The sequence below is a fragment of the Mycolicibacterium peregrinum genome (genome assembly GCF_001665625.1).
GTDB lineage: Bacteria > Actinomycetota > Actinomycetes > Mycobacteriales > Mycobacteriaceae > Mycobacterium > Mycobacterium peregrinum_B.
On record NZ_LZSY01000171.1, the window covers coordinates 1 to 56,552 of the forward strand.

Annotated in this window: 56 protein-coding genes and 1 pseudogene (1 of these 57 running past the window's edge); 27 read left to right on the plus strand and 30 right to left on the minus strand. The window is 66.8% G+C overall.

Annotation, left to right across the window (positions count from 1 at the left end; genetic code table 11):
• The 3 genes and pseudogenes from A5779_RS33215 to A5779_RS26805 form a co-directional block, all read right to left on the minus strand.
• Positions 1-161, minus strand: a pseudogene (locus A5779_RS33215) (DUF732 domain-containing protein); the annotation flags it as partial.
• Positions 161-3,079, minus strand: a complete 2,919-nt coding sequence (locus A5779_RS26800) for an MMPL/RND family transporter (RefSeq protein WP_064886757.1) — start codon at positions 3,077-3,079, stop codon at positions 161-163. The gene A5779_RS26800 and the pseudogene A5779_RS33215, both read right to left, overlap by 1 nt.
• Positions 3,076-3,501 (minus strand): MmpS family transport accessory protein, encoded by a 426-nt coding sequence (locus A5779_RS26805; protein WP_064886758.1) that lies wholly within the window; start codon positions 3,499-3,501, stop codon positions 3,076-3,078. The genes A5779_RS26800 and A5779_RS26805 overlap by 4 nt, the downstream gene beginning before the upstream one ends.
• 192 nt (positions 3,502-3,693) lie before the next feature.
• Here A5779_RS26805 and A5779_RS26810 point away from each other — a divergent pair, with 192 nt between their 5' ends.
• Together A5779_RS26810 and A5779_RS26815 are read left to right on the plus strand one after the other, a co-directional pair.
• Entirely contained in the window at positions 3,694-4,356 is a 663-nt protein-coding gene (locus A5779_RS26810) for a TetR/AcrR family transcriptional regulator (protein ID WP_064886759.1), read from the plus strand.
• 52 nt (positions 4,357-4,408) lie between these two features.
• Entirely contained in the window at positions 4,409-5,269 is an 861-nt protein-coding gene (locus A5779_RS26815) for a GNAT family N-acetyltransferase (RefSeq protein WP_064886760.1), read from the plus strand.
• On the opposite strand, the gene A5779_RS26820 is transcribed toward A5779_RS26815, so the two are convergent.
• The 3 genes from A5779_RS26820 to A5779_RS26830 all read right to left on the minus strand — a co-directional run bounded on the left by A5779_RS26820 (position 5,263) and on the right by A5779_RS26830 (position 7,503).
• Positions 5,263-5,877 carry a pyridoxamine 5'-phosphate oxidase family protein gene (locus tag A5779_RS26820; protein WP_064886761.1) on the minus strand — a complete coding sequence of 205 codons (615 nt, stop codon included), beginning with the start codon at positions 5,875-5,877 and terminating at the stop codon, positions 5,263-5,265. The genes A5779_RS26815 and A5779_RS26820 overlap by 7 nt on opposite strands.
• Positions 5,878-6,007: 130 nt before the next feature.
• On the minus strand, positions 6,008-7,099 hold the full coding sequence (menE, locus tag A5779_RS26825) for an o-succinylbenzoate--CoA ligase (protein WP_082941869.1): 1,092 nt from the start codon (positions 7,097-7,099) through the stop codon (positions 6,008-6,010).
• A gap of 41 nt (positions 7,100-7,140) precedes the next feature.
• A complete protein-coding gene (locus tag A5779_RS26830; RefSeq protein ID WP_064886762.1) occupies positions 7,141-7,503 on the minus strand; it encodes a DUF3349 domain-containing protein in 363 nt (120 codons plus the stop codon).
• A 265-nt stretch (positions 7,504-7,768) separates the two neighbouring features.
• Between A5779_RS26830 and A5779_RS26835 the strand changes: the two genes are divergently transcribed.
• The 3 genes from A5779_RS26835 to A5779_RS26845 are packed head-to-tail and all read left to right on the plus strand — an operon-like array spanning position 7,769 to position 9,648.
• Positions 7,769-9,022, plus strand: coding sequence for an inorganic phosphate transporter (locus A5779_RS26835; protein ID WP_064886763.1), 1,254 nt, complete (start codon positions 7,769-7,771; stop codon positions 9,020-9,022).
• Positions 9,023-9,047: 25 nt separating this feature from the next.
• The gene (locus tag A5779_RS26840) at positions 9,048-9,332 is read left to right on the plus strand and encodes a hypothetical protein (protein WP_064886764.1); all 285 of its coding nucleotides are present in this window, start codon (positions 9,048-9,050) and stop codon (positions 9,330-9,332) included.
• 7 nt (positions 9,333-9,339) lie between these two features.
• Complete coding sequence (locus A5779_RS26845; protein WP_064886765.1) at positions 9,340-9,648, plus strand: DUF3349 domain-containing protein; 309 nt, start codon at positions 9,340-9,342, stop codon at positions 9,646-9,648.
• Between the two features lie 83 nt (positions 9,649-9,731).
• Here the strand turns inward: A5779_RS26845 and A5779_RS26850 are convergent, their stop codons facing one another.
• Entirely contained in the window at positions 9,732-10,112 is a 381-nt protein-coding gene (locus A5779_RS26850; protein ID WP_064886766.1) for a VOC family protein, read from the minus strand.
• Positions 10,113-10,160: 48 nt separating this feature from the next.
• Entirely contained in the window at positions 10,161-11,537 is a 1,377-nt protein-coding gene (locus tag A5779_RS26855; RefSeq protein WP_064886767.1) for a PucR family transcriptional regulator, read from the minus strand.
• 164 nt (positions 11,538-11,701) lie between these two features.
• On the opposite strand from A5779_RS26855, the gene A5779_RS26860 reads away from it, so the two are divergent.
• Genes A5779_RS26860 through A5779_RS26880 form a run of 5 tightly spaced genes read left to right on the plus strand, consistent with a single transcriptional unit; the run spans position 11,702 to position 16,474 of the window.
• On the plus strand, positions 11,702-13,195 hold the full coding sequence (locus A5779_RS26860; protein WP_064886768.1) for an amino acid permease: 1,494 nt from the start codon (positions 11,702-11,704) through the stop codon (positions 13,193-13,195).
• Positions 13,192-13,890 carry an SDR family NAD(P)-dependent oxidoreductase gene (locus A5779_RS26865; protein ID WP_064886769.1) on the plus strand — a complete coding sequence of 233 codons (699 nt, stop codon included), beginning with the start codon at positions 13,192-13,194 and terminating at the stop codon, positions 13,888-13,890. The genes A5779_RS26860 and A5779_RS26865 overlap by 4 nt, the downstream gene beginning before the upstream one ends.
• Positions 13,887-14,648 carry an SDR family NAD(P)-dependent oxidoreductase gene (locus tag A5779_RS26870; protein ID WP_064886770.1) on the plus strand — a complete coding sequence of 254 codons (762 nt, stop codon included), beginning with the start codon at positions 13,887-13,889 and terminating at the stop codon, positions 14,646-14,648. Before A5779_RS26865 ends, A5779_RS26870 begins: the two co-directional genes overlap by 4 nt.
• 4 nt (positions 14,649-14,652) lie before the next feature.
• Complete coding sequence (gene speB / locus A5779_RS26875) at positions 14,653-15,639, plus strand: agmatinase (RefSeq protein ID WP_064886828.1); 987 nt, start codon at positions 14,653-14,655, stop codon at positions 15,637-15,639.
• Complete coding sequence (locus tag A5779_RS26880; RefSeq protein ID WP_064886771.1) at positions 15,632-16,474, plus strand: polysaccharide deacetylase family protein; 843 nt, start codon at positions 15,632-15,634, stop codon at positions 16,472-16,474. The genes speB and A5779_RS26880 overlap by 8 nt, the downstream gene beginning before the upstream one ends.
• Here A5779_RS26880 and A5779_RS26885 read toward each other — a convergent pair whose 3' ends face one another.
• Positions 16,475-17,344 carry an SDR family oxidoreductase gene (locus A5779_RS26885; RefSeq protein WP_064886772.1) on the minus strand — a complete coding sequence of 290 codons (870 nt, stop codon included), beginning with the start codon at positions 17,342-17,344 and terminating at the stop codon, positions 16,475-16,477.
• A 65-nt stretch (positions 17,345-17,409) separates the two neighbouring features.
• Here A5779_RS26885 and A5779_RS26890 point away from each other — a divergent pair, with 65 nt between their 5' ends.
• Complete coding sequence (locus tag A5779_RS26890; RefSeq protein WP_064886773.1) at positions 17,410-17,904, plus strand: pyridoxamine 5'-phosphate oxidase family protein; 495 nt, start codon at positions 17,410-17,412, stop codon at positions 17,902-17,904.
• On the opposite strand, the gene A5779_RS26895 is transcribed toward A5779_RS26890, so the two are convergent.
• On the minus strand, positions 17,901-18,818 hold the full coding sequence (locus A5779_RS26895; protein WP_064886774.1) for a 1,4-dihydroxy-2-naphthoyl-CoA synthase: 918 nt from the start codon (positions 18,816-18,818) through the stop codon (positions 17,901-17,903). The two genes, A5779_RS26890 and A5779_RS26895, sit on opposite strands and share 4 nt — an antisense overlap.
• A 120-nt stretch (positions 18,819-18,938) precedes the next feature.
• On the opposite strand from A5779_RS26895, the gene A5779_RS26900 reads away from it, so the two are divergent.
• On the plus strand, positions 18,939-19,217 hold the full coding sequence (locus A5779_RS26900) for a hypothetical protein (protein ID WP_055110400.1): 279 nt from the start codon (positions 18,939-18,941) through the stop codon (positions 19,215-19,217).
• Positions 19,218-19,227: 10 nt separating this feature from the next.
• Here the strand turns inward: A5779_RS26900 and A5779_RS26905 are convergent, their stop codons facing one another.
• From A5779_RS26905 to A5779_RS26925, 5 genes are all read right to left on the minus strand, one after another.
• On the minus strand, positions 19,228-19,677 hold the full coding sequence (locus tag A5779_RS26905; protein ID WP_064886775.1) for a nitroreductase family deazaflavin-dependent oxidoreductase: 450 nt from the start codon (positions 19,675-19,677) through the stop codon (positions 19,228-19,230).
• A gap of 9 nt (positions 19,678-19,686) precedes the next feature.
• The gene (locus A5779_RS26910) at positions 19,687-20,376 is read right to left on the minus strand and encodes an HAD family hydrolase (RefSeq protein WP_064886776.1); all 690 of its coding nucleotides are present in this window, start codon (positions 20,374-20,376) and stop codon (positions 19,687-19,689) included.
• A gap of 22 nt (positions 20,377-20,398) precedes the next feature.
• Positions 20,399-21,625 carry an RNA polymerase sigma factor gene (locus A5779_RS26915; protein WP_236734903.1) on the minus strand — a complete coding sequence of 409 codons (1,227 nt, stop codon included), beginning with the start codon at positions 21,623-21,625 and terminating at the stop codon, positions 20,399-20,401.
• A gap of 289 nt (positions 21,626-21,914) precedes the next feature.
• Positions 21,915-23,525, minus strand: a complete 1,611-nt coding sequence (gene fadD8 / locus A5779_RS26920; protein ID WP_064886778.1) for a fatty-acid--CoA ligase FadD8 — start codon at positions 23,523-23,525, stop codon at positions 21,915-21,917.
• A gap of 207 nt (positions 23,526-23,732) precedes the next feature.
• The gene (locus A5779_RS26925; protein ID WP_055110391.1) at positions 23,733-24,191 is read right to left on the minus strand and encodes a YciI family protein; all 459 of its coding nucleotides are present in this window, start codon (positions 24,189-24,191) and stop codon (positions 23,733-23,735) included.
• 216 nt (positions 24,192-24,407) lie between these two features.
• Here A5779_RS26925 and A5779_RS26930 point away from each other — a divergent pair, with 216 nt between their 5' ends.
• From A5779_RS26930 to A5779_RS26980, 11 genes are all read left to right on the plus strand, one after another.
• Positions 24,408-26,027 carry an amidohydrolase gene (locus A5779_RS26930; protein WP_064886779.1) on the plus strand — a complete coding sequence of 540 codons (1,620 nt, stop codon included), beginning with the start codon at positions 24,408-24,410 and terminating at the stop codon, positions 26,025-26,027.
• A 29-nt stretch (positions 26,028-26,056) separates the two neighbouring features.
• On the plus strand, positions 26,057-27,622 hold the full coding sequence (locus A5779_RS26935) for a long-chain-fatty-acid--CoA ligase (RefSeq protein ID WP_064886780.1): 1,566 nt from the start codon (positions 26,057-26,059) through the stop codon (positions 27,620-27,622).
• A 76-nt stretch (positions 27,623-27,698) separates the two neighbouring features.
• Positions 27,699-28,661, plus strand: a complete 963-nt coding sequence (locus A5779_RS26940; protein WP_064886829.1) for an esterase family protein — start codon at positions 27,699-27,701, stop codon at positions 28,659-28,661.
• A gap of 26 nt (positions 28,662-28,687) precedes the next feature.
• Positions 28,688-29,656: an o-succinylbenzoate synthase gene (locus tag A5779_RS26945; RefSeq protein ID WP_064886781.1), complete on the plus strand. Its 969-nt coding sequence runs from the start codon at positions 28,688-28,690 to the stop codon at positions 29,654-29,656.
• 45 nt (positions 29,657-29,701) lie between these two features.
• Positions 29,702-30,847 (plus strand): LLM class flavin-dependent oxidoreductase, encoded by a 1,146-nt coding sequence (locus tag A5779_RS26950; RefSeq protein ID WP_064886782.1) that lies wholly within the window; start codon positions 29,702-29,704, stop codon positions 30,845-30,847.
• 5 nt (positions 30,848-30,852) lie between these two features.
• On the plus strand, positions 30,853-31,998 hold the full coding sequence (locus A5779_RS26955; RefSeq protein ID WP_064886783.1) for an LLM class flavin-dependent oxidoreductase: 1,146 nt from the start codon (positions 30,853-30,855) through the stop codon (positions 31,996-31,998).
• A gap of 79 nt (positions 31,999-32,077) precedes the next feature.
• Complete coding sequence (locus A5779_RS26960) at positions 32,078-33,046, plus strand: GlxA family transcriptional regulator (protein WP_236734898.1); 969 nt, start codon at positions 32,078-32,080, stop codon at positions 33,044-33,046.
• 11 nt (positions 33,047-33,057) lie between these two features.
• A complete protein-coding gene (locus A5779_RS26965; protein ID WP_064886831.1) occupies positions 33,058-33,783 on the plus strand; it encodes a DJ-1/PfpI family protein in 726 nt (241 codons plus the stop codon).
• 37 nt (positions 33,784-33,820) lie between these two features.
• On the plus strand, positions 33,821-34,621 hold the full coding sequence (locus tag A5779_RS26970) for an alpha/beta fold hydrolase (protein WP_055110380.1): 801 nt from the start codon (positions 33,821-33,823) through the stop codon (positions 34,619-34,621).
• A gap of 16 nt (positions 34,622-34,637) precedes the next feature.
• Positions 34,638-36,296: a 2-succinyl-5-enolpyruvyl-6-hydroxy-3-cyclohexene-1-carboxylic-acid synthase gene (gene menD, locus A5779_RS26975; RefSeq protein WP_064886833.1), complete on the plus strand. Its 1,659-nt coding sequence runs from the start codon at positions 34,638-34,640 to the stop codon at positions 36,294-36,296.
• A gap of 32 nt (positions 36,297-36,328) precedes the next feature.
• Positions 36,329-36,823 (plus strand): DUF3592 domain-containing protein, encoded by a 495-nt coding sequence (locus A5779_RS26980; RefSeq protein WP_064886832.1) that lies wholly within the window; start codon positions 36,329-36,331, stop codon positions 36,821-36,823.
• On the opposite strand, the gene A5779_RS26985 is transcribed toward A5779_RS26980, so the two are convergent.
• Positions 36,807-37,499 carry a DsbA family protein gene (locus tag A5779_RS26985; RefSeq protein WP_064886784.1) on the minus strand — a complete coding sequence of 231 codons (693 nt, stop codon included), beginning with the start codon at positions 37,497-37,499 and terminating at the stop codon, positions 36,807-36,809. The two genes, A5779_RS26980 and A5779_RS26985, sit on opposite strands and share 17 nt — an antisense overlap.
• An 89-nt stretch (positions 37,500-37,588) precedes the next feature.
• Here A5779_RS26985 and A5779_RS26990 point away from each other — a divergent pair, with 89 nt between their 5' ends.
• A complete protein-coding gene (locus tag A5779_RS26990; RefSeq protein WP_064886785.1) occupies positions 37,589-38,716 on the plus strand; it encodes a glycosyltransferase family 4 protein in 1,128 nt (375 codons plus the stop codon).
• Between the two features lie 23 nt (positions 38,717-38,739).
• On the opposite strand, the gene A5779_RS26995 is transcribed toward A5779_RS26990, so the two are convergent.
• The 3 genes from A5779_RS26995 to A5779_RS27005 all read right to left on the minus strand — a co-directional run bounded on the left by A5779_RS26995 (position 38,740) and on the right by A5779_RS27005 (position 42,541).
• Positions 38,740-39,576, minus strand: coding sequence for an alpha/beta fold hydrolase (locus A5779_RS26995; protein ID WP_064886786.1), 837 nt, complete (start codon positions 39,574-39,576; stop codon positions 38,740-38,742).
• Between the two features lie 47 nt (positions 39,577-39,623).
• A complete protein-coding gene (locus A5779_RS27000) occupies positions 39,624-41,579 on the minus strand; it encodes an aconitate hydratase (RefSeq protein WP_064886787.1) in 1,956 nt (651 codons plus the stop codon).
• 137 nt (positions 41,580-41,716) lie between these two features.
• A complete protein-coding gene (locus A5779_RS27005; protein ID WP_064886788.1) occupies positions 41,717-42,541 on the minus strand; it encodes an SDR family oxidoreductase in 825 nt (274 codons plus the stop codon).
• A gap of 162 nt (positions 42,542-42,703) precedes the next feature.
• Between A5779_RS27005 and A5779_RS27010 the strand changes: the two genes are divergently transcribed.
• Entirely contained in the window at positions 42,704-43,396 is a 693-nt protein-coding gene (locus A5779_RS27010) for a demethylmenaquinone methyltransferase (protein WP_055110371.1), read from the plus strand.
• 85 nt (positions 43,397-43,481) lie between these two features.
• On the opposite strand, the gene A5779_RS27015 is transcribed toward A5779_RS27010, so the two are convergent.
• Genes A5779_RS27015 through A5779_RS27065 form a run of 11 tightly spaced genes read right to left on the minus strand, consistent with a single transcriptional unit; the run spans position 43,482 to position 54,367 of the window.
• On the minus strand, positions 43,482-44,180 hold the full coding sequence (locus A5779_RS27015) for an oxygenase MpaB family protein (RefSeq protein WP_082941871.1): 699 nt from the start codon (positions 44,178-44,180) through the stop codon (positions 43,482-43,484).
• A 5-nt stretch (positions 44,181-44,185) separates the two neighbouring features.
• Positions 44,186-45,091, minus strand: a complete 906-nt coding sequence (locus tag A5779_RS27020; protein ID WP_055110359.1) for an oxygenase MpaB family protein — start codon at positions 45,089-45,091, stop codon at positions 44,186-44,188.
• Between the two features lie 39 nt (positions 45,092-45,130).
• Complete coding sequence (locus A5779_RS27025) at positions 45,131-45,784, minus strand: Rv1363c family protein (protein WP_207549122.1); 654 nt, start codon at positions 45,782-45,784, stop codon at positions 45,131-45,133.
• Positions 45,781-47,004, minus strand: a complete 1,224-nt coding sequence (locus tag A5779_RS27030; RefSeq protein WP_064886789.1) for an MlaD family protein — start codon at positions 47,002-47,004, stop codon at positions 45,781-45,783. The genes A5779_RS27025 and A5779_RS27030 overlap by 4 nt, the downstream gene beginning before the upstream one ends.
• A complete protein-coding gene (locus A5779_RS27035; RefSeq protein ID WP_131811704.1) occupies positions 47,001-48,071 on the minus strand; it encodes an MlaD family protein in 1,071 nt (356 codons plus the stop codon). Before A5779_RS27035 ends, A5779_RS27030 begins: the two co-directional genes overlap by 4 nt.
• Positions 48,072-48,077: 6 nt before the next feature.
• Entirely contained in the window at positions 48,078-49,181 is a 1,104-nt protein-coding gene (locus tag A5779_RS27040) for an MCE family protein (protein ID WP_064886837.1), read from the minus strand.
• Positions 49,178-50,233, minus strand: a complete 1,056-nt coding sequence (locus A5779_RS27045; RefSeq protein ID WP_064886790.1) for an MCE family protein — start codon at positions 50,231-50,233, stop codon at positions 49,178-49,180. Before A5779_RS27045 ends, A5779_RS27040 begins: the two co-directional genes overlap by 4 nt.
• Positions 50,234-51,286 carry an MCE family protein gene (locus A5779_RS27050; protein WP_064886791.1) on the minus strand — a complete coding sequence of 351 codons (1,053 nt, stop codon included), beginning with the start codon at positions 51,284-51,286 and terminating at the stop codon, positions 50,234-50,236.
• Positions 51,283-52,704 (minus strand): MCE family protein, encoded by a 1,422-nt coding sequence (locus tag A5779_RS27055; protein ID WP_165609837.1) that lies wholly within the window; start codon positions 52,702-52,704, stop codon positions 51,283-51,285. Before A5779_RS27055 ends, A5779_RS27050 begins: the two co-directional genes overlap by 4 nt.
• Positions 52,701-53,558 (minus strand): MlaE family ABC transporter permease, encoded by an 858-nt coding sequence (locus tag A5779_RS27060; protein WP_088305613.1) that lies wholly within the window; start codon positions 53,556-53,558, stop codon positions 52,701-52,703. Before A5779_RS27060 ends, A5779_RS27055 begins: the two co-directional genes overlap by 4 nt.
• On the minus strand, positions 53,555-54,367 hold the full coding sequence (locus A5779_RS27065) for an MlaE family ABC transporter permease (protein ID WP_055111544.1): 813 nt from the start codon (positions 54,365-54,367) through the stop codon (positions 53,555-53,557). Before A5779_RS27065 ends, A5779_RS27060 begins: the two co-directional genes overlap by 4 nt.
• Positions 54,368-54,684: 317 nt before the next feature.
• Between A5779_RS27065 and A5779_RS27070 the strand changes: the two genes are divergently transcribed.
• Positions 54,685-56,469, plus strand: a complete 1,785-nt coding sequence (locus tag A5779_RS27070; protein WP_064886793.1) for a hydroxysqualene dehydroxylase — start codon at positions 54,685-54,687, stop codon at positions 56,467-56,469.
• 43 nt (positions 56,470-56,512) lie between these two features.
• A protein-coding gene (locus tag A5779_RS27075; RefSeq protein WP_064886794.1) for a CobW family GTP-binding protein crosses the window boundary here: on the plus strand, positions 56,513-56,552 show its 5' portion. It continues 905 nt past the right edge of the window; the window shows 40 of its 945 coding nt (coding positions 1-40); the start codon lies at positions 56,513-56,515; its stop codon lies beyond the right edge, outside the window.

Genomic DNA, 56,552 nt, shown 5'->3' on the forward strand with positions numbered 1-56,552 from the left:
CACATGATCTTGGCGATCCAGGCGTTGTAGTCCCGCTGCCCGTAGATACCGAAGGTGTGCAGCTCATTGGCGAAATCGGTGTCCGGATCGGCCGAGGCCGGTGCCGCGACGGCGAGACCGGTTGCGGCGCAGATCGACAGGGCAATGATCAGGCGTTTCATCAGGCCAGGGCCTCCTCGGGGTCTCGTTGGACGGGCTTCGGCCACGGTTGTGGCAGCGGACGCTGACGGACCCGCTGAGGCCACCAGAACCAGCGCCCGAGCAACGTGGCGATGGACGGTGTCATCAGCGACCGAACCACAAGCGTGTCGAACAGCAAGCCTAAGCCGATCGTCGTTCCGACCTGACCGATAACGATCAAACTGCTTACCGCCATCGATCCCATGGTGAAGGCGAAGACCAGGCCCGCGGAGGTCACCACGGCGCCGGTTCCGACCATGGCCCGGATGATTCCGGTCTTCAGCCCGGCGTGGATTTCCTCCTTTATTCGTGAGACGAGCAGGAGGTTGTAGTCCGCGCCGACGGCCAGCAGGACGATGACCGACATCGGCATCACCATCCAGTGCAGGGGGATACCCACGATGTGTTGCCAGAGCAGTACCGACAGGCCGAAGGCCGAGGCAAGGCTGAGCACCACCGTGCCCACGATCACCGCGGAAGCCACCACGGCGCGGGTGAGCACCAACATGATGATGAAGATCAGGATCAGTGCCGCTGCGGCAACGATGATCAGGTCGTAGTCGGCACCCTTCTGCATGTCGTAGTACGTCGCCGAGCTGCCGCCGAGGTAGATCTTGGCCCCCTCGAACGGTGTGCCCTTGATGGCGTCGGTCGCCGCGACCTTCATCGGTTCGATGCGTGCGGTGCCTTCCGGAGTCAGCGGATCACCCTGGTGAATGATGGTGAACCGCACCGCATGTCCGTCAGGCGACATGAACAGCTTGAGGCCCCGCTGGAAGTCGGCGGTATCGAACGCCTCCGGCGGCAGGTAGAACGAATCGTCGTTCTTGGCCGTGTCGAACGCTTCGCTCATGGCGGTGGCGGTGTTCTGCATCGCCATCGTCTGATCCTGTTGGGCCTTCTGCACCTGATACTGGTTCAGCAGCATCTGCTTCTGATGCTTCATCGACTGGATCTGCCGTGGCATCGTGGCGACCATCTTGGGCATCAGGTCGGCCATGCGCTGCATCTCGGGAACCAGGTCCTGGAAGTCGTCGGACATCGTGTTGATGCCGTCGAGGGCGTCGAAGATGGACCGGATGGACCAGCACATCGGGATGTCGAAGCAGTGCGGTTCCCAGTACAGGTAGTTGCGCAGCGGCCGGAACTGGTCGTCGAAGTCAGCCAGGTGATCCCGGACGTCGTTCATGTCGCCCGACGTCGTCTTCATCTTGTCGGCCATGCGCTGTGACACCGCAGCGAGATCCGTCTGGATGCTCATCATCTCGGTCATGGCGTCGATGCTGGTCTGCAGATCCTCAGCTTGATCGAGGATGTTCTGCAGGTTGGTCTGCGCGTAGTCGTTGTTCATCAGCTGGGTCGTACCGCTCTGGCCCAGCGTGTACGGGATCGTCGAGTGCTTGATCGGATCGCCGTCGGGACGGGTGATGGTCTGTACCTGGGCGATGCCGTGCACGTTCTTGAGGGCCTTGGCGATCTTGTCGATGACCAGGAAATCGGCCGGGTTCCGCAGATCGCGGTCGGACTCGATCATCATCAGGTCCGGGTTCATCTTCGCCTGCGAGAAGTGCCGGAACGCAGCGTCGTATCCGACGTTCGTCCCCACGTCCTTGGGCAGGAAGATGCGGTCGTTGTAGGTGGTGTGGTAGCCGGGCAGGGCGAGCAGACCGACCAATGCGGCGACGATGGCGCACACCAGGATCGCACCCGGCCAACGGACGGTGGCGGTGCCGACCCGGTGCCACCCGCGGGACTTCGAATGCCGCTTGGGCTCAAGGATCTTGCCGAACCGGCTGGCCACCGAGATGACGGCCGGTCCCAGGGTCAGTGCCATGGCGACCACCATCGTCATTCCGATCGCCAGTGGAATGCCCATGGTCTGGAAGTACGGCAGGCGGGTGAAGTGCAGGCAGAACGTGGCACCGGCGATGGTCAGACCCGACGCGAGCACGACATGGGCCGTGCCGTGGAACATGTCGTAGTAGGCCGCTTCCTTGTCCTCGCCGGCTCTTCGTGCTTCCTGATATCGGCCGATCAGGAAGATCGCGTAGTCGGTGGCCGCGGCGATGGCCAAGGTCACCAGCATGTTGGTCGCGAACGTCGTGAGACCGAAGAAGTTGTTATAGCCCAGAAGTGCGACAAGTCCACGTGCGCCGGACAATTCGAGCACGACCATCAACAGCACGATCAGCGTGGTGATGATCGATCGGTAGACGCCCAGCAGCATCACGGCGATGACACCGAAGGTGACGAGCTCGATCAGCTCCATGCTCTCGTCGCCGACGATGTTCTGGTCGGTGCTGGAGGCCGCCGATCCGGTGACGTACGCCTTCACGCCGTCAGGCGCGGGGCTGTCGGTGGCGATGCGCCGCACTGCCTCGACCGACTCGTTGGCCAGCGTCTCGCCCTGGTCGCCGGCGATGTAGACCTGCACGTAGGCGGCCTTGCCGTCGCGGCTCTGGGCGCCCTTGGCGGTCAGGGTGTCACCCCAGAAGTCCTGCACATGCTGCACGTGGGTGGTGTCCGCGCGCAGGTCACGAACCATCTGGTCGTAGAACACGTGCGCTTCGAGGCCCAGTGGCTTGTCGCCTTCGAGCACGACCATCACCGAACTGCTGGTGTCGTACTCCTGGAACTTCTTGCCGACTTCTTTGATGGCGATCATCGACGGTGCGTCGTTGGGGCTCATCGACACCGCGCGCATCTTGCCGACGACCTCGAGTTGCGGCACGACGGTGTTGAGCAGTGCGACGATCACGATCCAGATCAGGATGATCGGCAGGGCGAAGGCCCGGATGAATCGCGGGAGCATCGGGTGCGGAGGTGCCGCATGGCGTCCCGTTGGGATGGCGTCGGTCGGGGTGTCGTCGGTCTGGGTTTCTTCCGTGTGGCTGCTCATGCTGCCTTCACAAAGCAGAAGGTTTGTGCGTTCAATCCAGTAGCCGTTCTCTCTTCTTTGACCTCGTCATCGACGGTGACTCGGCAACTGATGCTGCTTCCGTCGCCTTGCGCCATGATGTTGGGTTGCACCGACGGCAATGTGGTTTGCAGGGTCAAAGACCATGGCAGCGGCACGGTTCCGGTGCGCTGGGGTTTGCCTTCGAGGTCCATGTAGTTGATGACGGCGGTGCCGCCCGTTCCGAAGATCTCGTACTTCACGAACTTGGGGTTGAAGTCTTCGGCGTTGTCCGAGGTGGTGTCGGTGATGATCACCGGATGTGCGCCGAAGACCTTGCGGACGTTCATCACGATCAGCACGCCGGCCCCCATCGCGATGACGATCAGTACGGGGAGCCAGATTCGGCGGATGGCCTTCAGCATCGCGGCGGCCCCGAGAGGAGGCCCGCGGCGGGCGTTTCGATGACAGGTGTCACTGGTGGGCCTCCCGACGTTTTCGATGCGATCGCGACAACCCTGCTGTTAGGCGTCCTACGCACTTCGAGGCGTAAAGTTATCCGAATAAGTGGATAGGATCAATCCACTTATGACGCCGCTCACTTTGGACAGAGAGATATGACCGAGGAAACAAGACCCGTGCTGCGCAAGGACGCAGAGCGCAACCGTCAGCGGGTGCTTGACGCTGCGAGGGAGCTGTTTGCCGAGAAAGGTCTTGAGGCGACGCTCAACGATGTGGCGCGCTACGCCAATGTCGGGGTGGGCACGGTGTACCGACGGTTCGCGACGAAGGAAGAGCTCATCGCGGCCATCTTCGTCGACGGTATGGAGCAGCTCACTGCGCTGGCAGAATCTGCGCTGCAACAAGAAGATTCGTGGCAGGGATTCGCCTGGTACGTCGAGAAGATGTGCGAGATCACGGCGACTGACCGGGGATTGCGGGAAATCGCGTTCAGCAAGTCCTATGGGTGCGACCGGGTCAAGGCCTGCCAGGAGCAGCTCGTCCCGGTGTTGACCAAACTGGTCGAGCGGGCCCAGCGTGACGGTTATCTACGTCCGGAGCTGTCGTCCACGGACATGCCGATCTTCGGGCTTCTGGCCGGCACGGTCAGCGAATTCGCCGGCAATGTCGATGCCGAACTGTGGCGTCGCTATGTGGCCATCCTCCTGGACGGCATGCGCTACCACGCCGGCCAATCGTGCATTCCGGTGAAGGCGCTCGACAGCGATGAGCTCGACACCGCGATGCAGTCTTGGGAGCCGGCTGGGCCGCCGCGCTGACCGACACGATGTCGGGACGTTTCGGAAATGCCTGTGCGGGCACAATATCGACGTGGCTATCTACGATGATTCGGACGCTGGTACAGGACAACTGTTTTGCGGGGTCGAGCTGGCCCGCCGCATCGAGAAAGCCGAGTCGGACCTGATCGTCGCGGCAACCCGGTCGGCGGGCGACCGTGGTGCCGACGGGTTGGTGCTGCCGGTCGCCGGCGGATTCGCCTGTTTCGCCGAGGCTGAGTCGCCGATGAACAAGTTGGTCGGCCTCGGCTTCGACGGCGTGCCCGACGAGGCCGTGCTGGGCGAGATCGAACGGGCCTTCGCGGCCAGGGGCAGCGAAACCCGGGTCGAACTGTCCAATCTCGCCGATCCCGAGATCACCGCGCTGTTGTCCGGCCGCGGCTATCGCCTCGCCGAGTTCGAGAACGTCCTCGGCCGCCCGATCGCCGTCGAGGCCCCGTTGGCGACGGAGGTGGACGTGCGCCGGGCCGACGATCTCACCGCGTGGGTGAACGTCGTGGTGGAGGGCTTCGCTCATCCGGACGGGGAAGGCCCGGTCAGCCATGAGCAGTTCCCTGCTGACATCATCGAGAGGGCCGAACGGGACATGGAAAAGGCCGGGGCCACAGCGTATATCGCGTTGTATGGCGGAGCGGTCGCCGGCGGCGGGATGATGCGGCTGAGCGGCGGGATCGCTCAGCTGGCCGGAGCCGCGACCGCGCCGGCCTACCGGCGCCGCGGGGTGCAGGCCGCGCTGCTGGCGGCGCGGCTGGCCGAGGCCGCCGACGCCGGATGCGAGATCGCCGTGGTGACGACGGCTCCCGGCTCGAAGTCACAGCAGAACGTGCAGCGTCGAGGATTCCAGCTGCTGTACACGCGGGCGATCCTGGTGAAACCGGTTGCGGCGGTTCAGTAGAGCATCTTGCGCAGGTTGTCCTCGCGGTAATACGCGTCGAGTTCCTGTTGGGTCTGGTCGGGTTTGAAGGCCTTGGCCATCTGCGCCACCGAGGGCACCGCCGTCGGATTCCAGCTCTCGGGTTTCCAGGCGTCGGAGCGCAGAAACGCCTTCGGGCAGTGGAAGAACACCTCTTCGATGTCGATTTCCAGAGCCAGGATCGGCCGCTTGCCGTCCACCACCATGGCATCGAAATAATCGGCGTCCGAAAGGATCCGGGCGGAGCCGTTGATTCGCAGGGTGTCGCCGCGGCCGGGGATGACGAACACCGTGCCCACGTGCGGCCGTTGCAGGACATTGAGAAAGCCGTCGACGCGCCGGTTGCCTGGCCGTTCCGGGATCGCGATCGTGGTGTCGTCGATGATCTGGACGAAACCAGGCGGGTCGCCCTTCGGGGACACGTCGACGCGCCCGTGCGCATCGGTGGTCGCCACGAAACCCAGGGGTGACTGCTTGAGCCAGCCCTGCTGCGCTTCGGACAGGCGGTCGGTCACCTTCTTTGCGACGGCTGGGGTGGGTTGCCCGACGATGGCGCGCAGCTCGTCCGCGGAGGTCACTTCTCGGCGCATGTCTCCATCATGCCCAAGCCGACAAGTGAAATTCCGGCTCCGTGGTTGCGGCGATGCTCCCGCGACAACAACGCAGTGGTCGTTCTCCGTGGCGGGGAACAGCCGTGGCGTTGTTTTGGGCGTCCTGCGCTCAGCTGTAGCGGGCCGCCAGCGCCCGGCGGTCCAGCTTGCCGATGCCGCGGCGGGGCAACTCGTCGACGATATGCACCTCGCGCGGTGCCGCGGTGGCATCCAGCGTCTGGGACACCTGGGCCCGTAACTCGGCCACGTCGGGGGCTGTCGAACCAGGAGCCAGCACCAGCGCGGCCACCACCCGCTGACCGAGCCGTTCGTCGGGCACCCCGAACACCGCGCAGTCGGCGATCGCCGGGTGGCCGGCCAGTGCCGATTCGACCAGTTGCGGCAGTACCGTCAGCCCTCCGGTGCTGACCGCGTCGTCGACCCGGCCCAAGACCCTGATCACACCCGAATCATCCACGGAACCAAGATCATCGGTGCGGAACCAGCCGGGCTCGGCGAACGGATCGGGTGTGACCGGGTTGCGATACCCCTTGGCCACGGTGGCGCCGCCGAGCAGGATGCGGGAGTTGTCAATCCGCACCTTCACACCGTCGAGCGCCACACCGTCGTACACGCAGCCGCCTGCGGTCTCGCTCATCCCGTAGGTGCGGACCACGTTCACCCCCGCCGCTCGGGCCCGTTCGGCCACACCGGCCGGCATCGGTCCGCCGCCGATCAGCACGGCATCGAGTCCGGCCAGCGCTTCCGCGGCGGCCGGGTCCTGAAGGGCCTTGTCCAGCTGTACCGCCACCAGCGAGGCGTAGCGGCGCCCACTCCCCAAAGCGGCTACCGCCGAGGGCAACTCGCCCGGCTCGAAGGAGGCCGGGATGGCGACGGGCGTGGTACCGGCCAGCACGCTGCGCACCAGCACCTGCAGGCCGGCGATGTGATAGGCGGGCAGGGCCAGCAGCCACCGGCCCGCACCACCCAACCGGGCGTGGGTGGACTCGGCGCTGGATCGCAACGCCGCCGCGGTCAGCAACGCGCCTTTGGGCTTGCCGGTGGTGCCCGAGGTCGAGATCACCAGGGCGACCTCGTCGTCGATCTCCTCGCCGGCGCGCAAAGTGGTTGTCAGCAGGGAACTCTGACGCTCGTCGTCTGCGGGCACGGGCAGGATCGCCGCCTCGCGTCCGGTCAGGACGTCATCGAGGACCGCCAGCAACGGGCCCGTCGCAGATCCGACGGAGACGGGGCGGAGAACGGCTATGCCGGGCCCCCTGGCTCTTTCGGGTCGTCACCGTCGGCGCGGCCGGTCTCATCGGTGCCGACGGAATCCTCGGCATCGCGCGGATCGTCCAACGGCCAGCCCTTGGCGGCGAGTCGTTGCCGTACCCGTTCGACGTCCTCCACGCGGGGCAGCTCGTCGGTGATCTGGGTGATCAGCACGCCGATGTCGATGTGATCGAAATCACCGCGATCGATGAGATCCCGTGCGACTGCTTTGACTTCGTCGTTCGTCAGGCGCCGGGTCAGCAGCGCCAACAGCGGCACCCGGTCTGGTCCGGGCACCCCCTCGGGGTACCCGGCGTTCAGCCAGGCCGCGATCTTCGCGAGAAAAGCGTTCACTGTGCCTACTCCTGATGCACCCGAGCGACGTTCCACCGGACATACGAGTTTGAGTCGGAGGACCGCATTGATGTTAGTGGTGCCGGCCGACTCTGGCTCGCAGTGAACTTATAGCCCGCTCGGAGATCGGCAAACCGCCCCGGCGAACAAACCGGGGTGGACAGATGAACACTCGGTGAACTCATTCGTAGCGTATTCGAATTCCCAGCTCAGCGAGGTGTTTCCGGCTGGTCAAAAACGCCAATGGTCCGACAGAATTACCGCCATGAGCGCTGAGCTGATCGTCCTGGTGCTGTTGATAGCAACAGCACTGGCCTTTGACTTCACAAACGGCTTTCACGACACCGGCAATGCCATGGCCACTTCGATCGCCACGGGGGCGCTGAAGCCCAAGACCGCTGTGATCCTGGCGGGTGTCCTCAACCTGGTCGGCGCGTTCCTCTCGGTCGAGGTGGCCGTCACGGTCACCACATCGGTGCTCAAGATTCAGGACAGCAAGACGGGGTCGCTGGTATCCGGCATCGATGCCTCGACGGGTCTCACGATCATCTTCGCCGGCCTGATCGGCGGCATCCTGTGGAACCTGTTGACCTGGCTCTTCGGCATTCCGTCCAGCTCGTCGCACGCGCTCTTCGGCGGTCTGATCGGCGCCGGGCTGGCAGCTATCGGACTGTCCGGGGTCAACTGGTCCGGCGTCCTCCAGAAGGTGCTCATCCCCGCGATCGCGGCTCCGTTCATCGCCTGCCTCGTCGCTGCGGCCGGAACCTGGCTGGTCTACCGCATCACCCGCAACGTGCTGAAGAAGCGCCGCGAGCAGGGTTTCCGTTGGGGACAGATCGCCACCGCCTCGCTGGTCGCCCTGTCGCACGGAACGAACGACGCCCAGAAGACCATGGGTGTCATCGCGCTCGCCCTCATCACCACCGGGCACCTCACCGGGGATGTGAAGGAGAACGGTCTGCCGTTCTGGATCATCGCCTCCTGCGCACTGGCCATCGGCCTCGGCACCTACATCGGCGGCTGGCGCGTCATCCGCACGCTGGGCAAGGGCCTGGTCGAGATCGAATCCCCGCAGGGGCTGGCCGCCGAAGCATCCTCGGCCGCAATCATTTTGAGCTCCAGCGCCGCGGGTATGGCGCTGTCCACAACTCACGTCGCCACCGGCTCGATCCTCGGTAGCGGCGTCGGCAAGCCGGGCGCCGAGGTGCGTTGGGCCGTGGCCGGACGCATGGCGATGGCCTGGCTGATCACGCTGCCCGCCGCCGGAATCGTCGGCGCGCTGGCTTTCTGGCTGTCGCACGGTGTCGAGTCGCTCACCGGGGCGGCGCTCGCCGGCGACGGCCTGATCTTCCTGATCCTGGTCGCCCTGTCCGGATACATGTGGTGGCGCGCTCAGCAGCAGAAGGTCGACCACAAGAACGTCAATGCCGATTGGGATGACTCCACCAACTCGGTCGTGCCGGCCGAGGTGCGTGAGGCCGGCAAGCCTGCCGCCACAGTCGACAAAGCCGCAGTCTGACCGGATCTAGCTAAGGAATCAGCTGATGATTTATGTGGACTCCATCTTCAAGGTGCTGGTTGTGGGGTTGATCCTCGGAGCTGGTCTGCCTGCGGTGTTCGCCACAGGTCTGGTGGCCTACTCGAACGGCGCCGGCGGCACTCACGAGGACGGCACCGTCGTGGCGCCCAACCCGGTGCTGAAGTTCCTCGGTCTGGCGCTCTTCGCCGTCGTCGCCGCGGTGATCGTGATCGCGATCCTGTGGATCACCAAGACCACGATCATTCATCACTTCGGATTCAACCCCGTCCCGTTCATTCCGGGTAAGTGAGCGCAGCATGACCGAAACGACGAGCTTCCTCGACAACGTGCTGAGCTGGTTGCGGGCCGGCTATCCGGAGGGCGTGCCGCACAAGGACCAGTTCGCCCTGCTGGCGTTGCTGACCCGGTCACTGTCCGAGGACGAGGTGGTCCGGGCCACCCACGACATCCTGCGCTCCTCCGACGGGGACAGCCCTGTCACCGACGACGAGATCCGGGACGCGGTGCAGAACGTCATCGACAAGGAACCGCTTCCAGAAGAGGTCAACCAGGTCGCCGCTCGGCTGGCCTCGGTGGGCTGGCCGCTGTCGACCCCGACGCGCTGAGGGACACGGGCATATTTGAGCCCGGCTGTTGACTTTGAGTTCACGCGCACCGCAACCCGCACAAGTGCAGCGTCAGTTCCAAGTCAGCGCGTGTCCCGCCGGAGTGGATGAGTGTCGGGCACCTGGACAAAAATCAGGGTGATGCCGTCGGGGTCGATCACGTGCATTTCGTGCAGACCCCACGGTTCCTGGGTCGCGGCGCGGGCGATGGTCACGCCGCGGGTTTCCAGTTCAGCCTGGGTGGCGTAGACGTCGCGCACCTGCAGCCACAGCGCTCCGGGGAACACCCCGGATTCGGTGGGGCTGTGGTGCCCGGCCAGCTCGATCAGTGACTGGCCCGCGTAAAACACTGTGCCTGCACCGTATTCGCGGGCGATGGCCAAGCCGATCCCATCGCGGTAGAACTCCACTGACTTCGGGTAATCGACCGGTCGGATCAACATCCTGCTGGCCAGGATCTCCATATCCCTTGTCTACCACCGCCGGGTGCCGGGGCGAATCCGCGACACGGGTCAGTCGGGGCGCCCCGGCATCCGGCGGGCGCGGTCGCTGGCCCGCAATCCGATGGCGAACGCGGCCTGGTCCTCGAAACTCATCGGGTTTCGTCCGGTGATCTCGTGGATGCGGCTCAACCGGTGACGCACGGTGTTGGTGTGCAGGAACAACTCACGGGCGGTGTCGATGAGCGACCCATTGGTGGCCAGGAAGGTGCGCAGCGTTCGCACGTGCTGGGTGCCCCGCCCGTTGTCCAGGGTCTCCAGCGGGTCGATGAGCTGGCTTTTGAACGGGGCCAACCGGTTCAGCGGCAAGCCTTCGAGCAGGCTGTCGAACGTGCTCAGCTGATCAGGGCCGATGCTGCCGCCGTGCTGCTGGGCAAGGTCGAGGGCGATGCGGGCCTGGGTGATCGCCGCGCCCAGTTCGGACAGCGGAGCGGCGGCGGCGTGGCCCGAGGGCAGGGACAGTTCGCCCGGGTGCTGGGCCCGCGGGCCGGCCTCCAGTACCAGGCATACCTCGGGTGCATCGCCGACCAGGGCATCGGGAAATGCCATCGACAACACGGCCCCGGCCCCGGCCGGCCAGGCCGAGCAGGCGAGCTCGGGGGCCGCCAGCCCCGGCCAGTCCAGTAGCTGATTGAGGGCGTCGGGCAGCAGCATGCGTCGCTCGATCAGCGACAGCAGTTGCCCGACGCGTTCGCGGGAGAGTGCGGATTCGATGTCGCGTTCGCCCTGGGCGGCCTGGACGAATCGGCCGATGAGGTCCAGCACCGTGGGCTCCGGTGGCTCGTCGCTGCCGACCGAGGTGAGGGTTCCCAAGTCGCCGAGCGGGACACCGGCCCCTGCACCCGCGGACGCCTGGTCGGGATCCACCAGGAGATGGCAGCCCAGCACCTCGCCTGCCCGGTCCAGCAACTGGCGCACCGACTCACGTCGCCGTTGGGACGAGAGCAGTTCGGGCATCAGGGAATTGGTGGCCCGCGCTACGGCGATCTCGCCGCCGACCTGGAAGTCGGCGACGTAGCGGCTCACCGAGGAGAACGGCACATTGGGTGGGGCGATGAGGACCGGTAGGCCGGCGCGTGCGGCCGAGGTGAGCAAGGCAGCCGGAACGGCGTCGTGCACATCGCCGATGCCGAAGCACAGGCCGGCCGCCCCGGACCGGCTCAGCGATTCGACGAACGCCGCGCAGTCCTGCTCGGTCTGCAGGCTGATGCCCACTGTGCAGACCAGTTCACCGCCGTGCAGGTACCTCGACGGGTCCCGTAACTCGGTGGTGTGCACCCAGTTGATCCGGTGATCCAGGTCGCCGGTTGGCTCGTCGGGAGTGAGCAGCCCACGGTGTGACTCGAGGAGGTCGCGCAGTGTCGGTTTGACATCGCCGCGGTCCGACATGGGGTGAGCGTAACGCCGTCGTCATCCCCGTGCCCGCCGGCATTGTCGGATCCTCCAATGGCAGCGTGGTGTGACAGTGGATTCGCAGCGTGTTGGTCGCATTCGCTTGGTGGTTACGCCACTGCGGCGTGATAGTTCCTCCAACCACACAGAGGGAGCACACGATGACTGCATCGCCGATCTCGTTGCCCGAGCACGACACGGACGGGCCCAACGTGCTGCGGCGCGAATTCTCGCTGTGGTCGGCCTTCGCCTTTGCTTTTGCGTTCATCTCGCCGATCGTCGCGCTCTACGGAATCTTCGGTCTGGCGCTGTCCTCGGCCGGCCCGAGTTTCTGGTGGGGATTCGCGCTCGTGTTCGGCGGTCAGCTGCTGGTCGCCCTGGTCTTCGCGATGCTGGTGTCGCGCTGGCCGTTGGAGGGTTCTATATACCAGTGGTCGCGGCGGCTGCTCGGCACGTCCTACGGCTGGTTCGCCGGCTGGGTGTACATGTGGACGTTGGTGATCGCGATGGCGACCGTGGCGCTGGGCGCCGCCGGGTTCGTGGCGAACATCGCCGGGGTGGAATCGCCGTCCGGCCGCCTACGTGCCGTCATCGCGCTGGTGATCCTGCTCGGCGGGACCGCGATCAACCTGATCGGCCGCGGTGCGCTCAAGGTGTTCATGACGGCCAGCATCGTGGCCGAGGTGATCGGTTCGATCGGGCTGGGCACCTGGCTGTTGCTGTTCCACCGCAACAACTCGTTGTCGGTGCTGTTCGACGGCGGCGGTCCCGAGGTGGACACCTGGAGCTACCTGGGCGGGCCGTTCCTGATCGCGGTGGCGTTCATCGGATTCTCGTTCGTCGGGTTCGAGAGTGCGGGCGCCATCGCCGAGGAGGTCCATGAGCCGCGGCGGGACCTGCCCAAGGCCGTGCTCTTCTCGCTGGGTTTCATCGCGCTGGTGGTGGCCTACTCCAGCCTGGCGATCATCCTTGCGATCCCTGACCTGGATGCGGTGATCTCCGGCTCCGTGGCCGACCCGGTGTACGAAACCCTCACGGCCGCACTGGGCCACGGCATCGCCAAACCGGTCGAGATGCTGTTCGTCATCGGCTTCCTGGCCAGCTTCCTGGCATTGCAGACCTCCGCGTCCCGGGTGATCTGGGCCTACGCCCGTGACGGCGCGCTGCCGGCCTCGAAGGCGCTGGCCCGGTTGCGTGGTGAGGCGCGGATCCCGGTGGTGCCGATCCTGGTCACCACGGTGGTCGGCGGGGCACTGTTCCTGCTGTCCATCGTGGCCGGCGACATCTATTCGCTCATGGTCAATTTCACCGCCGGCGGCTTCTACCTGGCCTTCCTGTTCCCGTTGATCGGGTTCGTGGTGGTGCTGGCCCGACGGAGCTGGACGGACGGCGCGTTCAGCCTGGGCCGTGCCACAGTTCCGGTCGCGGTGGTGGCTGCGGTGTGGGCGGTTCTGCAGACCCTCAACATCGCCTGGCCGAGGCCGGTTTTCGAGCAGCGCTACCTGGACTGGTCGGTGTGGATCGGGGTGGCCGTGCTGGGCATGATCGGGCTGGCCGTCCTGCTCAGTGTGCGGCAGCGGATCGTGAGCGCCGCGGTGATCGACGACGTCGAGGCCCTGGACGAGCGCGCCGACGGGGAAGGTGGGAAGCGATGACTGAATCACCGGTCGCGGTCGTCACCGGAGGCGCCAGCGGAATCGGCGCCGCCGTGGTCACCGCCTTGCGGGAACGCGGATACGTCATCGGAACGCTCGATCTGTCGGGTTCGACCAAGGCGGATCACGCTGTCGCAGTAGATGTTTCCGATGGCACCGCGGTGACCGGTGCGGTCGACGAGATCCGCGCCGAACTCGGCCCGATCACCGCGCTGGTGACCTCGGCGGGCCACTACGAGATGGCCCCGGTGAGCCAGATCAGCACCCAGGCCTGGCAGCGCATGCTGCGGGTGCACGTGGGCGGGTTGTTCCACGCCTCACGCGCGTGTCTGCCTGACATGCTCGCCCGGGGTTCGGGGGCGATGGTCGCGGTGGCCAGTGAGCTCGCGGTCGGTGGCGGCGACGGTGATGCCCATTACGCGGCGGCCAAAGGGGCCATTCTCGGCCTGGTGCGCAGCCTGGCCGCTGAGGTGGCCGGTCGCGGTGTCCGGGTGAACGCGGTGGCCCCGGGCCCTACCGACACTCCGTTGCTGTCCGACGATTCCCCTTGGCGTGCAGCGGATTATCTTTCGACGCTGCCGTTGGGTCGGCTGGTCACCCCGGTCGAGGTGGCGCAGTGTGTGCGATATCTGGTGTGTGACGCCACCTTCAGTACCGGTGACGTCGTCAATGTCAACGCAGGAGCGGTGATATGAGCTCGTTACAGGGACGGGTCGCGCTGGTCACCGGTGCCGCGCAGGGGATGGGCGCCGCGCATGCCCGGCGGCTGGCCGCGGCGGGAGCGACGGTCGCGGTCAACGACATTCGTTCTGGCGCCGGGTTGGATGCGTTGGCTGCCGAGATCGGTGGCCTGGCCGTCCCCGGGGATGTCTGTGATCCGCACGCCTGCGCTCAGATCGCTGACACTGTGGCGGCCACAGCCGGTCGGCTCGACGTGTTGGTCGCCAACCACGCCTACATGACCATGGCCCCACTGTTGGAGCATGACGAGGCGGACTGGTGGCGGGTCATCGACACCAATCTCGGTGGCACCTTTCACCTGGTGCAGGCGGTGTTGCCGCATATGCGCAGGCTCGGCGCGGGCCGCATCGTGGTGATCTCCAGCGAGTGGGGTGTCACCGGCTGGCCCGAGGCCACCGCGTATGCGGCGTCCAAGGCCGGGCTCATCTCGTTGGTCAAGACCCTGGGCCGGGAATTGGCACCGGAGGGGATCATCGTGAACGCGGTGGCGCCCGGCGTGACCGACACTCCGCAGCTCGAGGTGGACGCGGATGCCGCCGGGATCACCTTGGCAGATGTGCACGCGCGCTACGCGGAGTCGATTCCGTTGGGCCGCATCGGCTCTGCCGACGAGATCGCGGCCGCGGTGCAGTTGCTGGCAGATTTCGACATGTCGGCTGTCGTCGGGCAGGTGATCTCCTGCAACGGCGGGGCGACGCGGACGAGAGTGTGAAGTGATGACGGAAGGAAATCAGGTGACGGGCCAGCCGTATGTGCGGTCGGAGACGGGCAACGTCGGTCAGGTCGACGCTCGGGTGGTACCGCGGTACGCCGGTATCGCCACGTTCGCCCGGCTCCCACAGCGCCACGAGGTCTCTGACTACGACATCGCCGTCGTCGGAGTGCCGTTCGACGCCGGCGTCACCTACCGGCCGGGTGCTCGGTTCGGTCCCGCCGCGATCCGGCAGGCCTCGCGTCTGCTGAAGCCGTACCACCCGGCGCTGGATGTCAGTCCGTTCGCCCAGGCGCAGGTGGTCGATGCCGGTGATATCGCGGCCAATCCGTTCGACATCGACGCTGCGGTGGACCAGATTCGGGACGGGATCTCCGAGTTGCTGACGGGGCCCGAGAAGCGGGTGGTGCTGCTCGGCGGGGACCACACCATCGCCCTGCCGGCCCTACAGGCGGTGCACGCGGTGCACGGCCCGGTGGCGCTGGTGCACTTCGACGCCCACCTCGACACCTGGGACACCTACTTCGGGGCACCCTGCACGCACGGCACCCCGTTCCGCCGGGCCTCCGAGCAGGGCCTGATCGTCAAGGGCCATTCTGCGCACGTCGGCATCCGCGGCTCGCTCTACGACCGCGCCGACCTGCTCGACGACGAGTCCCTGGGGTTCACGGTGGTGCACTGCCGCGACATCGACCGCATCGGTGTGGACGGTGTCATCGAGCGGATCCTGCAGCGAGTCGGCGATCACCCGGTGTATGTGTCGATCGACATCGATGTGCTGGACCCGGGGTTCGCGCCGGGCACCGGGACTCCCGAGATCGGCGGGATGACCAGCCGGGAGCTGGTCGCGGTGCTGCGGGCCATGCGCGGGCTGTCGATCGTCGGTGCCGACGTGGTCGAGGTGGCCCCGGCCTACGACAGCGGCGACGTGACCGCGGTGGCCGCGGCCAATCTGGCCTACGAACTGGTTACGCTGATGGCCGATGGCTGAATTCTCTTGGCCGGACGGCAGAATCGCGGCGGCGGCATTCACCTTCGACGTGGATGCCGAGTCGGCGGTGCTGTGGGGCAACGAGGGCGCCGCGGCGCGGATGAGCGTGATGTCCCACCAGGCGTACGGGCCGCTGGTTGGGATTCCCCGGATCCTGGATCTGCTGGATCGCCATCAGATTCCGTCGACGTTCTTCGTCCCCGGCCACACCGCGCACCGGTACCCCGAGGCGGTGCGGGCGATCGTGGCCGCCGGGCATGAGATCGCCCACCACGGATATCTTCACGAGCAGCCGACGGCGCTGACGGTGCAGGAGGAGGTCGATGCACTGGACCGTGGGCTGGGGGCGCTGGCGGAGGTCGCCGGGGTGCGGCCTGTCGGTTACCGCGCGCCGATGTGGGACCTGTCGTGGCACACCCCCTCGCTGCTCGCGGAGCGCGGTTTCCTGTACGACTCAAGCCTGATGGACGCCGACTGCCCTTATGAGCTCGCCGTCGGTGACAGCTCGCTGGTGGAGATCCCCATCCAGTGGGCGCTCGACGACTGGGAGCAGTACTGCTATCTGCCCGACATCTCCGGATCCGGTCTGATCGAGAGCCCGCGCAAGGCGCGGGAGATCTGGCAGCTGGAGTTCGACGCGCTCCGCCGCGCCGGGGCGTGCTGGGTGCTGACCAATCACCCGTTCCTGTCCGGACGGGCCTCGCGGGCAGCCGAACTCGACCACCTCATGCGATACGTGCGTGACCACGCCGATGTGTGGACCACGAGTCTCGGGGCGATCGCCGAGCATGTGCGGTCGCTCGGACTTGAGCCCCGCAGCATCACCAAGCCGTGATCAGACCGGTTGGACCCGTTGCCGTTTCATCAGGGCGTCGACCAGACCGGGTGCCACGGTGTTCAGTGCCTTGGCGGTCACTGCCATCCGTGGCGCGATCTGTACCGGCCGGGTGCGCGCCGCGGTCAGCATCCAGTCGGCGGCCTCGGCAGCCGACAGTCCGGGCAGTCCGTCGTAGGCCCGGGTGGGGGCGATCATCGGGGTCTTCACCAACGGGTAGTACAGCGTGGTGGAATGCACGCCGACGGAGGCCCATTCGGTCTCGATGACCCGGCTGACCGCGGCCAGCGCTGCCTTGGACGCGTTGTACACCGCGAACAGCGGTGAGGATTCGTTCATCACGCCCCAGGTGGCGACGTTGATGATGTGCCCGTCCCGACGTTCCCGCATGCCCGGGGCCAGGCCGCGAATGAGCCGCAGCGGCGAGTAGTAGTTGAGCGTCATGGTGCGCTCGACGTCGTGCCAGCGGTCCAGAGATTCGGCCAGCGGCCGCCGGATCGACCGGCCGGCGTTGTTGATCAGGATGTCGACACCGCCGAGGTCACGTTCCACGGTGGCGACCAGCTCGTCGATGGCGTCCATGTCGGACAGGTCCACCGCGTGGGCGTGGGCGTCGCCACCCTTGGCGGAGATCCGCCCGACCAGGTCGTCGAGCAGTTCCTGGCGGCGGGCCACCGCGATGACGGTGGCTCCCTTCGCGGCGAACTTCTCCGCTGCGGCCTCGCCGATGCCCGACGAGGCGCCGGTCAGCAGGATGCGCTTGCCTGCGACATCGATATCGTCACGGGCCTGCAGCCGTTCGGTCAGCGGCGGGCGCATGCTCGTCAACAGCACCTGCTCAGAGAGCCGGCGCAGCGGGTTCTTGCTCATGCGCCGAGTTTAGGTCGCCTACCTTTCCGCGATGACTTGTGGGCGCCTCCCGAGTCGATATCGCTATGACCATCACCGGCAAGCTCGACCAGCGCTTCAGCGAGGCGACCGAACCGACCACGTGGCCGGCCGCCGCGGCCGCACTCCAGGCAGCCGGGCTGTACTGGCTCACGACCGTGCGCGGCGACGGGCGGCCGCACGTCACACCACTGGTCGGGGTGTGGACCGACGATGCGTTCGTGTTCTGCACCGGGCCCTCCGAGCAGAAGGCCCGCAACCTGCAGGCGGGCGCTGCCGTCGTCGTCACAACCGGAACCAACACGTGGAATGCGGGCCTGGACATCGTGGTCGAGGGGACCGCCGCGCGGGTGACCGGTCGGCAACGGTTGACCACCCTGGCCGATGCCTATCGGAGCAAGTACGGCGACGACTGGGATTTCGATTGCGACGACGAGGTTTTCGATCCGGACGGTGAGGCGGCGATCGTTTACCGGGTCACCCCGGCCAAAGTGCTGGCGTTCGCGAAGTCACCCCATGGCCAGACGGGTTTCCGTTTCTAGAAGTAGCGCGGGAAACCGCTCCAGTCGGGATCGCGCTTCTGCAGGAACGCGTCGCGGCCCTCGACGGCCTCGTCGGTCATGTACGCCAACCGGGTGGCCTCTCCGGCGAACACCTGCTGGCCGACCAGGCCGTCGTCGATCAGGTTGAACGAGAACTTCAGCATCCGGATGGCCTGGGGCGACTTGCCGTTGATCTCGGCCGCCCACTGCAGGCCGACCGCCTCCAGCTCGGCGTGGTCGACGACGTCGTTCACCGCGCCCATCTGGTACATGGTCTCGGCGTCGTAGGCGCGGCCCAGGAAGAAGATTTCGCGGGCGAACTTCTGCCCGGTCTGGCGGGCCAGATACGCGCTGCCGAAGCCGCCGTCGAAGCTGCCGACGTCGGCATCGGTCTGCTTGAACCGGGCGTGCTGGCGGCTGGCCAGGGTCAGGTCGCAGGTGACGTGCAGGCTGTGCCCGCCACCGGCCGCCCAGCCGTTGACCAGGCAGATCACCACCTTCGGCATGAACCGGATGAGCCGCTGCACCTCGAGAATGTGCAGTCGTCCGGCCCGGGCCGGGTCGACGGTCTCGGCGGTCTCCCCGTCGGCGTACTGATACCCGGAGCGCCCGCGGATGCGTTGGTCCCCGCCGGAGCAGAAGGCCCAGCCGCCGTCCTTGGCCGACGGGCCGTTGCCGGTCAGCAGCACCACCCCGACGTCGGGGGACATCCGGGCGTGGTCGAGGACGCGGTACAGCTCGTCGACGGTGTGCGGCCGGAACGCGTTGCGCACCTCGGGCCGGTCGAACGCGACCCGCACCGTGGGCTGCCGGGCGCCGTCGGCGACGTGGCGGTGGTAGGTGATGTCGGTCAGATCGTCGAAGCCGGGCACCGGCTCCCAGGCTGTCGGGTCGAACGGGTTGTCTGCACTCACGTGCTCGACTGTAGAGCGAGGGCAACTCGACGTTTCACAGGTACCGTCGCGGGGTACAAAACCTGGCGCGATGATGCGTACAGCGCATCACCAGATCAGAAAGAGGCGACGTTGACCACAATGAAGAAGTCGGCAGGTGTGTTGTTCTCGGGGTTGGCTGTCGGCCTTGCACTCGTCGGATGTTCACCTGCGATCACCGGTGGTGACACCAAGTGCAAGGACTTCATCGGGCAGGACGAGAAGACCCAGGACGAAGCCGTGTCCAAGATGCTCAAGGATGAGAAGGGCAACGATCCAGCCCAGCTCGAGATCACCGGAACCCGGATGGCGGTGCAGGCCTTCTGCCAGACCGTGGGCAAGCAGGACTCCAAGATCAAGGAAGCCCCGCACCTGAGCTGACGGGCAGGCTCTAGATCGGGTCCAGCCGGAACACCGGGCAGCGCCCGGCGAGTGCCTCGAACTCGTCCGGATTGGGCCCGGTCACCAGCCCGGCATTGCGCATGAACCCGACACCGGTCGGCACCAGGACGGGGAATTGGCGTAGCAGCGGCCGCGCCTGCTCGACGGGGATCTCCACCACTCGGACCCGCTGGTCTTTGCGGCCCTGGTGCACGGTGGCCTCGCCGGCAGCGCGGGCGTTGGCGGCCCAGTCGCCCTTCGGCAGTCCGCCGACGATGTAGCGGTGCCCGTCGACGGTCATCGGGGTGACGGGCGTCGACCGGGGTTTACCGCTCTTGCGGCCCGTCACCGTGAGCACCACGGGACCCTTGTCGCCGCCGACGCCGAGCTTGTTGAGCCCGATCATCACCTTGTTGACGTATTTCAGCCACCACGGTGGCCGGATCCGGTCGTCAGCCATGACTCCACACTAGGCGCGGATACCGACAGCCTGCAGGGCCGTGATCAGCCCGTCGGGCCGCTGCTCGGTGGGCAGCGGATCGACCAGTGCGAACTGGCAGCCGACTTCACGGGCACCGCCGTCGGCCTCCTCGCTGTCGCCGACCATCAGCGCTTCCTGTGCCGGCACACCGAGGCGCTGCAGTGCCGTGGTGAATATCGCCGGGTCTGGTTTGACCGCACCCACTTCGAAGGACAGCACGAACTCGTCGACGTGCTCGGCGGCGCCGATCGCGGTGAAGGCCGGACGTACATCGAATGCGATGTTGGACACAACGGCCGTCCGGAGTCCCTGTGCTTTCAGGCTTTTGAAGACCCGCGCGGTGTCGGGGTAGGCCGTCCAACTGGCCGGATCGATCACCCGGTTGTACAGCGATTCGGCGTGATGGTGGGCCAGCCCGGATTCCCGCAGCACATGCAGATAGGCCTCACGGTGCAGGTGCGGGGCCAGGTCCCGGTTGGCCCAGGCTTGGTACTGCTCATCGGTCATGGTCACGGACCGTCCGGTCGGGGCGGTCAGCCGGCGCATCAACTCGGCCTGCACGTGGCCGTCGACCTCACGTTCATCGACGGCCATCCCGGCGAACCAACTGTCCTGTTCCTCGAGGCGGAAGAGGGTCCCGGAGAAGTCGAACAACACTGCCGACACCATGTCCGCCATCGTGCCACGACCCCGCCCGGGATCAGCCGCGTTCGCGGATTGCCTTGTTCGCCAGTACGTCTCGCTCGCGTTCGTTGTCGGTCAGGGCGGCGGCCCGGTCGAACTGCTCGGCGGCCTCGGTGTGCCGGCCCAGCCGGGACAGCAGTTCGCCGCGCACGCTGGGCAGTAGGTACGAGCTGTCCAACCCCTCGATCCCGTCGACGATCTCCCATGCCTCCTGCGGGCCGGAGTGCATGGCGACGGCCACCGCCCGGTTGAGTTGGACCACCGGGGACGGGGTGATCTGCAGCAGCGCGTCGTACAGGGCGACGATGCGCGCCCAGTCGGTGTCGGCCGCCGTCGGGGCGACTGCGTGGCATTCGGCGAGCGCGGCCTGCAACGCATATGGGCCCCAACCACGTTGCTGCCGTGCTGTAGCGGAGCGCTCAAGGGCCTTGATGCCGCGCTGAATCTGGGCCCGGTCCCAGCTGGCCCGATTCTGGTCCTCCAGGAGGATGGGCCGGCCGTCGGCATCGGTGCGCGCCGCAAAGCGTGAGGACTGGAACTCCATCAGGGCGAGCAGGCCGTGGACCTCGGGTTCGTCGGGCACCAGGGCGGCCAGCACCCGCCCCAATCTCAGGGCCTCGGTGCATAATTCGTCGCGGATCCAGCGCTGTCCGGCGGATGCCGAGTAGCCCTCGTTGTAGATCAGATAGATGACCGAGAGCACCGCCGACAGTCGGTGCGGGTATTCGTCGCGCGGCGGTACCTCGAAGGGCGGGTTGGCTTGTGCCAGAGTCTTTTTGGCCCGGGTGATGCGCGCGGCCGCGGTGGCGGTCGAGATGAGGAAGGCCCGGGCGATCTCCTCGGTGCTAAGCCCGCCGACCATGCGCAATGTCAGCGCGACCTGGGCTTCGCGGGACAACACCGGGTGCGCGGCGATGAAGATGAGGCGCAGGACGTCATCGTCGATGCGGTCGGGGTCCCAGGCCTCGTCGACGTGCTCGGCCAGGTCGTGGGCCAGCACGGCGTACTTGGCGTCGAGGTTTTCCGCGCGCCGCCAGTGGTCGATGGCCTTGCGTTTGGCCACGGTGGTCAGCCAGGCCCCGGGGTTTCGCGGCACACCGGTCTGCGGCCACTGCGTGAGGGCGTCGAGCAGTGCGTCAGAGGCGAGATCCTCGGCCAGACCGACATCGCCGACGGTGCGGGTCAGCGTGGCCAGGATCTTGGCCGCCTCCATCCGCCAGACCGCGTCGAGCGTTGCGCGCATGTCGGCAGCGGTGGCGGGCACGTCGGGCACCTCACCCATTCTGCCGAGCAGACGCGTCGCCCATTGTCGGGCGTCCATTGCCCCGGGCGCCCATTGTCACGCTGGAGTGGCACTGGTGGCCGACAGTCACTCCAACGTGACAAAGCTGGATGGTCGATGGCGACGTGTCACCCCACTGTCACGCTGGAGTGGCACTGGTGGCCGAGCGCCACTCCAGCGTGACAAAGCGGGCAAGTGACAAAGCGGGCAAGTGACAAAGCGGGCAAGCGGGCAAGCAGGCCCGAGAAAATCAGCCGATCGCGCGGGCAGCACCTTCCCAGAACTGGGCGCGCACGGCCTTCTTGTCCGGCTTGCCGAGTGCGGTCACCGGCACGGAGTCGACGACGATCACCTGCTTGGGCGATTGCACCGAGCCCTTGCGGTCCTTGACCGCGGCCTGGATCTCGGCGGTCACCGTGGCCACCGCCTCGTCGCTGGAGTCGGCGTCGGGACGTAGCACGATCACCGCGGTGACGGCTTCGCCCCACTTCTCGTCGGGGGTGCCGATCACGCACACCTGGGCCACCGAAGGATGCTCGGCGACAACGTCTTCCACTTCACGCGGGAACACGTTGAACCCACCGGTGACGATCATGTCCTTGACCCGGTCGACGATGAACCAGTAGCCGTCCTCGTCTTCGCGGGCCATGTCGCCGGTGTGCAGCCAGCCGTCGCGGAAAGTCTCCGTGGTGGCGTCCTCGAGCTTCCAGTAGCCGCCGGCCAGCAGCGGTCCGGACACACAGATCTCGCCGACCTCGCCCCGGGGCACCGGGTTGCCCTCGGTGTCCAGCAGCGCGGTCCGCGCGAACAGGGTGGGCCGCCCGCAGGAGGTCAGCCGCTTCTCGTCGTGGTCCTTCTTGCCCAGGTACGAGATCACCATCGGGGCCTCGGACTGGCCGTAGTACTGCGCGAAGATCGGCCCGAAGCGCTTGAGCGCCTCGGCCAGCCGCACCGGGTTCATCGCCGAGGCGCCGTAGTACACGGTCTCCAGCGAGGACAGGTCGCGGGTGTGCGAGTCGGGGTGGTCCATCAGGGCGTAGATCATCGACGGCACCAGCATGGTCGCGGTGATGCGTTGTTCTTCGATGACGCGCAGCACCTCGGCCGGGTCGAACTTGGTCAGCACCACCAGTTCGCCGCCCTTGACGATGGTCGGCGTGAAGAACGCCGCGCCGGCGTGTGACAGCGGGGTGCACATCAAAAAGCGCGGGTTCTCGGGCCACTCCCACTCGGCGAGCTGAATGGTCGTCATGGTGGAGATCGAACGCACCGTGCCCATCACGCCCTTGGGCTTGCCGGTGGTGCCACCGGTGTAGGTGAGGCCGCCGACGTGGTCGGGAGCGAGTTCGGCGGCAGTCAGCGGCACCGGGGAGTACTTGGCGGCCTCGGCCGTCAGATCGGAGACCGACGCGCTGGACGCGGCCAGGGCTTCGGGCACCGGGCCGATCGTCAGCACCTGGCGAAGCGAGGGCACCTTCTCCAGCAACCCCAGGGCCCGCTCCACGAACGCGGGGGTGGGGTCGATGATGAGCGTCGTCACCTCGGCGTCGGACAGCACGTAGGCGTGGTCGTCCAGCGAACCGAGAGGGTGTAGTGCCGTCCGGCGGTACCCCTGGGTCTGGCCGGCGCCGATGATCATCAGGACTTCAGGCCGGTTCAGGGACAGCAGGCCGACGCCCTCGCCGGTGCCGGCGCCGAGCGCCTCGAAGGCCTGAATGTACTGGCTGATGCGTTCCGCGAGCTCGCCACCGGTCAGGGTGGTGTCGCCGAGGAACAGCACAGGCTTGTCCTTGTTGCGCTTGAGCGCACTGACGGTGAGGTGGCCGGAATGGATGGGATGGTGCAGCAGCGCATCACTCATGAACTACAGACTAGAACGTGTTCCAGAAACTGCGGAGCCGATCCCCCGATGTGGGATGTAACACAAGGTCATCGCGGACCGAAATACAGACCGAAATACAGGTAGTGCGGTACTCGTGTCCACGAAGTCCGCGCTGCTTAATCTCTGAGATGTGGGGGGCGGAGCCGGGCCCCGGCGGGTTAGGGACCGCCGGGGCTTGTGCTCGGATCAGCGGTTGGCGGCGGCGCGGGCGGCCTTCGCCGCCTTTTCCGCGAGGTCGGCCTTCCACTGGATTTCCTTCTGGACCCACTCGTTGTCCTGTGGAAACTCTTCGGTCTCGCTGACCCGGCGGACCTCCAGCTTCACGCCGCATCCCAGCGGGCACTTCCGGGCCCACTGCTTGGCCTCCTCCTTGGAAGACACCTCCAGGATCCAGAACCCGTTGAACAGTTCCTTGGCCTCGGTGTACGGCCCGTCGGTGACCACCGGGGGATCGGCGTTGAAATCGACGACGAAGCCCTCGTCGGGATCGGTCAAGCCCTCGCCGGCCAGCATCACACCGGCCTTGATCAGCTCTTCGTTGTAGCGGCCCATCTGGGCGATGATCTCGTCGAAGTCGATGTTCTCCTCGGCCATCGCGGCCTCGGCCTCGGGGGTGGACCGCATGATCAGCATGTAGCGCGACATTGTGTGTCTCCTTCGTGCGTCGGGAAGGGGCTCGGCCTATCGTGCCCTCGTTACTACGTCGAACGGCACCCCCCGAAAATCGACACAGGCCGAAAACTTTCTGAAAATTTCTCAATCCGCAGGCCACGGCTGTTTGCGCTGAAGATTGCGGCCACCTGATGACCGCTATCTTCAGCATTGGCTCCTCGAAGACGGGCGACGCTCTAACATCCGGGCATGACCAGCCCGAGCGAGTCCGCTGATCTCGTCCTCTACGGAACCATTCTCACGGTCGACGACACGCAACCCACTGCCGAGGCGCTCGCAGTCTCCGGCGGGCGCATCGTCGCCGTCGGCTCCCGGGCCGAGGTGGCCGGCTGGGTCGGGGAGCGCACCGATGTCCGTGAGGTCAATGGCTGCGTCATGCCGGGTTTCGTTGAGGCTCATGGTCATCCGCTGATGGAGGCGGTCGCACTTTCCGGCCGTATCGTCGACATCCGCCCGGTCACCTTGCCGAGTGCCGGCGAGGTGCTCGACGCGATAGATGCCGAGGTCGCCCAGCGCGGAGCCGACGGCGCGTTCCTGAACGGCTGGGATCCGTTGCTGCAGGACGGATTGCCCGACCCGACCCTGGCCTGGCTGGACGGCATCGCGCCCGACACGCCGCTGGTGATCGTGCACAACTCGGGCCACAAGGCCTTCTTCAACAGCGCGGCCGCCCGCCGTGCCGGGCTGACCCGAGACACTCCTGACCCCAAGGGCGCCAAGTACGGACGCACGGCAGACGGGGAGCTCGACGGCACCGCCGAGGAAACCGGGGCGGTGTTCCCGCTGCTCGGCGATGCCATCTCGGCTCGCGACTATCCGGAGATGCTGGCCGCGGAATGCGCGCGGCTGAACCGGGCCGGCTTGACCACCTGCTCGGAGATGGCGTTCGACCCGATGTTCCGGCCGTTGCTGGCGCAGTTGCACGACCAGCTGACGGTGCGGTTGCGCACCTATGAGATGTCGACCGCCGCGCTGCACACCGACGCCAGCCCGGCCGAGGGCGACGACATCGTGCGCCAGGTCGGCATCAAGATCTGGGTCGACGGGTCGCCATGGGTGGGCAACATCGATCTGACGTTCCCGTACCTGGACACCGATGCCACCCGGACCATCGGTGTGGTGCCCGGCTCGTGCGGCCACGCCAACTACACGAAGGAACAGCTCACCGAGATCGTGGGCACGTTTTTCCCGCAGGGTTGGCAGCTGGCCTGTCACGTGCACGGTGACGCCGGGGTGGACACCATTTTGGACGTCTACGAGGAAGCACTGGGGCGCTGGCCACGAAAAGATCATCGGCTGCGGCTGGAACACGTCGGCGCGATCACGCCCGAGCAGTTGCAGCGTGCGCACGGCCTCGGGGTCACCTGCAGCCTGTTCGTCGACCATCTGCACTACTGGGGCGACATCCTCGTCGACGGGCTGTTCGGGCCCGAGCATGGCGGGCGCTGGATGCCCGCGGGCTCGGCAGTGGCGACCGGCATGAGGATCTCGCTGCACAACGATCCGCCGGTCACCCCGGAGGAACCTCTGCGCAACATCAGCGTGGCCGTCACCCGGACCGCGCCGAGCGGCCGGGTGCTCGCCCCCGAGGAGCGGCTCACCGTCGAACAGGGGATCCGGGCGCAGACCATCGACGCCGCGTGGCAGTTGTTCGCCGACAACGTGATCGGCTCACTCGAGGTCGGTAAGTACGCCGACCTGGTGATCGTCTCGGCCGACCCGCGTACGACAGCCCCGGAGAGCATCGCCGACCTGGAAATACAGGCCACATTCCTGGCTGGGCAGCAGGTTTATCCGAAAGCCGGTTGACGGCTCGCGTGCCATGGCACGCTCTGGACATGTCAGATTTGCCGGCTCCGCAGTTTCTCGACGAACGCGCCGCCCACTGGGCGGCCACAAAGCCTGACGAGGAAGCGGTCACCTATCTGAGCCGCAGTTGGACCTGGTCGCAGTGGTACGACAGGGTCCAGCGGTTGGCCGGTGCGTCGAGTGCGTGGGGCGTCGGGCGTGGTGACGTGGTGGCATTCCTCGACAAGAACCACGTGGCGTGTGTCGAGATGACGCTCGCGGCCGCGTCGCTCGGCGCGGCCAACGCGATCATCAACTTCCGGCTCGCCGCCGACGAGTTGGATTACGTGCTCAACGACTGCGGGGCCAAGGTTCTCGTGGTCGGTGAGGAGCTCCGGCCGGGTATCGACGCCATCGCCGATCGGCTCACGTCCGTCGAGCACATCGTGACCGTGACGCCAGAGGGCGGTGACGGCGACGAGTACGAGGCGCTGCTGGCCGGTGCGTCGCCGGCCGGTCGTTCGGCCGATGTTCAGCCCGACGACACGTGCATCATCATGTACTCGTCGGGCACCACCGGCAGGCCCAAAGGCATTGCGCTCACCCACTCCAACGTCATCGCCCACACGATCAACGCATTCGAGGGCTGGACGCTCAGCGCCGGCGACAAGAGTCTGGTGGCCATGCCGCTGTTCCACGTCGGAGGGTCGTCCTACATGCAGTGGGGGCTGTATCACGGGGCGCCGACGTACATGACGCGTGATGTCGACGGGATGGCCTTGGCCGGCGGGATTCTCGCCGGGGCGAACCGGACGTTCCTCGTTCCTGCCGTGCTGGCCAAGGTGTTCGACACCGGCGAGGACGCGGTGAAACTCTTCGGTGCGTTGAAGACCTTCGCCTACGGCGCATCGCCGATGCCGTTGCCGCTGTTGCGTTCTGCGCTGCAGGCCTGGCCGGAGACAGAGTTCATCCAGGTGTACGGGCTGACCGAGGTCTCCGGGGCGATCAGCCGGCTGGGGCCCGATGATCACCGTGAGGCCAGTGAAGAGCGGCTCATGAGTGCGGGCACCGTGGTTCCCGGCGCCGAGGTCAGGGTGGTCGATCCCGACACCGGTGCCGAGGTGCCCGCTGGCGAGCAGGGCGAATTGTGGTTCCGCTCACCGCAATTGATGAAGGGTTATCTGAACCGACCGGAGTCGACGGCAGAGGCCATCACGCCTGAGGGCTGGTTCCGCACCGGCGACATCGGCCGCGTCGACGACGGCGGCTACATCTTCGTCGAAGACCGGCTCAAGGACATGATCATCTCCGGCGGGGAGAACATCTACTCGATCGAGGTCGAGCGCGTGCTGGCCGAACACCCCGCTGTCGTCGACGTCGCGGTGATCGGGGTGCCCGACGAAAAATGGGGTGAGTCGGTGAAAGCCGTTGTGACACTGGAAGGCGAGGTCTCCGAGCCAGACCTGATCGCGTTCGCCCGCGAACATCTGGCCGCCTACAAATGCCCCAAGTCGGTCGACATCGTCGACGAGTTGCCGCGTAATCCCACCGGCAAGATCCTCAAGAAGGATCTGCGAAAGCCCTACTGGGAGGGTCGCGACCGCGCCACCGTGTGAGAATTGGCTCTGTATTTCCTGTTCCAGCCGGAGTAGCTTCGAATCCATACGTGTGCGCGAGAACTGGGGTGCGGACATGGTGGATACGTATATTCGGCAGGGATTTTCCCGCGGGCTGGTGGTCTTGTCCGCACTGATGTTGGCCGTAACGGCCGGTCTTCTCGGTTCACCGCCGACAGCGAATGCCTGGTCACGAGCCGGTTTGCCGGTCGAGACACTCTCGGTTCCGTCGGGCGCCATGGGGCGCGATATCAAGGTGCAGTTCCAAGGCGGCGGTTCGCACGCGGTCTATCTGCTGGATGGCCTGCGTGCCCGCGACGACGCCAACGGCTGGGACATCGAGACCCCGGCGTTCGAGTGGTTCTACCAATCGGGGTTGTCGGTGGTCATGCCCGTCGGTGGCATGTCGAGCTTCTACACCGACTGGTATCAGCCGGCGGCGGGCAACGGCGGTGTGCAGACCTACAAGTGGGAGACGTTTCTGACCAGCGAGTTGCCGCAGTGGCTGGCCGCCAACCGGAATGTGTCCTCATCGGGCAACGCGGTGGTCGGACTGTCGATGTCGGGTAGCTCGGCGCTGATCCTGGCCGCCTATTACCCGGGACAGTTCCGCTACGCGGGGTCGTTGTCGGCGTTCCTGAATCCCTCGGCCGGCCCGTGGCCCGGTCTGATCGGCTTGGCGATGAACGACTCCGGTGGTTTCTCCTCGGCGGCCATGTGGGGTCCGCCGGGTGATCCGGCGTGGGCGCGCAACGATCCGACACTGCAGGTGGGGCGCCTGGTGGCGAACCACACCCGCATCTGGGTGTACTGCGGTTCGGGAACCCCGGGCGAGCTGGGCGGCGGCGACCTGCCGTCCACCTTCCTGGAGGGCACTGCGCTGCAGAGCAATTTCAACTTCCGCGACCAGTACGTCGCAGCGGGCGGAAACAACGCGGTGTTCAACTTCCCGCCCACCGGCACCCACACCTGGAGCTACTGGGGTGCGCAGCTGAACCAGATGAAACCCGACATCCAACGGACCCTGGGCGCCGCCTGACCGCGTTGGGCATCATTGACGGCGTGATGGACGCGGCGCCGACGTTGGATGACCTATTGGACCGTCTGCATGTCGTGGCACTGCCGATGCGGGTTCGCTTCCGCGGCATCACTGTTCGTGAGGTGGCGCTGATCGACGGCCCGGCCGGTTGGGGGGAGTTCGGCGCGTTCGTCGAATACGGGGCGCCGGAGGCGGCGGCCTGGTTGGCCGCCGGCATCGAGGCGGCGTACCGGCCGGCGCCTGTGGTCCACCGCGATCGCATCCCGATCAACGCCACCGTGCCCGCGGTCCCGGCCGCCCAGGTGCCCGAGGTGCTGGCGCGGTTCCCGGGTGCACGCACGGCCAAGGTCAAGGTCGCCGAGCCGGGGCAGACCCTGGCTGACGACGTCGCGCGGGTCAACGCCGTGCGCGCGCAGGTTCCGGTGGTACGGGTGGATGCCAACGGAGGCTGGACGCTGCCGCAGGCAGTCGAGGCTGCCGCAGCGCTCACCGCTGATGGGCCACTGGAGTATCTGGAGCAGCCGTGTTCGACGGTCGACGAGTTGGCCGCGCTGCGGCGGCAGGTGTCGGTGCCGATCGCGGCCGACGAGTCGATCCGCAAGGCCTCTGATCCGTTGCGGGTGGTGCGGGCCCGTGCCGCCGATGTCGCGGTGCTCAAGGTGGCGCCGCTGGGCGGGGTGGCACGCATGCTCGACATCGCCAAGCAGATCGATATCCCGATTGTGGTGTCCAGTGCGCTGGATTCAGCGGTCGGCATCGCGCGCGGATTGCTGGCCGCCGCCGTCCTGCCCGAGTTGGAGCACGCGTGCGGTCTGGGCACGGGCGGATTCTTCGTGGCGGACGTAGCCGAGGTTCCGGCGCCGGTCGACGGGTACCTGCCGGTGGAGACGGTGGTGCCGGATCCCGACCGACTGTCCGCGTTGGCAGCGACGCCGGAGCGTCGGCAATGGTGGATCAACCGGGTACGCGAGTGCTACCCACTGACATTGGAGTAGGGCACTACTCTAAGCAAACCGGCTCGGTCGTCCGACACTCGCTGGATGACTCGATTTCGCGTCGGCATCATGGACCCGACGATCGCCTCACGGCCCACCGTGGACCTGTTCACCCGGGCAAACTACCTGAGTGCGGTCGCCGGAGGCGTCGACTCGTTCTGGGTGCCCGACCACCTCAACGCGCTGTTCCCCCGATCGTTGTGGCAGCCGAAGTTCTGCGGTGGCGCCAAGATGCTGCCCTCGGCCGATGCCTACCTGGAGCCGTGGACGATGCTGGGTAATCTCGCCGCCCGCAACCGGGTTGCCCGGCTCAGGTTGGGAGTGGGGGTGACCGACACCGGCCGGCGCAACCCGGCCGTCACCGCGCAGGCCGCTGCGACGATGAACCTGCTCACGAAGGGCCGGTTCATCCTCGGCATCGGCGCCGGAGAACGCGAGGGCAATGAGCCCTATGGTGTGGATTGGGCGAAACCGGTGGCCCGGTTCGAAGAGGCGATGGCCACCATCCGGACCCTGTGGGATTCGAATGGTGAACTGGTCAACCGTGATTCGCCGTTCTTTCCGCTGCGCAACGCGATCTTCGACCTGCCCGCGTACCGCGGACGCTGGCCCGAGATCTGGATTGCCGCGCACGGTCCGAGGATGCTGCGGGCCGCGGGCCGCTACGCCGACGGGTTCTTTCCCGCGTTCCCCCATGCGCCGCAGGAGTATGCCCAGCGTCTCGAGGTCGTGCGGTCGACTGCCTCCGACGCCGGGCGCGATCCGATGGCCATCACCCCTGCCCTGTGGATGATGGTCGTGCCGGCGCGCACGCCCGACGACCTCGACGAGGCACTGGAATCGGCGGTCCTCAAGGCCGGTGCGCTGAACGCACCCGATGATTTCTACGCCCGACACGGTGCCCAGCACCCGCTGGGCGTCGGTTTCTCGGGCGCGCAGGACATCCTGCCCCAGGACTGGGATGAGGAGACGGCGCTGTCCTATGTCAAGGCGGTTCCGACGTCGCTGCTGCGGGAGATGTACCTGTGCGGGACAGTGGATGAGATCGTCGAGCAGGCGGCGGAGTGGCGCCACCACGGTGTTCGGTACCTGGTGCTGGCGAATGTCGGTCCGCTGCAGGGCACGCTCCGCAGGGGCCTGACGTCGCAACTGCTGTACAGCCAGGTCATCCGCAAGCTGAAGAAGCTCTGATCCCCATGGGCGGTCTGCAGGTCGGCCTGTTGGACTTGATCACCGCGAGCAAGCCGGCGGCAGACACCTTCACCAGCGCCAATTATCTGTCGGCCGTCGGTGCCCGGGTCGATTCCTTCTGGGTGCCCGACCATCTCAACGCGATATTCCCCCGGGCGTTGTGGCAGGAGAAGTACTGCGCTGCAGCCAAGTTGGTCCCCTCTGTCGATGCCTGCATGGAACCGTGGACGATGCTGGGGAAGCTCGCGGCGCGCAACCGCTTCGCGCGGTTGCCGCTCGGCATCTGTGTCACCGATGCCGGGCGCCGGAACCCGGCTGTCAGCGCTCAGGCGGCGGCAACCATGCAGCTGCTGACCAAGGGGCGCTTCATCTTCGGTATCGGCCCCGGCGAGCGCGAGGGCAATGAGCCCTATGGTGTGGATTGGTCGAAACCGGTGGCCCGGTTCGAGGAGGCGATGGCCACGATCCGTGCCTTGTGGGACTCGAATGGTGAACTGGTCAACCGCGATTCGCCGTTCTTCCCGCTGCGCAACGCGATCTTCGACCTGCCGCCCTACCGGGGCAAGTGGCCGCCGATCTGGGTTGCCGCGCACGGCCCCAGGATGTTGCGTATCGCCGGACGCTACGGTGACGGGTTCTTCCCGGCGTTCCCACACTCGCCCCAGGATTATGCCCAGCGGTTGGAGGTGGTGCGCGGGGCCGCATCCGACGCGGGCCGAGACCCTATGGCCATCACCCCGGCGCTGTTGGTGATGGTCGTGACGGCGCGCAGCCGCGCCGAGGTCGACGATGCCCTGGAATCCGAGGTGATGCGGGCAGGTTGCCTCAGTGCGTCCGATGAGTACTTCGCGCGGCGCGGCGCAGAGCATCCACTGGGAGTGGGTTTCTCCGGCGGCCAGGACATCCTGCCCCAGGACTGGGACGAGCAGACCGCGCTCTCCCACATCAAGGGCATCACGCCGCACCTGATGCGGGACATGGGGCTGATCGGGACGCCCGACGAGGTGCTGGACCGGGTGGCCGAGTGGCGGGATTGCGGCGTGCGCCACCTCGTGCTGACCAACGGCGGCCTGATGCAGCGCAGTCTGCGGCACGGTGTGGCGACGGTGCCGTCGTTCTACCGGGTGGTGCGCGGGATCAAGAAACTCTAGAGGCCGGATGCCGGCCCATGTCCTGATATGTGGGGTGCGTGACGTAGACGCCATCGCCGACGTCGCGAACACTGAAGGCGTGACGCGATCCGTGGTGATCCTGGGCTACGCCGGGGTGCAGGCGCTGGACCTCGTCGGGCCCTTCGACGTGTTCTCCACCGCCACGCTGGCACTGGCCGGCCTGGGCCGACCTGGCGACGGCTATGCCGTCACGGTGACCTCGGCGGACGGGCAGCCCGTCAGCACCCTCACCGGGCTGGAGTTCGTCGCCGCGCCGCTGCCTGACCCGCACGGTCCGATCGACACCATCGTCATCCCGGGTGGGATCGGCGCCGATGCCGCCCGGGCCAACTCGGCGGTCATCGACTGGATCAGCACGGCCGCGCGCAACGCCCGCCGCGTCGTCAGCGTGTGCACCGGTGCGTTCCTGGCCGCCCAGGCCGGACTGCTCGACGGTTGCCCCGCCACCACGCATTGGTCCTCCGCGCGCCGGATGGCAGATGAATTCCCTTCGGTGACAGTCGATCCCGAGCCGATCTTCGTCAGAAGTTCCGAGCAGGTGTGGACAGCGGCGGGAGTGACCGCAGGCATCGACCTGGCGTTGTCGCTCGTCGAAGACGACTACGGCACCGACATCGCCCAGACGGTCGCGCGCTATCTGGTGCTTCACCTGCGCCGCCCCGGCGGTCAGACCCAGTTCGCCGCGCCAGTGTGGATGCCGCGGGCCAAGCGTGCCCCGATCCGCGTGGTTCAGGAATCCATCGAGGTCGAACCCGGTGGGGTGCACAGTATTTCCGAGCTGGCCCGACGGGCGGCGATGAGCCCAAGGCATTTCACCCGGGTGTTCACCGACGAGGTCGGTGAGGCGCCCGGCGCCTACGTGGAACGTATCCGCACCGATGCCGCGCGGCGCCAGCTGGAGGAGTCCGACGACACCGTCACCGTCATCGCCGCCCGCTGCGGATTCGGCACCGCCGAAACCATGCGGCGCAACTTCGTTCGGCGCCTGGGCATTTCGCCCGACCAATACCGCAAGACCTTCGCGTGAAAGGAAACACCATGCAGATCGCCATCGTGCTGTACCCCAGCTTCACCGCGCTCGACTTCATCGGGCCCTACGAAGTGCTGCGCAACTTGCCCGACGCGGACGTGCGGTTCGTCTGGCACGAGCCGGGTCCCGTCACCGCCGACTCCGGCGTGCTGACGGTGGGGGCCACCCACAGTTTCGACGAAACCCCGTCACCCGATGTGGTGCTGGTGCCCGGCGGCCCCGGCACCACCATGGCCGCCCGCGACGACAAGGTGCTCGGCTGGCTGCGTCAGGTCTATCCGGGAACGACCTGGATGGCGTCGGTGTGCTCGGGTTCGGTGGTGCTGGCCGCGGCGGGCCTGCTCGACGGGAAACGTGCGACGTCGCACTGGTCGGTGCTGAGCGCATTGAAGATGATGGGTGTGACACCGGTCGGGGATCAGCGCATCGTGCGGGCCGACCCGGACGGGAAGGTGATCACCGCGGCGGGCGTCTCGGCCGGGATCGACCTGGCCGTCTGGCTGGCGGGCCAGATCGGCGGCGAGGCGAAGGCGAAGGCCATTCAGCTGATGATCGAGTACGACCCGCAGCCGCCGTTCGATTCCGGGCACATGTCGAAGGCGAGCGCGGCCACCAAAGCCGGTGCCACCGCGCTGCTGAGCAAGGACATGATCAAGCCCGAACCGCTCAAGGCGGGGGTGTTGCTGGCGTGGGATCAGGCGATCAGGAAGGTCCGGGGCCGTCGCACTGCGTGATCTGGTGCACTGGTGGTGATCGAGTAGCGTCGGCCGGGTGAATCTGGCATATGACGAGCGAGGCAAGGGCGACCCGGTGCTGTTCATCGCCGGCCGCGGTGGTGCGGGCCGCACCTGGCACCTGCACCAGGTCCCGGCGCTGCAGCGGGCCGGCTACCGCGTCATCACCTTCGACAACCGCGGGGTCGGCGCGACGGAGAACGCCCAGGGATTCGGCACCGAGCAGATGGTGGCCGACACCGCCGAGCTGATCGAGAAGCTCGGGGCGGCCCCGGCGCACATCGTGGGTGTGTCGATGGGGTCGTTCATCGCACAGGAGCTGATGTTGGCGCGTCCCGATCTGGTGCGGTCGGCCGTGTTGATGGCCACCCGTGGCCGTCACGACCGGGCCCGCGAGTTCTTCCGCACCGCCGAGCGTGACCTGGCGGCCTCAGGCGTGCAGCTGCCGCCGACGTTCGACGCCAAGCTCCGGATGATGGAGAGTTTTTCGCCCAAGACGCTCAACGACGACGCGTTGGTGCGCGACTGGAGTGAGATGTTCACCATGTGGCCGACCAAGCAGACTCCCGGTCTCGCCGCCCAGTCCGACGCTGGTCCGGTGGGCAACCGGCTGCCGGCGTACCAGGCGATCACCACTCCGGTGCTGGTCATCGGGTTCGCCGACGATGTGGTGCTGCCGCCGCATCTGGGCCGTGAGGTGGCCGATGCGATTCCCACCGCCCGTTACCTGGAGATCCCCGACACCGGTCACCTCGGCTTCATCGAGAAGCCCGACGCCGTGAACGCCGTGCTGCTCGAGTTCCTGGCCGGGCAGACCGGCCAGACCGGCCAGTACTGACGAATAAGGTGAAGTGGTGAACCCCTCGACGGCACAGGCGCGCGTAGTCGTCGACGAACTCATCCGCGGCGGCGTCCGCGATGTCGTGCTGTGCCCGGGCTCGCGTAACGCCCCGCTGGCGTTCGCGCTGTCCGACGCCGACCGGGCCGGCCGGATTCGTCTGCACGTCCGCATCGACGAGCGCACGGCCGGGTACCTGGCGATCGGTCTTGCGGTGGCAGAACGGGCGCCGGTCTGCATCGCGATGACCTCGGGTACCGCGGTGGCCAATCTCGGCCCCGCGGTCGTGGAGGCCAACTACGCCCGGGTTCCGCTGATCGTGCTGAGCGCCAACCGGCCCTATGAAATGTTGGGCACCGGCGCCAATCAGACCTTCGAGCAGTTGGGCTACTTCGGTACCCAGGTGCGGGCCAACATCAGCCTCGGCCTGGCTGAAGACCGCCCAGAACAGCTGGACTCACTCAACGCCCAATGGCGTTCGGCGACCTGCCGGGTGCTCGCGGCGGCCACCGGATCACGCACCGCCAACGCGGGCCCGGTGCAGTTCGACATCCCGCTGCGCGAACCGCTGGTTCCCGACAGCGTGCACGCGGACGAGTCATTACCGGGGTTTGTCGGCTCCTCGCGCGAGCGCTCGTCGGAAGGCCGTCCGGACGGCAAGCCGTGGACGTACACCCCGGCGGTGAGCTTCGATCAGCCGCTGGAGATCGACCTCACCCCGGACACGGTGGTGATCGCCGGGCACGGCGCCGGTGTGCACCCCAACCTGGCCGGTCTGCCGACGGTGGCCGAGCCCACCGCGCCGCTGCCCGCCAACCCGCTGCACCCGCTGGCACTTCGCCTGGTGCATCCCAAGCAGGTCATCATGCTGGGCCGGCCCACGTTGCACCGGCCGGTGTCGGCGCTGCTGGCCGATCCGGCGGTGCCGGTCTACGCGCTGACGACGGGTCCACGCTGGCCCGATGTCTCCGGCAACTCGATGGCGACCGGTACCCGGGCGGTGGCGACCGGAACCCCGGACCCGGCCTGGCTGAACCGCTGCGCCGAGGTGAACCGGCACGCGGTGGCTGCGGTGCGTCAACAACTCGAGGCCCACCCGCTGACCACCGGCCTGCACGTGGCCGCGGTGGTCGCCGATGCGTTGCGCCCGGGGGATCAGCTGGTGCTCGGGGCGTCCAACCCGGTGCGCGATGCCGCCCTGGTCGGGCTGACCACCGAGGGCGTCAAGGTGCGGTCCAACCGCGGTGTGGCCGGTATCGACGGCACGGTGTCGACGGCGATCGGCGCGGCGCTGGCGCACGACGGCCGGACCGTCGCGCTGATCGGGGATCTGACCTTCGTCCACGACAGCTCGGGGTTGTTGATCGGGCCCACCGAGCCGACGCCGCGGAACCTGACGATCGTGGTGTCCAACGACAACGGCGGCGGCATCTTCGAGCTGCTGGAACAGGGTGATCCGCGGTTCTCCGACGTGTCTTCCCGGATCTTTGGCACGCCGCACGATGTGGACATCGCGGCGTTGTGCCGGGCCTATCACGTCGAGTGCGGGCAGGTGGAGGCCGGCGCGCTCGGCGCGGCCCTGGCCGAACCCTTCGACGGCATGCGGGTGCTGGAGGTGAAGGCCGACCGGTCGTCGCTGCGTGCCCTGCACGCGTCGATCAAGGCAGCCTTGTGAGGCCCGCACAGATCGCGGCGCGGTTGCGGGCAATGGTGCAGCCATTGATCCCGCACCTGTACGGCGAGCCGGGGGAGACCCGCTCGCAGCGGATCATCCGGCGGGTGCGGATCGGCGTGGTGATCGCCGCCTGCCTGGTCACGTTGCAGTCTGTGCTGTTGGTGATGGGCGCCTGGCGTAACGACCAGCAGATCGAGCGGAACATGGGGGTGGCCGCGGCCGAGGTGCTCAGCGCCGGACCGCGGCGCTCGACCATCGAGTTCGTCACGCCGGACCGAGTGACCTACCGCCCCGAGCTGGGGGTGCTGTACCCCTCGGAGCTCGACACCGGGATGCGGATCTACGTCGAGTACGACAAGAACAATCCCGATCTGGTGCGGGTGCGGGACCGCGACGCGTCACTGGCGATCATCCCGGCCGGATCGATCGCGGTGGTGGGCTGGCTGGTGGCGGCTGCGGCGTTGGCGCTGCTGGCTTTTCTGCAGCGCCGGCCCAGCTCAACCGGAACCGTCAACTCCTCGGCGTAGCAAGCAGTTTGGCCAGCCAGTCCGGGTCGCTGATATCGACGACCTCTTCGCCGACGAGGTCGTAGATCGCCGGGGTGGACACCTCGTATTGGGTTTCGCTGAGCAGTTCGGCGTTGGCCTCGTTGAGTTGTTCGGAGTCGATGGCCTGCGCGCCGGCCGCGATCTTGTCGGTCTGCTCGCTGCCGACCCCGCTCCCGGATGCCATCGCGGCGATCTCGTCGTCGGTCGGGCCGGGCGAGCCCTCGGGCTCCTGGTGGCCCCAGAGGTCCTGAACGAATGCCTGGAACGCCATGCCCGTGGTGCCCGGGCCGGCGGCCAGGAACAGCGCGTTGGCCACGTGGGCCGAGTACTCGGTGCCCATCCGGTCCAGGAAGGTCAGCGGCCGGTAGGTCACGGCCAGCTGGCCCTGGCCGATGGCCGCGGCGATGGCATCGCCGGACTCATGTTGCAGGTGGGCGCAGGCCGGGCACTGCGGTTCGGTGAAAAACTCGATCTGGGCAGGCGCATCCGGGAAGCCGATCTGGATACCCCAGCCGTCCTCGGTGATCACGCTGCCGGGCTTGTTGCTGTTGGCCTGCGCGGTGCCGTCGACCAATCGGGTGCACCCGGAGGTGGCACCTGCGACCGACAGGGCCACCACGGCCAGCATCGCTGCAGCAACGCGCGGTAATCGCATTCGCCAACCCTAGACCCGGGCATCAGGTTTTAGCGTGTCGTATCCCCGGACGCTACCTCGGGGACAGGTGCCGCTGGGACTATCTTGGTGTGCGCGTTGCGATCGTTGCAGAGTCCTTCCTCCCGAATGTCAACGGCGTCACCAACTCGGTGCTTCGGGTGATCGAGCATCTCCGCCGCACCGGCCACGAGGTACTCGTCATCGCCCCGGACACTCCGCGGGGTCAGCCGCCTGCCGAACGAGTGCATGACGGTGTGCGGGTGCACCGGGTGCCTTCGCGAATGTTTCCCAAGGTGACCTCGCTGCCGCTGGGCGTGCCGCGGCCGCGGATGGTCAATGTGCTGCGCGGCTTCGACCCCGACGTTGTGCACCTGGCCTCACCCGCGCTGCTCGGCTGGGGCGGCGTACACGCCGCCCGCTACCTCGGCGTGCCGTCGGTGGCCGTGTTCCAGACCGATGTCGCCGGTTTCGCCGAGAGCTACGGCGTTGGCGTGCTGTCGCGGGCATCATGGGCCTGGACCCGGCGTCTGCACAGCAAGGCCGACCGCACCTTGGCGCCGTCCACCTCGGCGATGGAAAACCTTGAGGCCCATCGGATTCCCCGAGTGTTCAAGTGGGGACGCGGCGTGGACATCACCGGGTTCGCCCCGTCGGCTCGCGATGAGCAGCTGCGGGCGTCGTGGTCGGCCGAGGGCAAGCCGGTCGTCGGGTTCGTCGGACGGTTGGCGCCGGAGAAGCACGTGGAGCGCTTGGCGGCGCTGGCCGTGCGCGACGACCTGCAGCTGGTGGTGGTGGGTGACGGGGTGGACCGGGCCAAGCTCGAATCTGTGCTGCCATCGGCGGTTTTCACCGGTGAACTGCACGGCTCGGAACTGGCGGCGGCCTACGCCAGCATGGACGTGTTCGTCCACCCCGGCGAGCACGAGACGTTCTGTCAGGCCGTTCAGGAGGCGATGGCCTCGGGTCTGCCGGTGATCGCTCCCGATGCCGGTGGGCCTCGGGATCTGGTGGCGCCCTACCGCACTGGACTGTTGCTGCCCGTGAACGAATTCGAGTCCGCGCTACCCGCTTCTGTGGAGCACCTGATCGCCGAGCGGTCGCGCTACTCGGTGGCCGCCCGGCGTAGCGTGCTGAGCCGCACCTGGCCCGCCATCTGTGACGAGCTGATCGGGCACTACGAAGCCGTGCAGGGCCTACGCCGGCTGCGCGCCGCCTGACTTGGCTACTGCTCCAACCGGTTTCAGGACCGCAGCCACTCCAGCAGATCCGCCATGATGGTCTCGGCGTGGGTGGTCGGCATGCCGTGCGGGAAACCGGGGTAGCTCTTGAGGGTCCCGTTGGGCAGCAGCTTCGCCGACAGCGGACCAGAATCCGCGTACGGCACGATCTGGTCGTCTTCGCCGTGCATCACCAGTGACGGCAAGGTGATCTTCTTGAGGTCCTCGGTGAAATCCGTCTGGGAGAAGGCGACGATGCCGTCGTAGTGGGCCTTGGGGTCGCCCATCATGCCCTGGCGCCACCAATTGGCGATGATCGCCTCGCGGGCAGGCTGGGGAGTTTTCTCCTGTTCGCGATTGAAGCCGTAGAACGGACCTGACGGCAGGGCGCGGTAGAACACCGAGCGGTTCGCCGCCAGCTGCGCCTGCAGATCGTCGAACACCGACTTGGGCAGGCCGCCCGGGTTGGCGTCGGTCTTGACCATCAGCGGCGGCACCGAGCTGATCAGGACCGCATGCGCCGCCCGATCCAGCCCGTGACGGGCCAGGTAGCGCACCAGCTCACCCCCGCCGGTGGAGTGGCCGACGTGGATGGCGTCGTGCAGATCGAGGTGCTTGACCACCGCGGCGAGGTCGTCGGCGTAGTGGTCCATGTCGTGACCGTCGGCCACGTGGGAGGAGCGCCCGTGCCCACGCCGGTCGACAGCGACAACCCGATAGCCGTGCTGAAGGAAGAACAGCATGAACGTGTCCCAGTCGTCGGCCGACAACGGCCAACCATGACTGAAGACGATGGGCTGGCCGGAGCCCCAGTCCCGATAGAAAATCTCGACATTGTCAGAAGTCGTGATCTTAGGCATGTGCTCGACGCTACGCCCATCCGCGCTTTGCCGGCGGGGTTCTCGGCCTAGTTTTTCTGCTGGGCGGCCAGCCACGGGATGAGGCCGCCGGCCAGGACGTGCTGGATCTGGCGCGATGAAAGTCTGTGCTGCACCGGCAAACTCGTGCCCTTCGTGGTGTTGGTAACGGTCATCGGAAGGCCGTCGGTCAACGCCTGGCGTACGTTGGTGAGGGAAAGCACGTCACCCTGAGCGACGCCGTCGTAGTCGGCCGGATCGACGAATTCCAGTGCCAGCACACCGAAATTGGCGAGATTTTGCCAATGGATACGGGCGAAGGACTTGGCGATCACGACCTGCAGCCCGAGATAGCGTGGCGCGATCGCGGCATGTTCGCGCGATGAGCCCTGACCGTAGTTCTCCCCGCCGACGATGATGTGGCCGTTCTCGGCGGACTGCGCCCGTTCCGGATAGCTTTCGTCGATCTGGGTGAAGCTGAACATGGCCAGCTTGGGAATGTTGGACCGGAACGGCAGGGCACGCGCGCCTGCCGGTGAGATCTCGTCGGTGGAGATGTTGTCGCCGACCTTGAGTAGGACCGGGGCCGTCACTGCATCTGACAGCGGCGTCAGCTCAGGAAGGCTGGAGATGTTGGGGCCCTTGATAACCTGGACGGCCCGGGCCTGCTCGAGCGCGGCCGGGGCGACCAGCATGGCGGTGTTGACGCTGAAATGGGTGGGCAGATCGAGCTCGGGATACTCGATGCCGTTGTCGGCGGCCCACTGCCGCGGGTCGGTGATGACCCCAGTGATCGCCGATGCCGCAGCGGTTTCCGGCGAGCACAGCCACACCGAGTCCTCCTTGGTGCCGGACCGGCCGGGGAAGTTGCGGGGCATGGTCCGCAGCGAGTTCCGGCCAGTGGCCGGAGCTTGGCCCATGCCGATGCAGCCCATGCAGCCGGCCTGATGGATGCGCGCGCCGTTGATGACGAGTTCGGTCGTGGCGCCCATTCTCGTCAGGTCGGTGAGGATCTCGCGGGAGGTGGGGTTGACATCGAAGCTGACGTCGGGCGAGGTCTGGCGGCCGTGCACCATGGCCGCTGCGATCGCGAAGTCGCGTAATCCGGGGTTGGCGCTGGAGCCGATGACGACCTGCGCGACGGGCTCACCGGCCACCTCCGACACCGGCACGACGTTGCCCGGCGACGACGGTCTGGCGATCAGCGGTTCGAGCGCCGACAGGTCGATGACCTCGTCGATGTCGTATTGCGCGCCGTCGTCGGCGACGAGTTCGGTCCAGTCGTCACCGCGATCCTCGCCGGTGAGAAAGTCACGCACCGCTTCGTCGCTGGGGAAGACGGTGGTGGTGGCCCCGAGCTCGGCGCCCATGTTCGCGATGACATGCCGGTCCATGGCCGACAGCCCGGCCAGACCGGGACCGTAGTACTCGATGATGCGGTTGACGCCGCCCTTGACGTCGTGGCGCCGCAGCATTTCGAGGATGACGTCTTTCGCCGAACACCATTGCGGGAGTTCGCCTTCCAATCGGACACCCCACACCTGGGGTGCCCGCAGGTGCAGCGGCTCGCCGGCGATGGCCAGCGCCACTTCGAGCCCGCCGACACCGATCGCCAGCATTCCCAGTGATCCGGCTGCCGGAGTGTGGGAGTCCGAACCCACCATCGTCTTGCCGGGTATGCCGAAGCGCTGCATATGCGTGGGGTGGGAGACGCCGTTGCCGGGCTTGGAGAACCACAGCCCGAAATGTTGCGCCGCGGTCCGCAGATATTCGTGATCCTCGGCGTTCTTCTCGTCGGTCTGCAGCAGGTTGTGGTCGACGTACTGAACGCTGACCTCGGTGCGGGCGCGATCGAGCCCGAGGGCTTCGAGCTCCTGCATCACCAGCGTTCCCGTCGCGTCCTGGGTCAGCGTCTGGTCGATCCGGATCGCGATCTCGTCCCCGGGTGTCATCGACCCGGAGACGAGATGGGACCCGATCAACTTCTGTGTGACGCTCTCCGGCATTCACCTAGCGTTCCCGCGTGCTCACGCCCCGAAACCGAGCTCACCATCCCCGGGCGAGCAGACACGTAGGTACCCCGGTAATGGCGTTACGGGGTACCGGAGCGTCTGCTCGCCGGAGGAAACTCGCGCCGGGAAGGTCAGCCCTGGGCGAGCACCGACACCGGCTGCCACTGCTCCCACGTCGCCAGCCGGCTCTCGTAGTCGGCCCTGGCCAACTGCAGGGGCAGCTCACCGAAGAACACCCGCAGCGGCGGGTTCTCGGCGTCGACGATCTTGAGCACCGCCTCGGCCGACGCCTTCGGATCGCCGGGCTTGGCGCTGCGCTGGGCGCGGGCGCGTTGCGCGGCCTCGCGGGCCTCGTCGTAATCGGCAAGCGGGGCAGCATGTCTGGCCGAGGATCCGGCCCAGTCGGTGGAGAAGCCGCCAGGCTCGATCAGCGTCACGTGCACACCGAACGGTGCGACCTCTTGGGCCAGTGACTGTGAGAACCCTTCCAGCGCCCACTTCGACGCGTGGTACATGCCGACCAGTGGAAATGCGGTGATGCCGCCGATCGAGGACACCTGGATGATGTGCCCGCTGCCCTGGGCGCGCAGATACGGCAGCGCGGCTTGGGTGACCCACAGTGCGCCGAAGACGTTCGTCTCGATCTGGTCCCGCGCGTCGGCCTCCGACAGCTCCTCGATGAACCCGAACTGGCCGTAACCGGCATTGTTGACGACGATATCCAGCCGGCCGAAGTTGTCATGGGCCTGTTTGACGGCGACGAAGTCCGCCTCTCGGTCGGTGACATCAAGGCGGATCGGCAGCAGCGCGTCGCCGTACTTGTCGGCCAGGTCGGCCAGCGTGGCGGTGTCGCGCGCGGTGGCGGCCACCTTGTCACCGCGGTCCAGGGCTGCGATTGCCCATTCCCGGCCGAAACCCCTCGATGCACCGGTGATGAACCACACTTTTTCGCTCATGATCAACCCTTCGACGTTTCGTTCCCTGCAGTTCAGCGGTCGGACGCAGCCACCCATTCCCCCGGCCGTCCGACTTGCAGGAAGTCCACAGGGAGCCGCGACGGTGCGCCACGGTTTCGGTCACTGTCAATCTATTGAGCACCGCCCGGTAGCGTCAGCACCGTGAGTCGAGCGAGCCTGGAGAAGAACCCCCACGAAGTGGCATCGATGTTCGATGCCGTGGCGCGGCGCTACGACCTGACCAACACCGTGCTATCCCTCGGACAGGACCGGTTCTGGCGTCGGCAGACGCGTGCGGCGCTCGGCATCGGTCCCGGCGACAAGGTGCTGGACCTGGCGGCGGGCACCGCGGTGTCGACGGTCGAGCTGGCGAGCTCCGGCGCGTGGTGTGTGGCGGCGGACTTCTCGGTGGGCATGCTCGCCGCCGGGGCATCGCGGCCGGTGCCGAAGGTGGGTGCCGACGCCACCCGGCTGCCGTTCGCCGACGGGGTGTTCGACGCGGTCACCATCAGCTTCGGGTTGCGCAACGTCGTCGACCATGTGGCGGGACTGCGGGAGATGGCCCGGGTGACGCGGCCGGGCGGCCGACTGGTGGTGTGCGAGTTCTCGACGCCGACCAACGGTGCGTTCGCCACGCTGTACAAGGAGTACCTGATGCAGGCGCTGCCGCGGATGGCCACCGCGGTGTCGAGCAACCCGGATGCCTATGTGTACCTGGCCGAGTCGATCCGCGCCTGGCCGGATCAGGCCGAGCTGGCCCGGCGTATCGGCGAAGCCGGCTGGTCACAGGTCAAGTGGCGCAACCTGACCGGCGGTATCGTGGCGCTGCACGCAGCGACCAAGCCGTCTCCCTGACTCCATTTTCTCTCTGTCGCCGAAATGGCATTCCAGCAGGAGTTGTTCGAGTAACCACCTGCTGGAATGCGGTTTCGGCGGATTCTTACGACAGCACCCGACTGGTCAGTACGAACCGCCGCAGGGACCGGCGGTCGCGAGCGCTGATCACCGTGCCGGTCAGCTCGGCTGCCCGCGGATGCTGCAGCGCCCGGATCGCCCGGCGCGGCACCGCCCGTGGCCACCAGTCCGTCGGCGCGAACATCTGGCGCCGGAACGGCTCGAAGTGTTCGCCCGCCACCAACTGGGTGTGGCAGGCGTCCTCGAAGTAGGTGCAGAACTCGGGCCAGCTCGCAGGCATCGGGCGCGCGGAGATGCCGTAACGCCCATACCACGCGCAGCACTCCTGGTAGAGCTGCTCGTGCTCGCCTTCGTCCAGCTTCCGGATGAACGTATTCACCATCGTCACAATGCTTTCCACATATGTGGCGTGCTGGAAGTGGAAGACGTCGGGGTTCAGCGCGTGGTACTTGTTCCCGGCCGGGTCCCGGCCTTTCACGTCCTCGTGCGCGAAGCGGATGTAGGGGCGCATGTCGATGTCGGTGAAGGCGATCCTGATCGCCTGGGTCACCGTGCGTTTGTGGTGCAACCACACCCGTCGGTGCAACAGCGCATGCTGTGTGATCCCGGTGGCGATCGTCGGATGCAGTGACTGCAGGCAGACTGCCCTCGGCAGGACGAACAGGAACCGCCGGTCCTGCAGATAACGCGACAGCATGGTGTCCGGGCCGAGCCCGGCCGCCACGGAGGTCAGATCAGCGCCTTCTTGCGGCGGATCCGGCGGCGCAGGTCCTTCATCAGCACCGCATAGTTGCCGTTGCGCAGTGACTTCGGCAGGAAGCGGTTGACGAACGCCACGAACAGGAAGAGATGCTCGAAGCGGCGCCGGTCGGTATCGGTCCACTCCAATTCCATCGCGTCGCGGAACACCGGCGCCAGGAAGCCGATGGTCAAGAACCGCAGCAGCGGCGCCAGCATCTTTCGCATGGGCCAGTTGATCATCCGCAACTCCACCAGGACCATGAGGTAATCCCGGACGAACGGGGTCATCTCGACGCGTTCGCATGCGGTGTTCCAATACGCATCGAAGTCCGCCCTGGTGGCCGGCCACATCTCCTCGAGGACCTGCAGCGTGGTGCCGATGGTCATCGCACTCTGGTAGAAGGTCTCGGCCTGTTCCTCGGTCATCGTGCCGTAGAGCAGCTGATGGGTGTCTTCATAGAAAATGAAAAGGCATGCCGCCACCCACAACTGCAGTTCGCGGTTGAACGCGTTGTACTTGACCGGGCTGTCCTCGGTGGACCGAACCTGCCGGTGCGCAACGTTGACGGCTTCGCGGTAGGCGTTCTTCTCCTCGTCGGTGCCGAGGATCGCCACGGTCAGGTATTGCGCCGTGGTGCGCAGCCGCTTCCACGGGTGGTGCACCAAACTTCCTGATTCCACCCGGCTTTCGGCGACGCCGTACCCCACTTCGGGCCAGCTCATCTGCATGATGACATTGGCCGCCGCTCCGGCGGCGGACCAGAAGTCCAGCGCGTCCGAGAGGTCGACGTGCTTCTTCCGGATCCACCGCGGCACCCGTTGCGTGACGGTGATGCGGGTCTCGGCGGTAGTCAGCCGCGGCTCGGCGGCCAGGTCCACGTACGTCGCTGGCATGGGGGCTCCTCTCGGGGGCGAAACAGGGCTAACAGCGGGTTACACGGTCTGCACGTCGTCGACGATCCAGCGGTCGCCGCTGCGCACCAGCTTGACCACCATTCGGTACTTCTGATTACTGCCTTGTGGTGCAGTCACATTGGTGACGTGTTGATCGACGAAGGCGACGACGGTGGCGGTGTCGCCGTCGAGGCTGTCGACGACCACGTGATCGGCCGTTGCGGTCGCGACACCCTTGCTGGTCACCACGATGTCGCGCAGCGCCTTGACCATCTCGTCGTACTTGGCCGCGAATCCTGGGGTGGAATTGGCAACGATGTGCTCACGGTTGGCGTCCATCTTCTGGTAGTCGAACGCAGCCATCGCCACCAGATAGTCGCGGGACATCGCCACGGCGTCGGTGCGCAGTGCGTCGTCGCGACGGTGGTGGTATTCGCCGAGCGACAACACCACCAGCGCTGCCACGGCGGCGACGGCGAGCAGTGCGACCAGAGCCGTTGCGATCCGGCGCTTGAGCCGGCCGGGCGCAGTGGGTTCGGAGTCCTCGGCCTCTGGCTCGTCGACGTCGGGGTCCTGGACATCCTCGGCGGCGTCTTCGGGGACATCCTCGGGGACATCGTCGGAGGGCTTGTCCAATGTCAGCACCGATTCCTTGCGGTCGTCGTCGGCAGAGTCATCGTCGGAATTGCTCACTGCGGGCCACCTTTCAGGATGCTGCGCCATTTGTAGGCCAGCTGGGCCAGGGTCGGGATCTTGACCGGGTCACTGACCACCTCGGGTCCGATCGGATGTCCGGGGGTCTGTGAGTTCTGCAGGCCGAGATCGTTGGGTCGGGGTGCGTTGACCGCCCCCCGCATCAGCATGTCGGGTGCGGGCGGGCAGTACATCACCAGGTTGGGTTCGGTGGGACTGACATCGCCGATGGCCCGCCGGTCGACGTCGTAGTTGCACACCGGTCCCTGCGTGGCGATCAACGAGAAATCCGCCCGGGTCTGGCCGGTGGCGTCGACCTTGACGATCGAGGTCAGGTCCTGCAGACCCTTGGGGATGGTCGTGAGCCCCGTCTGCAGCGAATCAGTACGGTCACCGATGATCGGGGTGACGGTGGCCAGGTTGGCCAGGGTGGCGCCGAAGGTGCCCTGGTAGGTGTCCAGCACCCGCTGCAGGGATTTCAGCGCGGCGGGGGACCGGTCGGTCAGGTACAGGAACGCCGGGCCACTGCCATCGAGCTGATTGGCCAACCGTGAGCTGGCGGCCATGCCGCGCACGAACGGGTCACCCTGACCGGCCATGGTGGTGACCAGCTCCGCGGTGCCCTCGATCAGCGGCTGCAGTTGGCCGGTCTGGTTCCGAATCCGGGTGGACATGTCCGACGCGTTGTCGATCAACATGGCCAGATCCGGTCCCAACCCGTCGAAGGCGTTCGACAGTTCGGTGCCGACGTCTCTGACCGCCCGGGTGTCAATGCCTTTCACCAGTTGTGCGGTGTCGCCCATGATCCGGTCCATCTGGATCGGTTGACGGTCGGCAGGTGCGGCGATGGTGTCCCCGGACGCCAGGTACGGACCGGCATCGGATTGCGGCATGATGTCGACACTCTGGATGCCGGCGGCCGTGCCCATCCCGACGGTCAGGATCGCATCGCGCGGGATCCGGGTGTCGGGATCGATCGCCAGCCGCACCATCGCGGTGCCGTCGGGGGACAGCCACACGTCGTCGACGGTGCCGACCTGCACCCCCCGCACGGTGACGCTGGTGCCCGCGGTGAGTCCGAACGCGTCGCTCATCGTCGCGGTCAGGGTCATCGGTGTCCGGAACCCTTGCGGTCCGGCCACATAACGAATGCCGAACGGGATGACGATCACGGCGATCACTGCGAAGATCGCCAGCTGAACCACTACCAGGCGTCTCAATTCAGACCTCCCGACAAGAACCCTTCCAGGGCGACGTCCCCGGTGATCGGGGTGCCGTTGACGATCAACCCTCCGGTGAGGAGTTTGTCGATGGTGCCCGGGATGTCCAGGGCGCCATCGAACATCAGGTAGTCGCCGTGTACCGAGCTGCCGAACTTCTCCAGGAAGTTGTTCATCGCCGTGAGCATCCCGCCCAGCCGGTCGTTGAAGGCGCCCATGGTCTGCACGACGGTGCCGGCGTCGGACACCATGGCGTTCAGATCGGTCGAGGAGAGCACACTGTTGGCGGTGGCGGCCAGCGCGGTGGTGGAGGAGAACAGCGTCTGCAACTTGGCCCGCTGGACATCGAGCATCGCCACCACCTTCGGCACGGCGTCGAGGTAGCCGGCAACGGTTTTCTGCTCGTGGCCGAACTGTCCGGTGATGTTGGCGGCCAGGCTCATTGCTTGGTCGAACTCGCCCTGATGTTCGGAGGTCTTGGCGGCCAGCAGCGACATCGAGTCGATCAGTCCGCGCACCTTGTCGGCCCGGCCGGCGAAGGCCTTGTCCAGTTCGGTGACGATGGTGGCGAGCTGATCGACGCCGCTGCGGGACAGCAGCGCCCCGAAGGTGGCCAGTGCGCTCTCGATCTGCGGCCCCAGCTCGGTGTGACTGGGCGGGATCACGTCGCCGTCGCGTAGCGCCCGCTGCGGAGCCAGCTGTGCGCTGCTGAGCCGGACGAACGGATTGCCAAGGGCTGACGGCAGTTCCACGCTGGCCACGGTCCCGGAGTCCAGACCGTCGGCGTCGGCCAGGCTCAGCTGCACCGAGGCGCCCGAGGCGGCCAGGCTCATCCCGCTGACCCGGCCCACCACCTTCTGCCCGTTGCGGACGTCGGCCCCGATGGTGATGCCGTCGGCGGTGGGCAGCACCACGGTGACGGCCATCGTGTCACTCGGTGAGGTGCGGCCCAAGGGCAGGTCCTGAATTCCGATATCGCTCAACGCCCATACGCTCGCGGCGGCGACCACCAGCGCGCAACCGACGGCCGCACCCCGCAGGGTGGGTTTGGGCAGGGATCTAGGCATGACCGTTCACCTCGGGTACTTCGGGTTCGGCGCCGGGGCGTTGCCGGTGACAGCGGACACGATGCCCAGCGGGTCCGACCGGCTGATCGGGTAGGAGATCGGGTTGGTGATCCCGGCACCTACACACATCGGCAGCATGTTGCGGTCGCAGAAATTCTGGGCCGCGGCGAACTGTGACAGCACCGTGGACACGTTCAGCCGGATCCGGCCGCGCCGGTCCTGGCCGATGGTGTTGGACAGGTTCTGCATCATCAGCGGCACCAGGTCCATGAACTCGGCCAGCTGCGGTTGCTTGGCTGTCAGCACATCGCCGACGGCGTTGAGGTTGGCCGCGATGGTGCCCAGATCGTCACCGTGCTGGGTGACGAAGGTGTCGACCTGATCGAGCACCACCTTCAGATCGGCCATGGGCTGGGCGATGTCGACGTTGGCGTCGGCCCAACTGCCGCCGACCTGACCGAGTTCGTCGACCATCTGGTTCAGCGACACCTGGCGCTGGTTGAAGGCCGCCATCAGGGTGCTGAGGTTGTCGACCACCGCACCGATGTCCTCGGCCCGCGCACCCAGTACGCCGCTGGCCGCACTGAGATTGCGCATCGCGGAGTTGAACAGCTTGCCCTGATCGCGCCACTGGTCGGCACCGCGGGTGAGCACCGCGCCGATGTCGCCCTGTTGTGGCCCGATCGCCGAGGTCAGTGTGCTCAGGCTGCCCAGCATGGTGTCGAAGGTGATCGGGGAGTGGCTGTGGTCGGCCCCGATGACGTGTCCGTCGGCCAGCGTGGGGCCCGTTCCGCTGTAGGCGGGGCCGAGTTCGACGCTGCGATCACTGATCAGGGCCGGGCTCACCACGTAGGCATCGGGTTCGGCGGGCAGCGCGACGTCGTCGGGCAGCGTCATGGTGACCCGCACCGTGGTGCCCTGTGGCGTCACCGCGGTGACCCGTCCCACCGGCACCCCGAGCACGGTCACCTTGCTGCCCGGGTAGATGCCGTTGATGTAGCCGAAGTCGGCATGTACCGTGCGGGCCCGATCGGTGCGGCCGAACACATACCAGCCACCGGCGGCCAGACACAGGACGACGATCAGCGCCGTCGAAATCCGTCGAGTCATCGGCACTCCCGCTGAACATTGAGGAAGCACAGCAGGTTGTCGGGCATCACCACGGACGGCGAGTTGACGTCGGCCCAGTTTCCGTTGCCGGTGGCATTGGTGACCGCACGGATCGCCGGGGGCATCTTCTGTAGGGTCTGGTCGATCTTGTCCACATTGGCTTTCAGGGTTCCGGTGACCGCGGTGAGGCCGGTGATCAAACTGCCGAAATCGGCCTGTTTGTCGGTGTAGATCTCGGCCAGGTGCCGCATGATCGCGGTCAGGTTGGTGACGATGTCGGCCAGCGCCTGACGGCGGGCGGCCAGTGAGGACACGATGTACTGCGCATTGGCCGCGGTATCAGCCAGCGAATCGGTTTGATGCGACAGCATTTCGGCCATCGACCGGCTGATCCGCAGGATCTCGTCGATCTTGTCGCCGTTGTCGGCGAAGGCCGAGCTGGCGGCGCTGATCCCGGCCAGCGCCTGGCCGAGCTCGGTGCTGTTGCCGGGCATGGTCTCGACCAAGGTGTTCATCATCGCCGTCAGCGGCTGCTGGTCGACGTGCTCGGCAGTGTCGGCGGCCTTGCGCCCGACTTCGTCGAGGCTGTACGGAACCGTGGTGCGCGACAACGGAATGACGTTGGAGTCCAAACCATTGACGGTCCCGGCGGGCATGACGTCGAGGAACCGCTTACCAAGCACGGTTCGCAGCCGCACTGTGACCGTGGTGCGGTTGCCGAGGGCCTGAGCCTTGTCCAGCCGGAAGCCGACCCGTACCCGGTCGACGGCCAGCGCCACGTCCTCCACCCGCCCGGCCGGCACCCCGGCGACGTACACCGGATCGCCTCCGGTCAGCCCGCTGGCATTGGCCAGCTCCGCGACATAGGAGTTGGTCCGCACGTGGTAGACCGCGCGGGGAATCCCGATGGAGACGACCATGATGGCCACCAGGGTGATGGTGCCGATCATGCCCAGCGCCAACGGGATTGATGGATTGTGTTTGCGCTGATCCTTCACGAAGAGGAAGATCACCGCGCCGACGAAGAGGTCGATCAGTTTGACGAGGAACATCTACTGACACACCTCTGAATGCGTGTAGCCGAAGATGTTCGCTTCGTGGCTGCGGATCTTGAGGGTGAAGTTGCACAGGTACAGGCTGACGAACCCGCCGTAGCTGGAGGTCCGGTTGATGGCATCGCCGAACTCCGGCAGCCGGGTCAGCAGCTTGGTGAATTCCTCGGTGTTGGGCTGCCAGGTCTGCAGCATGGAATTGAGATTGGTGATGGTGTCTCCGTAGGCGGCGCTGGAGTTGTTGACCGTGTTGGCCAGGGTGGCCAGCACGGCGTTGCCCTGGTCGATGAGCATCTCGAACTGCCGGTCACCGGAGGTCACCGCCGCGCTGAGCCGGTTGAGTCCGGTGAGCATCTGCTCCAGCTGCGGTTGTCGGGTGTTCATCGTGCGCATCAACGTCGACATGTTGTCGATGAGCTGGGTGAATATCCCCGCGTTGTTGGTCAAACTCGATGTCATGGCGGCGATCTGGGTGAGCAGTGTCGTCAGGGTCTGGGCCTGGCCACTGAACGTCTCGACGAATCCCCGGGTCAACGTGTTGACCTGTTCGGGGGCCAGCGCGTCGAACAGCGGCTTGAATCCGTTGAGCAGTGCGGTCAGATCGACCGCCGGCGAGGTCTGGGCCAGGGGGATCACGCCCCCGGCGGCCAGTCGGGCCGGCGGTTCGTCGGTGGAGACGTCCATAATGGCTCCGCCCGGATCGGACAGTGCCACATAACGGGCACCGAGCATGTCGCCATAACGCACCGCGGCGGTGACGTTGCTGGTCAGGGTGAAGTCAGAGTTGACCTCGATGTCGACGTCGGCCCGGCTGGTGCCGTCGGTGTTGGGGGCGAACCGGATCGAGTCCACCCGTCCGATCCGAATGCCGTTCATGGTCACCGGGTTTCCGACGTTGAGTCCCTCGACGCTGCTGAACTGTGCCTGGTAGGTGACGGTGCTACCGCGCACCGGCACCGACAGGGTGTTGATCACCAGCACCGCGCTGAGCACCCCGGCCGTGCTGAAGCCGCCGAGCTTGACCCACGACTGCCACCGTCCGTTCCGGTTCATGAGACCTGCACTTCCGTGCCGCGTACCAGCGGGCCCAGCATCAGTACCGTGGCGATGTTCGGTTGCGTCGAGGGGCCGCCGGCCGGGGGCACGAGTTCGTCCTGCAGCACTGCCAGGGCGTGGGCCTGGCCGTCGGCGTCGACGACCGCGGACGCCGGTGCCGCGGCGACTGCCTCGGCGGGAAGCGGTTCCGTCGGTATCGGCGCGGACTGCGGCAACCCGGGTCCCGGCGGCAGATACGAGTGCGTCGGCAGGTGCGGAGCCGGGGCCGTGAACGGCGTGACCGGAAGGTCGGCGGCCGGGCGGGCCAGCACGTCGGCGGGCTGATCCGGAACCTGGCCCGACGGAGCCGATTCGGCGCAGCGGGCACCTTGGGTGGCCCCGTAGACCGGACAGTCCTGCATCGAGTACGGCATCGGTCCGGCGAAGGTCGCCACGGCGGTGATGTTGAACTTGCCCGTCGCGAACACCTTGGCGCCGGCCTCACCGAACGACTGCGCGCCGGCCAGGGTGTCGACCAACCCCAGCGGCTGGGCGGCCGTGGTCGCCATGATCTTGCCTGCCGCATCCACCACGGTGATCAACTGCTCGCGGTGATCGGCCATGAACGAGGTGAGCACCGAGGAGAACCGGGCGAAACCGTCGATGGTCGAAGCGAACTCCTTCTGGTCGTCGACCATCCGGTTGGACACCGACGTCGCCGCCGACAGCGTCGAGATGATGTCGGGGGTGGCGGTGTTCAGCGAGGCCATGACGTCCCGGAATTGCGGTGTGGTGTCGAGGAATCGCACCAGTGACGGCGTCAGCACCTGCGCGCTGGCGCTCAGATTGTCGATCGTGGAACCCAGTTCGGTACCGCGGTTGCGCAGCGACTGGCTGATCGCGGTCAGGGCCGTCTGCATGCGCTCGGGCTTGATCTGTGAGAACAGGTCGACGATCTTGGTGAACACGTCGTAGAGGGCCATCGCATCGGGGCTGTCGTCGATCGACACGGTGTCGCCGGCCTTCAGGCCCGTCGCGGACCGGTTGCCTTTCGGGTCGACGAGTTGCAGGTAGATGTCGCCGAAGAAGGTGCGGGGCACGATCCGCGCGACGGCCGAGGACGGGATGATGCCGAGGCTGTCGGGCTCGATCGCCAGTCTGACCCGGGACGTGTGGGTGCCCGACTCGATCTCGGCGATGCGCCCGACGTTCACGCCGTGGTAGCGCACCGGGGATCCGCCGGTGATGAGTCCGGCCGACACCGGAACGCCCACGAACACATCGGCGCTGCGTTCAAGATGCCCCGATGCCCGGGCCACCAGCACCGACGCCACTACTACCGCCACGGTGGCGGCGGCGAGGCCGCGCAGGGCCTGTCGGGCTCGGCTGGGTTCCGAATACCTGCGTCGCCTGCCGAATCGTTTGAGGCGCTTCACATTCCCATCCCGGGGATCTCGGGGACCAGGCCCCACAGCGCGAAGGTGAGCAGCACGTCGAGGATGCCGACCGCCAGGATCGCGGTGCGCAGGGCCCGGCCGGCGGCCTGCCCCACCCCGGCGGGTCCGCCCGAGGCGAAGTAGCCGTAGGTGCAGTGCACCAGGGCGACGACGATCGCGAAGACGACGGCCTTGATCCCGGAATAGAGCAGGTCCCGGGGTCCGAGGGCCAGGTGGAAGAAGTAGTCATAGGTACCGGGGGAGGCGCCGTTGAAGATCACCACCACGGTCCGGGTGGACAGGTAGCTGGCCAGCAGGCCGATCATGTAGATCGGGATGACGCAGACCACCGAGGCCAGCACGCGGGTGCCGACCAGGTAGGGGATCGACCGTAGTGCCATGGCATCGAGCGCGTCGATCTCGTCAGAGATCCGCATGGCCCCGATCTGCGCGGTGAAGCCCGTCCCGACCTTGGCGGCCAACGCGATTGCCACCACGACCGGCGCCAGCTCGCGGGTGTTGGCGATCGCGGCCAGCATGCCCGACAGGGTGTTCATCCCGACCAGGTCCAGGCCGCGCTGGGTCTCGACGCCCAGCATCATCGCCGCGGCCAGCGACATCGCGAACACGATGCCGATGGTGCCGCCGCCGGAGAGCAGGGAGCTGGTGCCGAAGGTGACCTCGCCGATCTGGCCGAGGGTGTGCTTGCGGTAGCGCACCAGTGCATACGGCAGTGAACCGAGGACCTTGGCGTAGAACGTGACGTGCTGACCGGCGACCGCCAGCGCGTCGTACCCGGCGACTGCGGGTCGCGAGATCCGGTGCAGGGCAGCGCTGCTGGAAAGGGCGGTCATCGGTAACTGCCCACGGCCGGAACCACCACGGTGTACAGCGCGGACATGGTCGTGTTCAGGATGAAGACCAGGGCGAAGGCCAGCACCACGGCTTCGTTCACCGCGTTGGCCACGCCGCCGGCGCCGCCCTTGGTGTGCAGGCCCTTGAAGGTGGCCACCAGGGTTGCGGTGAGGCCGAAAACAGCCGACTTGATCAGTGCCATAACGAAATCCGATACCTGGCCGTACTGACTGAATGTGGCCAGGAACGTTCCGGCGGGCAGGTGCTGCACGCTGATGTGGTACAGGTAGCACGCCATCACGCCGCCGAAGGTGACGATCGAGCACAGGGCCAGGGCCACGATGACGGCGGCGACCAGGCGCGGTGCGACGAGGCGCTCGATCACGTCGAGACCCATGACCTCCATCGCGTCGATCTCCTCGCGGATGGTGCGCGATCCCAGGTCCGTGCAGATCGCCGAACCGGCCACGCCGGCCATCATCAGCGCGCACACCAGGGCCGCGGCCTGGCCGACGATGATGAACGCCACCACGGCGCCCGAGTATCCGCCGGCGCCGATGCGCCCGGCCAGCTCGCCGACCGACACGGCGATGAACACCCCGATCGGCATCATCAACAGCAGCGCCGGGCCGGTGCACACCCGGCCGATGAACAGGGTCTGGTTGACGACTTCGTCGAGCACCAGGCGTCGGCGCACCACCGCGGTGACGACGCTGACCAGCGCCTGCACCGAGAAGCCGAGCACGTAGCCGCCCTGGACCAGGACGTCCCGAACGGGGCCCTTGGACGCCGGTAGCTCGTAGGTCATCGAGTTCCTTCCCCGCTTGTCGTGGCATGCGCGGGGCCGACCGGTGACCACCGGCTGTGCTGGAGCACGTTTCGACCCCCCGGTCGTCTGTGGAGCATGTCACATTTCGGGACGCGTTCGCAAGAATTAAGTGAATGGTCATTCTCGAGTCGCGAGGGCCTGTCTTGTGAGGTCTCGAACGGTGAGAGGCCCGAGTTTGTGATCAAGAGATCGCCTTACTGTCGCGTGAATTCAACTCGGCGTGTCGGACGGGGCCCGCAGCAGAATCACGATTAACTTAGCGCCCACAGGGGTTGCCGAACTGAGGCGGTGTCGGTATGTCGGGTGGGGTTGGGGAACGTCACATATCGCGGAGGTCATTTCTGGCCGGAACGGCCACGGCCGGCGTGGCCGCGGCGGCGCTGAGCAGGCCGACAACCGCGCACGCCGCACCGGGTTCCACGGTCGCGATCTTCGGTGCCGGGGTGGCAGGCCTGACCGCCGCGCATGAATTGGCGGAGCGCGGGTACCGGGTCACGGTGTTCGAGCGAAAAGCGTTGGGTGGCAAGGCTCGGTCGATTCCGGCGCCGTCCCCGTCGGGCAGCCCGCTGCCGGCTGAGCACGGCTTCCGGTTCTTCCCCGGCTTCTACCGCAATGTCACCGACACGATGCGGCGCATTCCTTTTGCCGGCAACACTTTCGGTGTCTGGCAGAACCTGACCCGGGCCACGTCGTATCTGCACTCGGGGTTGGGCCGGGCGGATCTGACGATCCCACTGCCGTTTCCGATCCCGACCCTGCCCAATCCCATCACCCCCAAGGCCTTCACCGAGTCGGTGGCCGCGGTGTTCCAGACGTTGTTCCGGTTGCCGCCGTTGGAGGCGGTGTACGCCGCGCAGAAACTCGCGGTCTACGTCACCAGCTGCGACGAGCGCAAGCTCGGCCAGTGGGACAACATGACCTGGGAGAAATTCATCGGGGCGGACCACAAGAGCAAGGAGTACAACCGCTACCTGGCCGACGGCATCATCCGGAACCTGGCCGCGTCCAAGTCCAAGGACGCCAGCGCCCATTCGATCGGGCTGGTCGGCGAGGCCTCGGTGTGGTCGATCCTGCTGCTGGGCAACGACATCGACAACAAGGGATTCGACCGGGTGCTCAACGGCCCCACCAGCACCCAGTGGATCGATCCCTGGGTGGCCCATCTGCAGTCGCTCGGGGTGACGTTCCGGCTCGGGCAGGCACTGGCGCGGCTGACTCCCAACGGCAGGCACATCGCATCGGCCACGGTGGTGGACGGCAACGGGGTGGCCCAACCGGTGGTCGCCGACTGGTACATCTCCGCCGTGCCGTGCGAAAAACTCGCGGCGGTGCTGACTCCCGACGTGATCGCCGCCGATCCCAAGCTGGCGTCGGTGGCGGCGTTGCGCACCGAGTGGATGAACGGTCTGATGTTCTTCCTGCGCGAGCGCGTCGACGTCACCAAGGGGCATGTCAACTACGTCGACTCCGGGTGGGGGCTCACCTCGATCAGCGAGGCCCAGTTCTGGAAGCGGCCACTGACGACCTACGGGGACGGCACAGTCAAAGACTGTCTGTCGGCGATCATCTCGGACTGGAGCACGCAGGGAAACTTCAACGGGCTCAGCGCCAGGCAGTGCACGCCGCCGCAGATCGCCGCCGAGGCCTGGGCGCAGATCAAGGCCCATCTCAACGACACCAGCATCGTGGTGACGGATCAGATGGTGCATTCATGGTTTCTCGACCCGTCGATCATCGACTCGGGCACGCCCAATGTGCGCAACGACGAACCGCTGTTCATCCAGGACCCCGGGTCGTGGGCGCGCCGGCCGGAGGCCGTCACCGGGATCGACAACCTGTTCCTGGCCGGTGAGTGGATCAAGACCGACCAGAACGTCACCACGATGGAGGGTGCCAACGAAGGCGGCCGCTACGCCGCCAACGGCGTGCTGCTCGCCTCGGGTTACGCGGGTCCGAAGGCCAACGTTCTCGGGCTGTTCCAGGCACCGTGGTGGGCGCCGTTCAAGGCCGCCGACAAGGCGCGATATCGGGCCAGGCTGCCCCACGCGTTCGACATCGCCGACACCCGCTGGCCGACCTGACCCCCTTACTGAAAACAATTCTCAATAAACCTACGATGGCTCGGTGACGTCGTCCACCGGATCGGTACCCGTGCTGGCGGTCG

Bases quoted from the DNA above. Each gene is read 5' to 3' on its own strand.
- A5779_RS26800 (WP_064886757.1), bottom strand. From the start codon at position 3,079: ATGAGCAGCCACACGGAAGAAACCCAGACCGACGACACCCCGACCGAC.
- A5779_RS26805 (WP_064886758.1), bottom strand. From the start codon at position 3,501: ATGCTGAAGGCCATCCGCCGAATCTGGCTCCCCGTACTGATCGTCATC.
- A5779_RS26810 (WP_064886759.1), top strand. From the start codon at position 3,694: ATGACCGAGGAAACAAGACCCGTGCTGCGCAAGGACGCAGAGCGCAAC.
- A5779_RS26820 (WP_064886761.1), bottom strand. From the start codon at position 5,877: ATGCGCCGAGAAGTGACCTCCGCGGACGAGCTGCGCGCCATCGTCGGG.
- A5779_RS26835 (WP_064886763.1), top strand. From the start codon at position 7,769: ATGAGCGCTGAGCTGATCGTCCTGGTGCTGTTGATAGCAACAGCACTG.
- A5779_RS26840 (WP_064886764.1), top strand. From the start codon at position 9,048: ATGATTTATGTGGACTCCATCTTCAAGGTGCTGGTTGTGGGGTTGATC.
- A5779_RS26845 (WP_064886765.1), top strand. From the start codon at position 9,340: ATGACCGAAACGACGAGCTTCCTCGACAACGTGCTGAGCTGGTTGCGG.
- A5779_RS26850 (WP_064886766.1), bottom strand. From the start codon at position 10,112: ATGGAGATCCTGGCCAGCAGGATGTTGATCCGACCGGTCGATTACCCG.
- A5779_RS26855 (WP_064886767.1), bottom strand. From the start codon at position 11,537: ATGTCGGACCGCGGCGATGTCAAACCGACACTGCGCGACCTCCTCGAG.
- A5779_RS26860 (WP_064886768.1), top strand. From the start codon at position 11,702: ATGACTGCATCGCCGATCTCGTTGCCCGAGCACGACACGGACGGGCCC.
- A5779_RS26865 (WP_064886769.1), top strand. From the start codon at position 13,192: ATGACTGAATCACCGGTCGCGGTCGTCACCGGAGGCGCCAGCGGAATC.
- A5779_RS26870 (WP_064886770.1), top strand. From the start codon at position 13,887: ATGAGCTCGTTACAGGGACGGGTCGCGCTGGTCACCGGTGCCGCGCAG.
- speB (WP_064886828.1), top strand. From the start codon at position 14,653: ATGACGGAAGGAAATCAGGTGACGGGCCAGCCGTATGTGCGGTCGGAG.
- A5779_RS26880 (WP_064886771.1), top strand. From the start codon at position 15,632: ATGGCTGAATTCTCTTGGCCGGACGGCAGAATCGCGGCGGCGGCATTC.
- A5779_RS26885 (WP_064886772.1), bottom strand. From the start codon at position 17,344: ATGAGCAAGAACCCGCTGCGCCGGCTCTCTGAGCAGGTGCTGTTGACG.
- A5779_RS26890 (WP_064886773.1), top strand. From the start codon at position 17,410: ATGACCATCACCGGCAAGCTCGACCAGCGCTTCAGCGAGGCGACCGAA.
- A5779_RS26900 (WP_055110400.1), top strand. From the start codon at position 18,939: ATGAAGAAGTCGGCAGGTGTGTTGTTCTCGGGGTTGGCTGTCGGCCTT.
- A5779_RS26905 (WP_064886775.1), bottom strand. From the start codon at position 19,677: ATGGCTGACGACCGGATCCGGCCACCGTGGTGGCTGAAATACGTCAAC.
- A5779_RS26910 (WP_064886776.1), bottom strand. From the start codon at position 20,376: ATGGCGGACATGGTGTCGGCAGTGTTGTTCGACTTCTCCGGGACCCTC.
- A5779_RS26915 (WP_236734903.1), bottom strand. From the start codon at position 21,625: ATGCGCGCAACGCTCGACGCGGTCTGGCGGATGGAGGCGGCCAAGATC.
- fadD8 (WP_064886778.1), bottom strand. From the start codon at position 23,525: ATGAGTGATGCGCTGCTGCACCATCCCATCCATTCCGGCCACCTCACC.
- A5779_RS26925 (WP_055110391.1), bottom strand. From the start codon at position 24,191: ATGTCGCGCTACATGCTGATCATGCGGTCCACCCCCGAGGCCGAGGCC.
- A5779_RS26930 (WP_064886779.1), top strand. From the start codon at position 24,408: ATGACCAGCCCGAGCGAGTCCGCTGATCTCGTCCTCTACGGAACCATT.
- A5779_RS26935 (WP_064886780.1), top strand. From the start codon at position 26,057: ATGTCAGATTTGCCGGCTCCGCAGTTTCTCGACGAACGCGCCGCCCAC.
- A5779_RS26940 (WP_064886829.1), top strand. From the start codon at position 27,699: ATGGTGGATACGTATATTCGGCAGGGATTTTCCCGCGGGCTGGTGGTC.
- A5779_RS26945 (WP_064886781.1), top strand. From the start codon at position 28,688: ATGGACGCGGCGCCGACGTTGGATGACCTATTGGACCGTCTGCATGTC.
- A5779_RS26950 (WP_064886782.1), top strand. From the start codon at position 29,702: ATGACTCGATTTCGCGTCGGCATCATGGACCCGACGATCGCCTCACGG.
- A5779_RS26955 (WP_064886783.1), top strand. From the start codon at position 30,853: ATGGGCGGTCTGCAGGTCGGCCTGTTGGACTTGATCACCGCGAGCAAG.
- A5779_RS26965 (WP_064886831.1), top strand. From the start codon at position 33,058: ATGCAGATCGCCATCGTGCTGTACCCCAGCTTCACCGCGCTCGACTTC.
- A5779_RS26980 (WP_064886832.1), top strand. From the start codon at position 36,329: ATGGTGCAGCCATTGATCCCGCACCTGTACGGCGAGCCGGGGGAGACC.
- A5779_RS26985 (WP_064886784.1), bottom strand. From the start codon at position 37,499: ATGCGATTACCGCGCGTTGCTGCAGCGATGCTGGCCGTGGTGGCCCTG.
- A5779_RS26995 (WP_064886786.1), bottom strand. From the start codon at position 39,576: ATGCCTAAGATCACGACTTCTGACAATGTCGAGATTTTCTATCGGGAC.
- A5779_RS27000 (WP_064886787.1), bottom strand. From the start codon at position 41,579: ATGCCGGAGAGCGTCACACAGAAGTTGATCGGGTCCCATCTCGTCTCC.
- A5779_RS27005 (WP_064886788.1), bottom strand. From the start codon at position 42,541: ATGAGCGAAAAAGTGTGGTTCATCACCGGTGCATCGAGGGGTTTCGGC.
- A5779_RS27020 (WP_055110359.1), bottom strand. From the start codon at position 45,091: ATGCCAGCGACGTACGTGGACCTGGCCGCCGAGCCGCGGCTGACTACC.
- A5779_RS27035 (WP_131811704.1), bottom strand. From the start codon at position 48,071: ATGCCTAGATCCCTGCCCAAACCCACCCTGCGGGGTGCGGCCGTCGGT.
- A5779_RS27040 (WP_064886837.1), bottom strand. From the start codon at position 49,181: ATGACTCGACGGATTTCGACGGCGCTGATCGTCGTCCTGTGTCTGGCC.
- A5779_RS27045 (WP_064886790.1), bottom strand. From the start codon at position 50,233: ATGTTCCTCGTCAAACTGATCGACCTCTTCGTCGGCGCGGTGATCTTC.
- A5779_RS27050 (WP_064886791.1), bottom strand. From the start codon at position 51,286: ATGAACCGGAACGGACGGTGGCAGTCGTGGGTCAAGCTCGGCGGCTTC.
- A5779_RS27060 (WP_088305613.1), bottom strand. From the start codon at position 53,558: ATGACCGCCCTTTCCAGCAGCGCTGCCCTGCACCGGATCTCGCGACCC.
- A5779_RS27065 (WP_055111544.1), bottom strand. From the start codon at position 54,367: ATGACCTACGAGCTACCGGCGTCCAAGGGCCCCGTTCGGGACGTCCTG.
- A5779_RS27070 (WP_064886793.1), top strand. From the start codon at position 54,685: ATGTCGGGTGGGGTTGGGGAACGTCACATATCGCGGAGGTCATTTCTG.